The organism is Schaalia meyeri, assembly GCF_900105015.1.
Classification (GTDB): Bacteria; Actinomycetota; Actinomycetes; order Actinomycetales; family Actinomycetaceae; genus Pauljensenia; species Pauljensenia meyeri.
Map to the genome: position 1 here is coordinate 1 of NZ_FNLK01000012.1, position 57,671 is coordinate 57,671.

Consider the following 57,671-nt stretch of genomic DNA (forward strand, 5'->3'; position numbering starts at 1 on the left):
CAGGCATGACGGTCACCCCCACCTCCTCGCACTGTTCGAGAAGCCAGGCGTCGAGTTTGGCGCGCAGGACGGTCACGGCGTTCGCGGGTTCGCTCAGGCGCTGGTCCCAGTAGTCGATGTTGACGAAGGAACCGGCGTTGATGAGGCTCACGCAATTCCGGGTGATCCTGCGCTCCACGGGCGCGACATCAACGAAGTTCGGAAAGACCTTTTCCATGACGCGGCAGTAGAACACCCCGCCAGACAGGTTCTTCGATCCCGGCTCCGCGCCGCGCTCGACGAGCAAAACCTCCCGTCCTTGTTCAGCGAGGGTGTAGGCGCACACGGCGCCCGCCACGCCTCCGCCGATGACGATGACGTCGAAGTCAACTTCCTCGGACATGATCTTCTTCTCGTTTCAGGACAGCGCCGCTGTGAGTGCGGGCACGACGTCGTAGATGTCGCCCACGATGCCGTAGTCCGAGATCTGGAAGATCGGGGCATTAGCGTCGTTATTGATGGCGACGACGACCTTGGAGTCCGCCATGCCGGAGGTGTGCTGCACCTGGCCGGAGATGCCGAGGGCGACGTAGACATCCGGTGAGACGTGCATGCCGGAGACCCCGACGTAGCGGTCCTTGCTCATCCAGGCGGTGCCTTCGGCCAGCGGGCGCGAGCAGGCGATCTCCGCGCCGAGGGCATCGGCCAGGGCCTGGGCGAGGGCGAGGTCCTCCTCGGCCTTGAATCCGCGCCCGCAGGAGACGATGCGGCGCGCCGCTGCGAGGTTCGCGGGGCCGGAGCCCGAAGGCTGGACATCGACGACCTCGGCACCCATGGGGGTTCCCTCGTGGGCCTGGGCTGCGGGGCCATCGGCCTCCACTGCGGCGCCCCCTTCGAGGACGAGGACGGCACCCTTGAAGGCGACGGTCTCGTTGGTGAGGCCTCCGTAGCGGGCCACCTCGGCGCCTTCGGCGCTGACGCTTGTCGCGCCGACGACGACGGGGAGTGCGAGAGCAGCCGCAGCGGCTCCCGCAAAGGAGCGCTCGGCGGGCCGGTTCGCCGCCAGGATCACGTCGCCCTTCGCATCGGTGAGCAGTCCCGCGACCACGCCCGCGTAGGCCTCGGCGGGCACGTTCTCGGCGGTGGGCACGTGGATGACGCTATCGACGCCGCCGACGGCGGGGGCCGAGGGAGCGACGGCGATGACGGTGATGGTCCCGCCGATCGCAGCGGCAGTCTCAACGAGGTTGGCGATGCGCTCGTCGGTGGTGAGGATCCAGGTGTTCGTCATTGTTCTGCTGTCCTTTCTCAGAGTGCGCCGGCGTTGCGCAGGGCGGCGACGAGCTGGGCTGCGGCGTCGTCTCCGGTGAACGTCTCGTTGCGGCGGGCCTTGGCGACCGGCTTGGAGCGGCCGGTGACCTCCAGCGCCGCGTCAACGGTGGGCAGATCGGCGACGGCAACCTTCTCGAGGGGCTTCTTCCCGGCGGCGAGGATGTCCTTCATGCCGGGGACCTTCACGGGGGCGGCATCGGTGGCGACGGCGGCGACGACGGGGCCGTCAACGCTGATGGTGCGGGTACCGCCCGCGGTGCTCTGGGTCAACTTCCAGCCATCGCCCGCGGCCTCGACCGCGACGACTTCCTGGAAGCACGGCCAGCCGAGGAAGCCGGCGATGAGGGTGGAGACGATCTTCGCGGATTCGTCGATGGAGGAGTCGCCCGTCAGGACGAGGCTCGCCCCCTCGACCTTGCCGACGAGCCCCGCCAGGGCGCTCGCGACGGTCGTGGCGTTCCAGGTCGAGGTCTCGTCATCGGCGACGACCAGGGCGCGGTCCAAACCCCTGGAGAGGGCGCCCTTCTTTGCCATTGACGAGGAGACGGCCGACGTGCCGACGGAAATACCGACGACATCGGTGCCGAGGGAATCGGCGAGGGTGCGCCCCACCTGCACGGCGACGGGGTCGTATTCGGAGATCGCGGCCTTGGCGCGCGACCAGTCGATGGCGCCGGAGGCGTCGACGGTGGTGTCTTGCGGGTTTGCTGCGTACTTGTACGCGACGATGATGCTCATCATCTGCCCTTTCTGCACGAGAGTGCTGTTGGTGGTCTGCGGGGGCATCCAACCCCTGCGGGATGCGAAGAGGGTCGCTTAGAATTACTGCATGTGACCCCCCTCGCGGAAGGAGTGCGCGCGGTGACGCGTTTTGCGATTCTCAGTCCCGCCAAAGCGGGCCGGCCTCGTGATCCTCAATTGGAGGAACGCGTCTTTCGCACTGCCCTCGACCTGTACGGGGAGGCGGGCTGGGCGGGGTTCAACCTGACGAAGATCGCCGCCGAGGCCGGGGTCGGAAAGTCCAGCCTGTACTCGCGATGGAGCGACCGCGACGATCTGCTCCACTGTGCCTTCACCGCCCTGGTCATCTGCCCGGGCCCCCGCGGGGACTCCCCCAGGGAGGTTCTCGTCAACGAAGCGGACTTCCGGCTCCGCGAGTACCTGGGTCCGAACCGTTCGGCCGTGCGCCGACTGTTCGTTGAAGCGGGGAACGCCGAGGACCCGGTGATCTACCAGATCTACGAGGACCTGTTCGTCACCCCCCTCTCGGCCATCCACGAGCGCCTGTGGGATTTCAAGCGCGACGGCTGCCTGCCCCGCAACACGTCGGTGGTGCGCCTCCTCGACGCCATCGAAGGCAGCGTGCTGATGCGTACCTTCTGCCTGCCCGACGATTTCATCGGCTGTTTCTTGGAGAAGGTGCCGGACTACGTGGCCGACCTGGTTGACGATCAACTTCACCATCACGAGCCCTCACGCCAGTTAGACGAATAATCTCCGCCGCGCAATGCGCTCAGGGCGATGGAGGCCAGCATCGGCCGTTCGGCCCCCAGGATCGTCGCCGGACCGTGCCCCGGGTAGACGCACAGATCGGCGTCCAACTGGGCGAGGCGCGCGCACGAGCGCGCCATGTCCGCGTAGTTGCCCAGGACGAAAGCCGTCGAGCCGATCGCCCCCGCGAAGAGCACGTCCCCGCTGAACAAAACCCGCTGGGCCTCGCCCAACAGACATATGCTGCCGGGCGTATGCCCCGGAGTGTGAAGAACCCGCAGGACGTCGTCGCCCCAGGTAATCGTGTCCCCCTCACGCAGGGGTCGGTCAACGTGGTCGACGGTGTAGTCGATCCCCTCCTCGTCGAAGCCGGAACGATGGACGTCGCCCACCCCGTCCACGTCGTCGGCCCCGCAGGCCACCGGGCAGCCATACGCCTCAACGAGCTCATTGACCGCCCCGATGTGGTCGCTGTGGCAGTGGGTGAGGACGATGCCGATGACCGTCTTACCCGAAAGCCAGCGCATGAGGGTCGCTGGCTCCGCGCCCGGATCCACGACGATGGTGCCCTCCTCGTTGGTGAGGGCGTAGCAGACGGCCTGCCAGGAGCCGACGGTGAGTTGCTCGATCGTGAACACTGTCAACGCCCCCTGAAGTCCACTGATCCGGTTTCGGCCAGCGTGTAACCGCGCGTCTCGGGAGCCCAGAGGATCGACACGACCGCGCCCAGGGCGGAGATCACCGCACCGGCCAGCATGGTCTTGGCTATGCCGTAATCGGCGATGAATGCGGGCAGGACGTAGATCGACACGACGGTTCCGACGCGGCTGAGCGCCATGGCAAATCCCATGGCGGTCGCACGGATCTCCGTGGGAAAGAGTTCGTTGGGATAGAGCCATTCGAGGTTGCCGGGACCGCCCGACAAGAGCGCGTAGGCGATGAAGCAACCCATGACCAGGCCGATGCCCGCACCCGGAAAGAAAGCGATGATGGCCAGGGCCACGGTCATCCCAGAGAAACAGGCGATGATGAGGGGGCGTCGGCCGATCCTTTCGCACAGGTACATGGCGGGGAGGGTACCGATCATGAAGAAGGTGCCGATCAGGAGCTCACCAAGCAAAACGTTGCGGCCTTCGCCCAGGCCGACGGCGCTGATGATCTGCGGGCCGTAGGTGTACAGGGCGAACATGGGGATCGCCTGGCAGAGCCAGATGGTGCCGACGAAGATGATGCGCCGCAGATAGACGCCCCGCAGGACCTTCATGACCGATGTTTTCGCTGCCTCCTCAGCCTCGGGCAGGCGGACATTGGCCCCCAGGGTCTCATGAACGATGCGCTGGGCTTCTTCGACCCGGCCTTTCGAGACGAGCCAGCGCGGGGATTCCGGGATGTTCCATCGGCCCAGCAGAATGAGAATGCAGGGAACGGCAGAGGAAGCCAGCATGTAGCGCCAGCCGTGATCGGTGTTGACGAGGGCGAAGCCCACGAGGGCGGCGACGTTGGCCCCCAGGTACCAGGCGGCGGCGATGATGCCCATCGCCGCGGCACGGTACTTGCGCGGCGAGAACTCGGCAATCATCGAGGTTGCGATTGGGTAGTCGGCGCCCACCGCCACGCCGACAAAGAAACGCAGAATTACTAGTGTCACAGGGGTGTGGACCAGGGCGCACAGGATCGACAAGATGGCGATCACCACCAAATCGATGACGAACATCTTGCGCCTGCCGATCAGATCCGTGAGCCACCCGCCGACGGAGGCGCCGAGGAAGAGCCCGACGAGGGCTGACACGCCGAGCAGGCCATTCCAGTGCGCGTCGAGGACCAGGTCGGAACCCATCGCCCCCAACGCCACTCCGATGATGGACAGGACGTAGCCCTCCAGGAAGGGGCCTCCCGAGGAAAAGACGATGACGCGCTTGAGCAGCGGGGTCATCTCGAGGTCCTCAAGGTCGATGACGGGTTCGTTGTCGCTCACGGTGTTCTCCCTCCAAGCTCGGTACGGGACGTGTGGTGTCTTCAGGGGGCGGCGCGGGAGAGGATGCTGCAGCGTCTCTCCCGCGCCTCGGGGAATCGCGGCCTGGCCCCGCACGGGCGCGATCAGCGGTATTCGATGATCCCCCAGTTCAGGTGCGGCTTCGCGCCGGTCTCATCGACATCCGCATCGACCAGTGCGAAACGCAGCTCGCCTTCCTTGACCTTCCACAACCGGGTCTTCAGCGTCGACCCCGGGTGGACCGGCGAGGTGATGCGGGTCTTGAAGCGGGTGATGCGCTCGGGCTCGCCGGGAACGAAAGCGTTGATCGCGTGACGCATGACGACGCCCGCGTAGGAAATCGCGTGCAGGATCGGACGCGGTTCGCCGTTCTCGGCGGCGTAGTCCCAGTCGATGTGCTGGGGATGGTAGTCGCCCGAGAGCCGGTAGATGAGCGCCTGGTTCTCCGGGATCGTCTCTTCGATCTCCACGTCCGCGGGGCGGTCGGGCATCTCGACAATGTCCTTGGGGGGCTTGGGACCGCCCCAGCCGCCGTCATAGATCAGGCAATCCCAGGACTCGTTGGTGAAGAGCAGGTTCCCGTCCGAGTCGTAGGTGTCGCCGATGTGTTGGGCGAGCAGGCCTCGACCCTCGCCGCGGTCGTAGAGGCCCTCGAGGCGCACCTTGGTCTCCAGGTGGTCGTTCATCTTCGTGATGGGGCGGTGGAAGGTGATGTCGAAGCCCCAGTGCAGCGAGCCGGCGTAGTTGTAGCCGTAGTCGATGGTGCGGGTGACCTCGGAGTCCACGATCAGCATGGCGCCGAACATGGGGAGCACCTTGAGCTGGGGGTCCCGCTCATCGTGCTCGTTGAGGTATTCGAGGCCGTCCTTGCCGTCGATGCCCGCGCCGCACCCCAGTGCGAAGAGTTCCAGGTCGCGGAAGGTGTAGTCGCGTACGAAGGGTCCGAAGGTCTGGCCGACCATATCGGTGTTGATTGCCATTGTTCATTGTCCTTTCATGGATCGGATTCACGAGTGTGCGAGGATGTGTTTCTTTACTTTTCCGTAGCTGCCCCGCGGGAGCTCCTCGACGAACTCCACGAAGCTGGGCACCTTGAAGCCGGCGAGCCGACCCGCGCAGTGGTCGATGACAGCCTCGGCATCGAGCCCGGCTTCCGGCTCGGCCACGACGAAGGCTTTGACCGCTTGGCCTCGCACGCCATCGGGAACGCCGATCACCGCGACCTCTCGCACCCCGGGAAGGCCGTCGATGATGCACTCGACCTCAGCCGATGACACCGATTCCCCGGAGCGCTTAATGAGGTCGACCCGTCGGTCCATGAAATACACCCACCCGTTCTCGATGTAGGCGTAGTCATGCGTGTGAAACCAGCCGTCCTCGTCGAGCACCTCCGCCGTTGCCTCGGGATCATTCCAATAACCCGCCATGAGGCTCACTCCGGGGACGCCGCGCAGGACGATCTCCCCCACCTCGCCCTCGGGCAGCTCGTCACCCTGACAGTCCACGATGCGAACCTCGTAGCCGGGACCCACCCTGCCGATGGACGGCCAGCGGCGCTCCCCGTGGGGATAATCGGTGATCGCTCCGATCAGGCACTCGGTGGACCCGTAGTTGTTGAGCAAGGGCACGCCGAAGCGCTCTTCGAAAGCCGCCTTATCCCCCTTGTTGAGGGGTAGGAAGTAGTGCATCTCGCGCACCTGGTGGTCGCGCTCACCCGGGTCGACGCTCTGGCGCAGCATGGTCACCACGATCATCGCCATCCCCTGGACCAGGGTCGCTCGATGATCGCGTGCCTGCCGCCAAAAGCACGTCGCCCGGTAGCGGGAGAGCATGATGAGCGTCGCGCCCATCGTCAGCACCGGGGCCAAGGCCGAGAGCTGGAGATTCACCCGGGCCGCCACCATGGAGGTCATGTAGCGATCCTCGGGGTTCATATCCAGTTCCCAGTTGACGAAGTTGCCCGAAAAGACGAAGTTCGCGTGTGTGATCATCACGCCCTTGGGTGCCGAGGTCGTGCCCGAGGTGAAGAGGATCTCGCACAGGTCCTTGGGGCGCACACGAGGGTTCGACGTGAAGGTGTCGGCTTCGCGCGACGTGAGCTCCCCCAGGCGGGGAAGGTCAGGGCCGTCGCCGTCCGCGGCGCCCACCTGGCCCACCACGATGACGTCCCTGACGGTGTCCGGCAGGCAAAAGAGCACGTCACCGACCCTGCATGCGCGGGTGATCAGCGTGTCAGCCTGGCACAGACCGAGGATGCGACCCAGCTCGAAGGGTGCCGAAGTGGCGTCAACGGGCACCGATACAGCGCCCATTTTCGCCAGGGCCAGGGTGCACTCTATGAACTCGACGCAGTTGTCGAGGTAGAGCACCACCCGGCTCCCCTCGCCGATGCCCCTGGCAACGAGGGCGTTGGCGCACTTGTTCACGGCCGCGTCGAATTCGCGGTAGGTGAAGCGACAGACGTCGTGGGAACGAGCGTCCTCGAAAACGAGGAACTCGTGTGCTCCCCGGTCCTTCACCTGCCGCTCCCACAGTTGGGGCACCGTGGTGCTCTCCGGCGCGAACGTCGAGCTGGTCACGGCCGATCAGTCCCCGTCACTGGCTTTGACGGTGCCGGACTCGATCAGGGCGTCGATGGCCTCGTCCGAGTATCCGGCGCGCCTCAGGACGTCGCGAGTGTCCTCACCCAGAGCGGGCATCGGCCGCCAGAAGGCACCGGGGTTGCGGGCGAACTTCGGGAAGGTATTCAGCCCCTTGACGGGGGTGCCGTCCGCCTTCTCCCACTCGATGAAGCACTCGCGCGCCTGGACGTGCTCGGCCTCCAGGATGTCGGGGAACTCGTTGACGACCTGGGCGGCGATACGGTGATCCACGAAGTCGCGCTGCACGTCGTACTTGGACTGAGTCTTGAGGTACTCCTCCAGTGTCTCCTGGATGAGGTCGGCCTTGGGGCTGCTCAGCCACAGCGCCGACGTGCCCTCGGGGTATTCCTCCGTGCCCCACAGGTGACCCAGGCCGATGGTCTCGAGCAGGTACTTGTTCTGCGACACCCCGTACAGGCACAGTCCGATGTAGCCGTCCTTGCACTCGTAGATGCCAATACCGCACAGGTTCTGGTGGCGAGCTCCCGGACGCGGGTAGGTAATGCCCGCGTTCATGTAGTCCATCATGTAGTAGGTGCCCACCCTCAGCAGGGTCTCGTACATCGCCATGTCGATGCTCTCGCCCTCGCCGGTGACTCCCACGCGGTGCAGGGCAGCCAGGGCCGAGGAGATGATCATCAGGGAGTTGATGTAATCGCCCAGGTACGGGGAGATGTTCATCGGCTGATCAGCGCTGCCGTTCTGGGCGATGATCCCCGCGTACGCGGCGACGGTGAGGTCGTAGGCCGCGGAGTTGACCTGCGCGTCATCGCCCCATTGCCCGAAGCCGGACACGTGGACGATGACGAGCTTGGGGTTAACTTCCCAGAGGAATTCGTCGGTGATGCCCTTGCGGGCGTACATGGGGCCCTTGCCCGCCTCGATGAAGATGTCGGCGTCCTTGACGATGGCCCGCAGGGCCTCCTTGCCCTCTTCGGTGAACGGGTTCATGGAGATCGAGCGCATGTTGCGACGCTCCATCTCCTTCACCCAGGCGGTGTCGCGCATAGAGTCGCCGGTCCACACGTTTTCGATCCAGGTGACGTCGGCTCCCCATTCGGCCATGATGGCAGCGGCCGTGGGGGCCGCGATCTCAACTGCGGAATAGACGACTTTGACGCCATCGAGGACGCCGAATGATGGCTTTTCCGTGGGCAGTGCCATGGTGTAGGTCCTTTCTATTCAGATGGTGTCAGCGGTAGGGGTACAGGGCGGAGCGGCCAGCGGTGAGGATCATCATCTCGTCGGTGCCGCCAGAGATGCGGTCCACGCGCAGGTCGCGGTAGAAGCGCTGGACGCGGTGGTCGCCGGTGATACCCACGCCGGCCAGGACCTGGAGCGCACGGTCGACGACCTCGAAGGAGGCCTGGGAACAGTAGTACTTGGCCATCGAACAGTCGCCGCGGGACAGCAGACCGTTGTCGTGCTTCCACGCGATCTCGTAGAGCATGTTGCGCATGTTCGTCAGGCGGATCTTCATCTCGGCGAACTTGAGCTGGATGAGCTGATGGCGGGCGATGGCCGCTCCGCCCTGAACGCGCTGGTTGGCGTACTTCGCGGCATCCTCGAAGGCGCAGTAGGCGGTGCCGTAGTTGGTCAGCGCAACGAGGAAGCGTTCGAGGTCGAAGTCGACCACGCCGCGGCGGAAGCCGTTGCCCTCGGTACCAAAGAGGTCCTTCTCCTCCAGTTCGACATTGTCGAAGTAGATGTCGCAGCACGAGTCCATGCGCAGACCGAGCTTGCCCAGGGGTTCCTTCGTGATGCCCGGCAGGCTCATGTCGACGAACCACTCGGTGTAGGTGTCCATGTTTTCCGAGTCCCGGGCCATGACCACCAAGTAGGGCACGTAGAGGGAGGAGGTGATGAAGGTCTTGTGGCCGTTGAGGTAGACCTTGCCGTCCTTGCGGGTGTAGGTGGTGCGCATGTCGTCCCACGAGGACCCAGCGGAGGGCTCGGTCATCGCGTAGTTGAGCATCTGCTTGCCGGTACCGACAAAGGAGAGGATCTTCTCCTTTTGTTCCTCGGTGCCCTCACGCAAAACGGTGTCCCAACACGGCAGCTGATACAGGACGTAGGTGGGGCCACCTTCACGCCCGAGGGCCTCGTAGGCGGCGGTTAGGGTCACCCAGTCGGCGCCCAGCCCGTCGTTCTCCTCGGGGAGGAGGATGCGGTCGAAGCCGAGCTCACAAATGGCCTCGGTCCATTCGATGGGGTACTCGTGCTTCTCATCGCACTCGTGGAAGTAGGTGTCCCAGTTCCGCGAGCGCATGAGTTCGGTGAAGGCGTCTACCATGAGCTGCTGGTCTTCGTTGAGCGAGAATTCCATGTCGAGTCACTTTCTGTGTGTGAGCGTGTTGCTCAGCGGTGGATCGGGTGTTCGGTGAAAAAGCGCGCGGCCTCGTTGAGGACTTCCATGGTCTGATCGAGCATCTTGGAGTGGTGCAGGAAGCCATGGATGACGCCCTCGACTTCGTTGTAGAGGTGGGGCACGCGGCACAGATCGAGGATTTCGACCAGGGTGCGCGAATCGTCGCGCAGGGGGTCGAGGCCGGCAGCGACGATGTAGCAGGGCGGGATGCCCGCGCTCAAGTCGGCGCCAAGGATGTTGAAGTAGGGGTCGTCGGCGTTCGCTGGATCGGCGAAGTACTGGCCCAGATAGTACGCGTAGTCCTCTTCGGTCAGCCCGTCCCACGTGCCTCCCAGCAGGCGCATGGACATGGAATCCTTCAGCCCGTAGGCGCCGTAGAAGAGGAGCATCGTGCGCACGGTGGACAGGGATTCCTCGTCGCGCATCATGAGCATCGTCGCTGCCGCCATGTTGGCCCCGGCGGAGTCTCCGGCAAAGGAGATGTCATCGGGGTCGACGCCCCATTCCTCGGCGCGGTCACGAATGTGGGCGACGACGTCGCGGCACTCGTGGATCTGCTGGGGGAAGCGCGCATCGGGCGCCAGAGTGTAGTCGATGCTGACGACCGCGGCTTCCGTGAGGTGGCACAGGGTGCGTGTGATGCGGTCGTGGGTGTCCACATCGCCGACGACCCATCCGCCTCCGTGCATGAACACGATGAGCGGCAACGACCCCTGATCGCTCGGGCGGTAGTGGCGCACCCGCACCTCGCCGTAGCGGGTTGGGACCCGACGGTCGGCGCACATGGCCACTGAGGGGCCGCCCTCGTTCCAGAAGGCGCGTTCGGCCCGATAGGCCTGGCGCATTTCTTCGAGGCTCTGACCGGTGACGTAGGCGCCGGCGGCGAGTTCGTTCTGTTTGGCGACGACCTCGCCCATCTGCGTGCTCCACAGGCGAGGCACGGCGTATTTGTGACCCACCGTATTTCTCCTTCGCTTGACTGGGATTGTCAGTTCTCGTCGTCCGCCTGCTTCTTCGAGCGAGCACGAACGAGCAGGACCAGAGCGATCGCGCACAGCGCCGCCAGGAGTGCGGAACCAGCCAGGATCAGGAAGATCTGATGGAACGCGGTTTCCTTCGCGTCACCTGCGGCATCGCGGATGGAGCCGAACCAGGTGTAGGAGAAGGTGTCGGGAAGGAAGCCGATCACCGACAGGAGGCCGGAGGCCGTGCCGAAGACCACGGGGGGAATCTTTCCTTCGGTGAGCTGCGAGGACACGATGCCGAAGACACCGTTGGCGAGGAAGGCAAGAACGATGACCAGGCTGGCCGCGAGCACGGCATTCGCGCTTGAGGGCAGGACCGCGAAGCAGACAAACACGCAGGACGCCGCGATCGAACCACCCGCGATAACGCGCGAGGGGGAACCAACCATCTGTGCCACTCCGCCGAAGAACGGGGCGGAGAGCAGCGAGACGCCGTAGGTACGGATGCTTGCAACCATGGTGACGACGACGATTGGGAGGACCATGACCTCCTTCATGTAGCCTGTCGTCTGGTTGACGCCGGTGTAGAAGAAATAGACGAAGAAGAGCGTTGCCGCGGCCAGCCAGACGACGGGGTTCGACAGGACGGTCCCGAGCTGCTTGATGCTGAAACCGCCCTCGCTGGACTCAAACTCACCCTCGAACTTCGGGATAAAGAAGAAGGAGAGGACGGCGAGAAGCATGATGATGCAGCCGAGGATGATCAGCAGGACGCGCATGGGAATGAGGTCACCCTGGGACGCGAGGCGACCAAGCAGCCAGGAGTTGAAGAAGCCCAGAAGAACGCCGGCGAGGCCGTAGAATGCGTAGGAGATGCCGATGTTTCGCGAGTACGCGCTCTCCTCGGAGATGAGGCGGACCAGCTTGTAGCGGATTCCCCACCAGATCAGGATCGTGCTGACGCCCATCGCCACGAAAAGGAAACGGATCGTGAGCAGCGAGGGGAACATCGCGTACCAGAAGGTGAGCAGGGCGGTCAGACCGAAGCCCACCCAGGAGAGGGTGTGAACACGAACCACGTCGGCGACGATGCCCGAGGGCAGGTAGCAGATGAGGGCCGTGGTCGCGTACGCGCTCAGGAGGGTTCCGAGTGTCGTCGTGACGTTGTCAGGGGTCGCCCCGCCCGAGGCGATGAGCGCCTTTCCCAGCGCGTCTTCGAAGACGTACTGCAAGAACGCGGGCATGTAGATGATGGAACTGCCGATGGAGACCAGGATGAGCAGGAAGACGCGATGACCAGTCGTCAAGTCTTGCGCGCGGCGCTCCTGGGTGAGCATACTCAGCACTGCGGCTGCCTTTCATATGTCGAGGGTCAGGGGAATTGACTTGTTTCAAGTGCCCCGCGACCATCTCGCTCATTCCCATGAAAATTCCGAGAAATTCCATGTTCCTGACGATTCTGACCCACCATTGCGGTCAACGTTAACCACGAAACCAGGGCCATCGGAAGCGCGCGGGGCGTTGCAATATCAATGCTATCGGGTAGCCCCTATGTTTGTCCTGACCTTGGTCCCACGACTTTCGCCAACCATTTTGGACCCCGCGCGTCCAAAAATCACTTCTACCTGCAACGGTGCCAATCGCACCCTAACCATGTTTATTCTGGACGATTTGAGTCCATTTGTCCCCTACGTTTACGACACGCACAAACTATCGAATCGCGCGCTCCAAACGAGCATAATTATCCGACAAATAAAATGAGGGAACAGGAGCTCCGTTCACGAGGCACCCCCAAGGAAACGAGCCCGGATCGCACGGGAATCATCCCACGCGCCGACGCTGCCACCGCTCAGGAATCGCCCTCACAACTGTCGAAACAAGGGACGGGAGGGATGCGAGCATGAAATATTTATGCTATGAGCTCGTGGACCCCTCCCCCGTGCGCTGACGCCGGGACTCCTCTCGTTCCGCCCCCACAGCAAACGGCGCTGGCGGCGCTGCCCTCGATCGGCCGGATGCCGATTCTCCAGGGGATCCTCCTATTTGTCGGCCTTTTCGCGGCACACGTGAGCGCCAACCTTGTTAAAGCGCTCCTCGCCGGCCCTCTCGGACCCGCGTTAGCCACCACCATCGGGTACGTGCTCGCCAGCGCGATCGCCGTTTGTTTCTACTTTGTCGCCGTACGCCTCGTCGGGGCCAGGCAGGCGAGCGATTTCGAGGGGACGGGGTGGGTGCGAGAACTTCTCTCAGGCGTGATCTTCGGAGCGCTCCTCATGGGCGTCGTCGTCGCCGTCGCCTGGGCGTTCGGCGCCTACACGGTGACCGGGTTCAACCCGCATTCGCAGGCCGCACCCGCGGCGGCGATCTTCCTCCTGGCCGGAGTCGGCGAGGAGATCGCGTTCAGGGCGGGGCTCCTGCGCCTCATAGAACACCGCCTTGGAACGTGGTGGGCGCTCGCCATCACGTCGATCCTCTTCGGCGCCGCACACCTGTCCAACCCGGAGGCGAGCCTGTGGGGCGCCACGGCCATCACCATCGAAGCCGGAATCCTGCTCGGGGCCTGCTACGTCGTCACTCGACGTCTGTGGCTCGTCATGGGCCTCCACTGGGCATGGAACTTCGTCCAGGGCGCCGTCTTCTCCTCGGACGTGTCCGGCACGGGGACGGAGAACGAGGGGTTGCTCGCCGCTCGGATCGAGGGCCCGCAGTGGCTGACCGGAGGGAACATGGGATTCGAAGGATCGGTGGTCACCGTCGTGGTCGGCCTGGCCGTAGGTATCGCCCTGCTCACCGTCGCCCGGCGGCGGGGCCTCGTTATCCCGCCAGGAGCCTTCCGACGCCCGAAGAACGAGGCCCCACGCGCCTCGGCGGACGAGGCTCCCGGCACACGCCCTGACTAAGAGAGGGGCGCTTCCCCGCCCCGCATGAGAAGTGCACCGCAGGCCGGGCGGCTCCGGCGAGATCGCGGCCTGTGACGGGGGCGGCACGCCCCGCGGCCCGCCTGGTTCCATCATCCACGTTCCCCTTGACAGCGACGCTGCGTCACAGTGTTCGATGGTGCCTATGAGAGTCAAAGTGATGGCCGACCTGGCGGGGACCACGACGCGGACGGTGCGCTACTACCACCGCCTGGGGCTGCTGCCCGTGCCCCCGGTCGTCGCGGGGCGCCGCGACTACGGGATTGAGCACCTGGCGCGCCTGCTGCGCATACGGTGGCTGGCCGAGTCCGGGATCCCCCTGGCGAAGATTGCCCCGATGCTGCCCGACGAGCCCGCCCAGGGGCGCAGCGCCATCGAGGCGGACCTGCTCGCCACGCGGGCGCAGATCGAGGCGCGCATTGAGGTCCTGCACCACCAGCGGTCCCGCATCGACGAGCTCGTGGCCAGGGTACGCTCCGGCGAGGCGCTCTCGCCCCTGCCCACTGTCCTCGAGCGCTTCTACGATCGCATCGAGGGCCTCGTCGAGGACCCGGCCACGCTGTCCATCATCCACACGGACCGGTGCACGGTCCTGGCGCTGGCGATGTCGGGGCTCCTCCCCGCCTCGCTGGGCCCTTACATCGAGGGGCTCAGCGACCAGGACCACCGCGCGGTGGCCCGTATGATCACCGCGTTCGCCAGACTCGACCGCAGCCGCTACCCCGGCGCCTACGGCGACGAGGAGAGGGAGTGCGTCATCAACGATCTCAAGGAGAGTGCGTGGGCCGTCCTCGAGCGCAACAGGGCCACCGCCCTCGCGTTGCTGCGCGACCTGCCCAGAGGAGGACCCGGGCACCTGTTGTGGAAACGAGTCGCCCGGCTGTCCAAGATCGGCTACCCCGAGCTCGACCAGAGGCGCGTCATCGACGACCTGATGCACCTCTTGCGGGCGGACCCGGAGTTCGGGCCCGTGCTCGAAGAAAGAACAGGAAAGGACTGGAACATTGTCTGATCTCATCGAGGCCGAGGGCCTCATCAAGAGTTTTGGGAAGGTCAAGGCCCTGGACGGCCTCGACCTTGGGGTCGTCAAGGGCCAGATCCACGGCTTCCTGGGCCCCAACGGCGCGGGGAAGTCCACGACGATCCGCGTGCTGCTGGGCATGTACCGCACCGACGGTGGCCGCGCCCACGTCCTGGGAATGGACCCCGCCCGCAGTGCCTCGGACATCAACCGCCGCCTCGCCTACGTGCCCGGCTCGGTGAGTCTGTGGCCCAGCCTCACGGGCGGGCAGGTACTCGACACCCTGGCGGGCCTGCGCGGCTCGCGCGACCGCGCCCGCGAGGAGGAGCTCACCGAGCGCTTCGACCTGGACCCCACCAAGAAAGTGCGCGCCTACTCCAAGGGCAACGCGCAGAAGGTGGCGCTCGTGGCGGCCCTATCGGCCCCCGTCGATCTCCTTATCCTTGACGAGCCGACCTCGGGCCTGGACCCCCTCATGGAACGCGTCTTCACCGACGCCATCCGGGAGGCCGCTGACGCAGGGACGACCGTCCTGCTGTCCAGCCACATCCTGGTGGAGGTCCAGGACCTGTGCTCGCACGTGACGATCATCAAGGACGGGCGCACCGTGGAGAGCGGCGACTTGTCGCACCTGCGCTCCCTGGCAAAGACCGCCATCCGCATCGGCGTCGGCGAGGGGGACGCGCGGCGCCCCCGCCTCATCGAGGCCCTGGCCGGGCTCGGCGCCCCCATCCGCCCCACCGGGACCCGCGTGGAAACCCGCGTCCCCTCCTCCCTGGTTCCTGCGGTCCTGGGCGTGGTCGCGGATCTGGGCGCAGACGACGTCCAGGTGGAGCCCGCCAGCCTAGAGGACTTGTTCATGAGCCACTACTCGGGGGACCAGGGGGCGCGCTCATGAGCGCGTTCACGGGAATGTGGCGGTGCCTGGGGCTGGCGACGCGCCGCTACAGGTGGCAGGCGCTCGCGTGGATGGTGCCGCTGTGGCTGTTCCTCCTGGTCAATCCGATCGCCCTGCAGCGCACCTACCCCTCCTTCGAGGAGCGCACCGCGATCCTGTCCCAGATGGGCGACGCGCCGGGCGTGCGCCTGCTCTTCGGCCCGGCACCCGCCACCGGCAGCGTGGGGGAGTTCGCCAGTTGGGAGGACGGCGGGTACCTGCTGTGGTTCGTCGCGATCATGGCGATCATGCTCACGACCGCGATGGCCCGGCGCGACGAGCAGGACGGGCACGTCGAGGTCGTCCTCGGGGCGGGCGCGGGCCGATGGGCCCCCTTCGCCTCGGCGACCGCGTGGGCGCTGGGCGCCATGGCGCTCACGGGCGCGGGCCTGGCGGCTTCGCTGATCGGCGTGGACGCCGTCGCGGGCGAGACGCCCCTGCGGGGGGCCTTGGTGTTCGGCGGCGTGGCCATCGCCCAGGGATGGGCTTTCGCGGGCATAGCCCTGGTGGCCTCGCAGTTGGTGCGGGACGTCTCGGCAGCGCGGGGACTGTGTTTCACGGTCTTCGGGGTGGCCTTCGCCGTCCGCGTCCTGGCCGACGAGACCGGGGCGGCGTGGCTGCGGTGGCTGAGCCCCCTGGCCTGGCGGGATGTCGCCGAGCCCTTCGGGGCGGAGCGCGTGTGGGCGTTCGCCGTCTTCGCGCTCGTGGTCGCCGCTCTGGTGGTTCTGGCGGCGCTGCTCCACTCCCGCCGGGAGCTGCTGGGAGCACTGTTGGCCGACCGCTCGGTGTCCACCAGGCGGTGGCGCGTGCGCGGCCCGCTGGTTTTGATCGCGCGCCTGGGCGCACGGCGCCTGGCGGCCTGGTCCTTCGCCCTGATGCTCACAGGGGCGCTCTTCGGTGCGATGTCGGGCGGGCTGTTAGACCTGATCGACACCAATCCGGCGAGCGCCGCCTACATCGAGAAAATTGCCCCCGAGATGCGGCCCGCCGTCCAGTACACCACGTTGCTCGCGGTCGTGATAGTGGCCCTCGTGGCCACTGCGGTCGTCCAGCGGGTGCTCGACCTGGCCGCGTCGGAGGAGAGGGGGCTGCCCGAGGCGGTGCTGGCCTGCGGCGTCCCGCGCACGCGCGCGCTCATGGCGGCGGTGGCCGACGCCATTGGCGCCGGGGTGGTCCTGCTCCTCGTGTCCGGGGCAGCACTGGCGGCCTCCACGGCCACCCAGGTGAGCGAGGACCACGCTCCCGCCCGCGCGCTGGTCTCCACGCTGACCCAGCTGCCGGGGGTCGTGGCGGCGGCGGGAATCGCCGCGTTGCTGGTGGGCGCAGCGCCCCGGTGGCGGTCCCTGGCGTGGGCACTCATCGCATGGAGTTCTTTCGCGCGCTTCTTCGGGGGCCTCATCGACATGCCGAAGTGGGCTCAGGACCTGGGCGTCCTGGGGCACGTGGTCGACCCGTGGGGGACGACGCGCTGGGTGCCGCTGGCGGTCCAACTGGTGGTGGGGCTCGCCTGCTGCGGCGCCGGGCTGGCCGTCTACCGGAGGAGGGACATTCCCGCCTGAGCTGCTCGGGGTCCCCCGGCAACCGCCCCGCCCCCACCGGTCCCGCACCAGCCTTGCATTTTCGCCGCCAATGGTTTTAGTATCTGTGGTACCCATCCTGAACAGTGATAAGGAAATTCGATGAAGAAGCCCCGCTCGGTCGCTGCTACAGCGTGCCTGACCCTGATCTTCGGCCTCATCTCAGTCGGCCCAGCCCTCGCGGAACCCGCGCAGGCGACGACCAGAACACTGACGGTCGCCACCTTCAACGCCAGCCTCAACCGCGATGCGGGTGGCCAGCTCCTCACAGATCTCGCCACCCCGAGCAACGCGCAGGCTTCGAACGTCGCGGAAACCATTCAGAGGACGGATCCAGACATCCTCCTGATCAATGAATTCGACTATGACCCCGAAGGCAGGGCCGTTGACCTGTTCCGCAAGAACTACCTCGAGGTCGCCCATAACGGCACCGCCCCCGTCTCTTATCCCTACGCCTGGTCGGGTCCCGTCAACACTGGCGTGCCCAGCGGCTTCGACCTGGATAAGGACGGGACGAACAACGGCCCGAGCGACGCCTGGGGTTTCGGCAAGTTCCCGGGTCAATACGGCTTCGTCGTCTACTCGAAATACCCGATCAAGACCGACCAGATCCGCACGTTCCAGAACTTCTTGTGGAAGGACATGCCGGGCGCCCTCCTTCCGACCAACGCCGACGGCTCGGGCTGGTACTCCGACGAGGTGCTCCAGCGCTTCCCCCTCTCGTCTAAGACGCACGCCGACCTGCCGGTCGATGTTGACGGCACGACCGTCCACGTTCTCGCCGCGCACCCGACCCCGCCCTCGTTCGACGGACCCGAGCAGCGCAATAAGAAACGCAACTTCGACGAGATCCGCGTGTGGGCCGACTACGTAGCGAACCGGGCCGACTACCTCTACGACGACAAAGACGTCAAGGGCGGCCTGCCCACCGATGCGAACTTCGTCATCCTGGGCGACTACAACTCCGATCCGCTCGACGGCGATTCGTACCCGGGAGCCATCGACCAGCTCCTGACCAGCCCCCGAATCGTCGACACGATGCCGACCTCGCAGGGTGGGCCCAGCGAGGCGAAGCTCCAGGGCGGGGCGAACCTGAAGCACAAGACGGATCCGAAGTACGACACGGGCGACTTCAACGATGATCCGCGGCCGGGTAATCTGCGCATCGACTACGTGCTGCCGAACACGGGCACGCAGGTCGACGAGGCGCAGGTCTTTTGGCCAACCCGTGACGACGAGCTGTTCCGTCTCACCGGCCTCCATCCCTTCCCGACCTCCGACCACCGCATGGTCTGGACAAAGCTGCGCTTCCCGAAAGCAGAGCCACCCGCACCGGAACAGCCGAACCCTGGTGATCAGGGACAGGCAGGCCCCTCGGGAGCGGGCAACTCCGGCAAACTGGCGAATTCGGGCGCACATGGCGGCCTTCTCGGCTTGATCGCCCTCACGGCGGGCCTGGGCGGCGTTCTCCTCATCGCCCAGCGTCGCGCGCGTCGTCGCCGGGCATAGCTGCGATCACTCAACGCCTCGGGGCGGGTCAATCAGACCCGCCCCGAGGCGTTTCGCATGCGACACGGGATTCCTCGCGTGTCAGAAACGCCAACTGGCCGCCTCCCGCGGATGCATCTGTGCGCCCACAGCGGCACCACGCCCACAAGCCGGACACAAGATGAGGGACAGATCACATATTGATCCGGGCGTAAGCGCACTCAAAGAGGCACATAATACATATATATATGTTTTGCATGTTATATCGGATTTAGCAGAGAGGCTGACAACTATGGCACCACGAAACCCCGCACACATCGGCCCCGGCGGGCGCGGCTTCTTCGGAACCGTCACCGTGGGCACGCGAGGACAGATCTCCATTCCCGCGCAGGCACGCAAGTCCCTGAGTCTGGAGCCCGGCGACCAGCTGGTCGTACTCACCGACCCCGCCCAAGGCCTCGCCCTGATCCCCCTGTCCCTGCTGCTCGCCCAGCACGCCGACACCAACCCCATCGCAGCCCTCGTGCGCCACACCATGGCAGGCGGCAAAGTCCCCCCACCCCCGAACACTCCCGAGGCGCAAGACGCAACACCCGATACCCCCCAGGCGGGCGGGGCGGCAGCAACACCAACAAAGGCAGGCGGCGCCACCCCCGCGGCGCCCACTCCGGGAGCGGACACCGCTCCCGGGGAGGACACCGGATACGCAGATAAGTCCCCCGCCTCGTAGACCCACCACCACCCCACTGCACCACCAGGAGTAGAAATGACCACCCCAGCTATTAGCGCAGCGGATGTCACTAAGTGCTACGGCAGCCTCACCGCCGTGGATGGCGTGTCACTGGAGGTCTCCCCCGGCGAGATCTTTGGGATCATCGGCCCCAACGGCGCAGGAAAGACCACCTTCATGGAATGCCTGGAGGGCCTGCGCGTTCCCACGAGCGGCACCATCAAAGTCCTCGGGGAGGACCCGGCCCACCCGACCAAGCAGTGGCGCGAACGCATCGGCGTCCAGCTGCAGACCGCTGCCCTGCCGCCCAAGATCACCGTCAACGAAGCGATGGCGCTCTTCGCCTCCATGTACTCCAACCCCGCCGACCCCTCCGCCCTGCTCCAGGAGCTCGGCATCGCCGCCAAGGGACGCTCCTACGTGGATAAGCTCTCCGGCGGTCAGCGCCAGAGGGTCTTCATCGCGCTCGCCCTGCTGGGCACGCCCGAACTGGTCTTCCTCGACGAGCTGACCACGGCGCTCGATCCCCAGGCGCGCCTGGCCATGTGGGACGTGGTGCGCTCCATCCGCCAGGGCGGGGCCACCGTGGTCATGACCACCCACTACATGGAAGAGGCCGAGGCCCTGTGCGACCGCGTCGCCGTCATCGACCACGGGCGCCTCATCGCACTCGACACAGTCCCGGGCCTCATCGGCTCCCTCGGGAAAGGAACCAAGGTCCAGCTGCGCACCTCCCGCACGATCGAGCCCAGCGTGCTTGACGGCATCGAGGGCGTCAGCGACGTGGTGATCGCCGGAACCTCCGTGTCGATGCTATGGGCGGACACCGGCATCCCCCAGGCAGCCGTCTCAGCCATCGAGGCCACCGGCACCGCCGTGGCCGACATTCACACCAGCTCCCCCGGCCTGGAGGACGTGTTCCTCTCCCTCACCGGCCGCGACATGCGTCAGGAGGCATGAGCCATGCGCACCTTCATCCAACTGTGCCGCGTCACCGCGATGCGCGTGCTCCGCGAGCCAATCACCGTCATCTTCGCGGTTCTCTTCGCCCCCGCCTTCATCGGGTGCATGGGCCTCATCTTCGGCAACACCCCCGTGCCCGAGTTCGGCGGCAAAGGGTTCCTCGAAGCGAACTTCACGGCGTTCCCCGGAATCGTCATCGCGATCACCGCGCTCATCATCGTCCCCGTAGACCTGGTGACCCAGCGAGGCGCGGGCGTCCTGCGGCGCTTTTGCGCCACCCCGCTGAACCCTGCCCTCTACCTGGCCGCCGACGTCGTTTCCCGGATGGCCCTGGGCCTGGTGTCCTTCGCCGCCATGTACGCGATCGCGATCCTCGGCTTCGGGGTGAAGCCCGCCTCGGCCGGGTCCTTCGTGTCGTCCCTGGTCGCGACGATGCTGGGGCTGGCCGCCTTCTTGGCGCCGGGCTACCTGATCGCCGGACGATTCCGCAACGTGGGCGCAGCCCAGGGACTGGGCAACCTCCTCATGTATCCGCTGATCTTCACCTCCGGGGCTGCGGTACCCCTGGCGATGCTGCCGCCCAAGATCCTCTCGGTCGCAAAGTACTCGCCGATGACGCAGCTCACCTACCTCACGCAGGGCCTGTGGGCAGGCGAGGGGTGGGGACATCACTGGGCAGCCGCTGTGGTCCTGGTGGGCTTCGGTGCCGTCTGCGCCGCCGCGGCGGCGCGCTTCTTCCGCTGGGAGTGAGGTCCGGGTGGGGGGCGGACACCGCCGCCCCCCACCCAATCCAGGTCAACGCGCCTTCCGTCCGGTCCTTGAACCGGCAGCCACCGCCCTTTAGTCTTGAGGGCATGAGTTCTCGGACGGAGCGCGGCCCAGCGCCCGGACGCTGGGCGCGCATCGCCTGCTGGACGGCCTTCATCTGCGCCCTCCTGCCCGTGGCGTGGAGGCTCGCGATGCTCTCCGGCGTGGACCTCGGTTTTTCCCAAGCAGACTTCTTCAGGTCCAGCGCCACGGCCACCGCCTACGTCCTGGGTCTCGAGGCCATCCAGGTGCTCGCCGGCGCCTCGTGCCTCGGGCTCATCCGTCCCTGGGGCGAGCGGGTGCCCCGCTGGGTGCCGCGCCTCGGCGGGCGCGAGATCCCCCGGCTCCTCCCCCTCGTGGTCGGCGGGACCGGCAACGCCCTGCTCTACTACATCAACGGCACCCTGGCGATCAGGTTCGGCGCCGTGTGGCTGGGCCTGACCGAGGGGCGGACACCGGCCGACGGAATGAACCACTGGCAACTGGCCATCCTGGTCGCAGCCTACGCCCCGATGCTGCTCCTGTGGGCTCCCGCCCTCACCGTCGGCCTCGTCGGCCACTGGCGCAGACGGACCCCGCGATAGGAATAGAGGGGGCCGCGCCTTCGGGCGCGGCCCCCTCCTCGTGCTTGAGAAGACTACTTCGTGCGGTGAGCGCGGTAGTACTCGATGAGCGCGCGCGTGGAGGCGTCCTGCGAGTCCAGAGCCCCGGTGTCCCCCTCGATCGCGGGCATGATCTGCTTGGCCAGGACCTTGCCCAGCTCAACGCCCCACTGGTCGAAGGAATCGATGCCCCACACGGCGCCCTCCACGAAGGTGACGTGCTCGTACAGGGCGATCAGCTGCCCCAACACCGAAGGGGTCAAGGCGGGCGCCATGATCGAGGTCGTGGGCCTATTTCCCGTGAACACGCGGGCAGAAACGACGGCTTCGGGGGTGCCCTCCGCGCGCACCTCCTCGCTGGTTTTGCCAAAGGCCAGGGCCTTCGTCTGTGCAAAGAAGTTCGACAGGAACAGCTCGTGCATGTCCGCGTCTCCGTCACCCAGCGCCCAGGTCGGGTTCGCGAAAGCGATGAAGTCGGCGGGAACCATGCGGGTGCCCTGGTGAATCAGCTGATAGAAGGCGTGCTGGCCGTTCGTGCCGGGCTCACCCCAAAAGACCTCGCCGGTCTCGTAGGTGACGGGGCTGCCGTCGCGGCGCACGGACTTGCCGTTGGACTCCATGGTCAGCTGCTGCAGGTATGCGGGGAAGCGGTGCAGGTACTGGGAGTAGGGCAGGACCGCGTGCGTGTCGGCCCCCAGGAAGTTGGAATACCACACGTTGAGCAGGCCCATGAGCAGGGGCACGTTCTTCTCGGGTGCGGCCTCAACGAAGTGACGATCCATCGCGTGGAAGCCTGCGAGGAAGTCGGAGAAGCCATCGGGGCCGATCGCGATGGCCAGGGAGGTACCCACCGCGGAATCCACGGAGTAGCGCCCGCCCACCCAGCTCCAGAAGCCGAAGGCGTTGCGCGGGTCGATGCCGAAGTCCGCGACCTTATCCAGGGCGGTGGACACGGCCACGAAGTGCTTGGCGATCGCTTCCTTCTCGGAGGCATCATCGGTGACGATGCCGCGCTCGCGCAGCGCGTCCAGCAGCCAGGAGCGCACCACCTTCGCGTTGGTGATGGTCTCCAGGGTGGTGAAGGTCTTGGACGCGACGATCACGAGGGTCGTCTCGGGATCCAGATCCTTCGTGGTCTCCCCCGCGTCGGTCGGATCGATGTTAGAGATGAAGCGGCACTCCAGGCCGGCCTGCACGTAGGGCTTGAGGGCCTCATACGCCATGACGGGACCCAGATCCGACCCGCCGATGCCGACGTTAACGACGGTCGTCACGGGCTTTCCCGTCACGCCCTTCCACTCCCCGCTGCGCACGCGGCGCGCGAAAGCATAGATCTTATCCAGCTCGGCATGGACGTCCGCGACCGCATCCTGGCCGTCGACGGTCAGGGAATCCGAGGCGGGGCGGCGCAGCGCGGTGTGCAAGACAGCCCGGTCCTCCGTGACGTTGATGTGCTCGCCCGCAAACATGCGGTCGCGCAAATCGGTGACACCCGTCTGCTCTGCGAGCGCCAGAAGGTGCCCCACCAGCGTGGGGCACACGAGATTCTTCGACAGGTCAACGCGAAGATCAGCCGCGTCGAAGGTAAACGTCTGGGTGCGCGTGGGGTCATCCGCGAACAGCTTGCGCAGATCGGGATCGAAGTTGTCGGCCAGCTGGTCGAGCGTGTCCCACGCGGGGGTCATCGTCGGGTCGATCACGGGGATATCACTCATGGGGTCTCCTGACAGTCGAGGTAGGTTCCCACCCATTTTAGCGGGGGATAGCCCGGCGGTCACCCCCGTTTCCCCGCCCCGAATCGCCGGGCCGTGGCCCCGCGGAGAACCACGGCCCGGCGATGGGGATGTCCAGGAGCCTCACTCCGCCGGATCGTCGATGTGGATCGGCAACGCCTCAATCCCCGGGTTCTGCAGGGACACGATGCGCTGGACGGGAACCATGTCGCGCCACCACTGGACGAAGGGGCGACGGTTAGAGATATCCAGGTCGTCGAACATGTTCTTCACGGGTCGGGCCTCGGTGGCGTTGCCGACCTGTCCGATGTAGTAGGCGCCCCGGTCCCCGCGCTCGAACTGATCCACGAGCTGCACGAACGCGTGGCTCACCAGGCGGGTGGCCAGCAGGCGATCGTAGGGCGAGGGCGAGCCGCCCTGCTGCAGGTGGCCCAGCGCCATGTGGCGCACGTCGTAGATCCCCTCGGACTCCGCGTTAAACACGTCGGCCAGGAACTCGCGGTCATAGTACTGGGACGCGGACTCGTTGACGAGCGTCAGGAAGAGGCGACGACCCGACTTGAAAGAGCTCACCATCCGCTTGGCGTCCGCGGCGATCTGCTCGAGGGCGGGGCTGTCCTCGTTCATGTACATGTACTCCGCGCCCGTCGACAGCGCGCTCATCAGGGTCAAGTAGCCGCAGCGTCGGCCCATCGTCTCGGCGATAAAGCAGCGCTTGGACGCGGCCGCGCTCTCCTTGATACGGTCGACAGCCCACGTCGCGTTGTTAATCGCCGTGTCCGTGCCGATCGCGAGCTCGCAGCCCGGCAGGTTGTTATCGATCGACGCAGGGATCAAGAGCATGGGGATCTGGAACGCCGGGTAGCGGTCCTTTTCCGAGGTGATCGCGTGGACACCCAGGTAGGCGTTCAGGCCGCCGATCACGAGAAGCGCGTCGATGGAGTTGCGCTCAATGGCGCGACCCAGCGCGTAGTACTGCTCAACCGGGGGCACGTCTCGCTTCGTGCCCAGCTCGGCACCGCCCTTGAAGGCCCAGCCTTCGACGTCCGACCAGCTCAGAGTACGCACCCGATCATCCGCGAGGCCGCTCCACGATCCGTCAACACCCAGCATTGTCCAGCCGCGCGCAATACCGAGGCGCACAGCCACGCGCGCCGCCGTGTTCATGCCGGGTGCCAATCCTCCGGCATGCAGGACCGCGACGCGCTTCGTTTCTCCCGTGGGCTCGGGAGTGAGCTGCGGGGGCGTGGACAACACCTGGTTGATGCCGACCATCGACGAGAAGGACGTGCCCCGCGAAGCCTGGGCAGCCGCGTAGTCGCCGGCGGCGATCAGATCCTTTACGGCGCGCGTGTCGCGAACCGCCTTCATGAGGGGGATTCGGGTAATACGGTTGTGGCGCACCCCCAGGATGATGGGCTCGTCCTCGCCCGTGCGCTGCAGGATTTCCTGGACAGCCGCGTAGCCGAGCAGGGTCGACATCCACCGGTCGTAGGCGGATGGTGTGCCGCCGCGCTGCACGTGCCCCAGGATGGTCACGCGGGCGTCCTCACCCGTGCGCTCCTTGATCGTGTCGGCGATCAGCTGGGTCGACAGTTCGTTCCCGTCGCGGTCGCGCGCCCCCTCAGCCACCAGGACAATCGATTCGCGTCGCCCGGCCTCGCGACCCAGGCGCAGGTGCTCCGCCAGGTCGTCCTGCCAGCCCGGGCCCGCCGGGTCCTCCGGGGTGAACACGTAGTCAGCGCCGCCCGCGACGGCCGCCATGAGCGGCAGGTAGCCGCAGTGGCGGCCCATCACCTCGACGACGAACGTCCGCTGATGCGAGGCCGCCGTGCTGGTCAGCTGATCGATCGCGTCCAGGATGCGGTGCAGCGCGGTGTCCGCGCCGATCGTCATGTCCGTGCCCACCATGTCGTTATCGATCGACCCCACCAGCCCAACGACGATGAGGTCCGGGTGGGCGAGAGCCTGCTCCTGCGAGATAACGCCTTCGGCGGCCAGCTCGCTCACGTGCTGGCCCCATTCGCTGCGGAACTCGTCTGTGCCCGACAAGGAGCCGTCGCCACCGATCACGACCAGGTGATCGATCCCGTGCTCGAGAAGGTTCGCGGCCGCGCGGTGGCGCCCCTCGTACGTGCGGAAGCTGGCGCTGCGGGCCGTGCCGATGACCGTGCCTCCCTCGGCGAGGATAGAGGACACATCCGACCATTCCATCCTTTTAATGGAATCGCCGCCGTCGCAGGCGCCCTGCCACCCCTCAAGGATCGCGTAGGGCTGTGCGCCCCTGGCCAGCGCCGTGCGTACGACGCCGCGAACGGCCGCGTTCATTCCCTGGGCGTCGCCGCCCGACGTGAGGACACCGATACGGACTGTGCTCATGTTTCTGCCATCTTTCATTGACGGAGCGGGCCGTGGCGGCCCGGGGGGCCTATCGTCATCAATTCTACGTCACACCGCATCCGCGCACCAGGGGCTCACTCCCGGGCAGCACCGGCGATACGCGCGGTTGCCAATTACCGCCGACACACACCGCGTGGATCCCCGGGGCGGCAACCATCTCGTTGCCGAGCGTGAAGACAGAGCCCGCCCACCGGATCGCAGGGACGTGCAGGCCGCGTTTTAAGATGATCGCAGGACAGATCACCGATCCGACACAGAATCAACGTTTCCGCGCGTCAGTGCACTGCCATCGTCGACACGTAGGGAGACAGATACCAGATGGCCGCGGCCAGAATCGCGTACACGAGCGCGTCGACCAGGCGCCCCCGCGAGGCAAACCATGGGCGCCCGGGCGTCCACAGGCGCAGCCCACCCATGCCGACCAGCACCGCTACTAGCAGCATGACCGCCCGATGACGGTGATCCGTCGCCGCCAATGCGATGACACCGAGGACGCCCCCCGCACTCAGGGCGCAGCCAAGCCACGCGCCCAGTCGGGCGCGCACACTCCCATCCTCATTCTTCACGCCCACTACCCTAGCGCACGAGTGCCCGCATCCAGGCCGCCATGCACGCACCGTACCCACGTGCCAGGCCGCTGTCCTGTTCCACGGGACGGACACGAAAAGGACGCGAGCGGGTTTAGGATAGAGACGAAGGTCCCTGCGACCACGTTTTATTTCTCGCATTGAAGGAGCATTCGAGTGTCCCGTTTCATCGTCGTCGCCCCCGGTTCGTCGGAGGCTGCCGCCCTCGCCACGGAAGAGCTGGCCCGCGTCCTTACAGTCGGCACTCGCGTTGACGCCCTGGCTGGAACGACCGCCAGCGATGCCGCCCTGCACCCCGCCATCGCCCTACCCGCGGCGGTCGAAGCCATCCGCGCGGTCGGCGACGACACACTGATCACCCCCGCGCGCGAGGGCTCGAACCGCTCGTTCGACCACGTGTCCTGGAACCTCGCCGTCGCCGCCTCCACGCGCGCCGGCGTCATCCTCGCCTTCGACGCCGAGGGTGCCAGCCCCCAGCTGCTGGCCGAAGAGATCGCCGCCGCCCGCAGCCGCGCCGAGGCCGCGTCCGCCAGCGTCGTGGCCGTCGTCCTGACCGGTGGTGCCCCCGACATTGACGGCGACCTCCCCGTCTTTGCGCTGCCCCTGTCCGACGAGGCCGCCGCGCACCTGCGCGATTGCCCCCGGCCCACCGCCGTCACGCCCATCGCCTTCCAGGCCAACCTCATCGAACGCGCGCGCGCCGACCGTAAGCGCATCGTCTTGCCCGAACCCGACGATGACCGCGTCCTGCGGGCAGCGGCCCAGGTCCTCGCCAGCGGCATCGCCGACATCACTTTCGTCGGGGACGCCGACTATGTCGCCAAGCGAGCGGGCGAACTCGGCCTCGACCTTCGCGCCGCCCGGGTGGTGAGCGTTGACGACCCCGCGTACCGCGAGCGCTACGCGGAAGAGTTCGCGCGCCTGCGCGCCAAGAAGGGCATCACCCTGGAGCAGGCGCGCGACAAGGTTGCCGACGTGTCCTACTTCGGCACGATGATGGTCCACATGGGCGACGCCGACGGCATGGTCTCCGGCGCGGCCCACACCACCGCCCACACCATCGTCCCCTCCTTCCAGATCATCAAAACCGCCCCCGGCGTCTCCGTCGTCTCCTCTATCTTCCTCATGGCCATGAAGGACCGCGTGTGGGCGTTCGGCGACTGCGCTGTCAACCCCAACCCCACGCCCGAGCAGCTGGCCGACATTGCCGTCACCAGCGCGCGCACCGCCGCTCAGTTCGGCGTCACCCCCCGCGTCGCAATGCTGTCCTACTCGACCGGCACCTCCGGGTCCGGCCCGGACGTGGACGCCGTCGTTGAGGCCACGCGACTGGCACGCGAGAAGGCCCCCGAGCTGGCCATCGAAGGCCCCATCCAGTTCGATGCGGCCGTCGATGCGGCCGTCGCCTCTAAGAAGCTGCCCGGTTCCGAGGTCGCCGGAAAGGCCACCGTCTTTATCTTCCCCTCCTTGGAAGCCGGAAACATCGGTTACAAGGCCGTCCAGCGTTCCGCCGGAGCCGTCGCCGTCGGCCCGGTCCTGCAGGGCCTGAATAAGCCCGTCAACGACCTGTCCCGCGGCGCCCTCGTCGAAGACATCGTCAACACCGTTGCCCTGACCGCCGTCCAGGCGCAGGGCTAAACGGGACTATCGTCTCGGGGTCCGGTTACTATTGACGTGTAACCGGGCCCCGGCCTCATTCTTTACTTTCACCTACCTCTCGCGAAAGGCGAACCCGTGTCCGCATCCTCCGTCCTCGTCATTAACTCTGGTTCTTCCTCCATCAAGTACCAGCTCGTCGACCCCGAAACGGGTGACGCTATCGCCAAGGGCATCGTCGAGCGCATCGGCGACGCTATGGGTCTCATCAAGCACGTCCACGGCGATGCCGTGACCGAGGAAGAGATTCCCGTGCCCGACCACACCGTCGGCATGCGTGAGGTCCTGCGCCTCTTCGACACGGAGGGCCCGACCCTGGCCGAGGCGGGCATCGTCGCCGTCGGCCACCGCATCGTTCAGGGCGGCCGCTACTTCGATGGCCCGGCGCTGATCACCGACGAGGTTCGTGACCTGATCGAGCAGCTGTGCCCGCTGGCGCCCCTGCACAATCCGGCCCACCTCAAGGGCATCGACGTGGCGCGCAAGCTCATGCCCGACGTCCCGCACGTCGCCGTCTTCGACACCGCGTTCTTCCAGGGATTGCCCGACAAGTCCGCGCTGTACGCCCTCGAGTCCGAGACCGCCGAAAAGTATTCGGTGCGCCGCTACGGCGCCCACGGCACCTCCCACCAGTTCGTGTCCCAGGAAGTCTCTCGGATGCTGGGGCGGACAGACCTCAAGCAGATCGTCATGCACCTGGGCAACGGCGCCTCCGTTTCTGCCGTGAAGGGCGGCCGACCGATCGACACGTCCATGGGTTTGACCCCTCTCGAGGGCCTCATGATGGGGACCCGCACGGGCGACATTGACCCGGCCGCGGTGTTCCACCTGCAGCGCGTCGCCGGCATGAGCGTCGACGAGGTTGACACCCTGTTTAACAAGAAGTCCGGCTTCAAGGGTATGACCGGTGAATCCGACATGCGCAGCGTGCGGGCGATGATCCGCAACGACGACGATCCCGTGGCCCAGAAGCGCGCTCGTACCGCGATGGACGTCTACGTTAACCGTCTGCTGAAGTACGTGGGTTCCTACACGGCCGAGCTGGGCGGCCTGGACGCCATCACCTTCACGGCCGGCATTGGCGAGAACGACGCTGAAATTCGCCGCGAACTGGCCGAGGCGCTCGCCCCCTTCGGCGTCAAGATCGACGGTGAGGCGAACAAGGTTCACAGCGGTGATCCGCGTGTCATCTCGACGCCGGATTCCTCGGTGACGCTGATCGTCTTCCCGACCAACGAGGAGCTGGCGATCGCCCGTCAGGCGCTCACTTTCGCCTGATTGTTCCAGTGCCCGGGCCCGGGGTTCCCGCGTGGAGCCCCGGGCCCGGCGCGTATCCCGCGTCTGCATTGACTATCTGATCGGGCAGGAGTACGGTCGGTACCGGTAACGGCGAGCAAGTCCTCGCAGAGTGCCAATCCGCGGACCCACGCGCGCACATGTTGCGGCGTGGGTCTTTGCGTCTATCTCAGTGAGGAGGAGCATGCTCATCGCCTACATTGACGAGGTCGGAGAGGCCGGCGCATTCGTTTCAAAGGACCACAGGAGATTCAAGATGTCCCCGGTCTTTGGCTATGCGGGTTTCGTCGTTCCAGAACAGTATGTCCATGCCTTGTCTCGCGATGTTGCGACAACCAAACAGCGATTCCACTCACTCCTTTGCAGAGAAGGACAGGGCATAGAAGGCACATACACCCCTACATGGGAACGCAAGGGGTCCGATCTGCTGAGCAAACATGCAATGGGACGCGCAGGTCGGCAGGAAGTGATTGAGCTCTGCTCACTCCTTGCGAGGATATCAAGCAAGTATGGCGGTAAGCTCTTCTACTTCGTCCGAGAAAAACCTATCGGCTCGCCCGGACAGGTGTGGGGGCGAGACACTGGGCACAGCTGGGAAGCCAAGAGGGAAGAAAGAACTCTTGAGTGCCTCAGCGAGGCAATCAACCGACTCTGCACGTATGCCGAGCACGAGGATCAAAACATCCTACTCTTTCAGGATATGTGGTCAACGAAAATGAACGCTACCAGCAAGTTCGACGCAGCTACGCCCACATCTACAGTCGTATCAGAGCACACCAGGAGATGCGTCGTATCCTCGAAGCCCCTGCATATATCGACTCAGAACTCTCCACGAACATCCAGTGCGCTGATTGGATCGCGGCCCTCATAGGCCGCGCATGCGATTACCAGCTGATTCGTAACAGCTCCTACAAATGGGTGGCGGAGATCTTTTTCAGTTATCTTCGCGGCGATTTCACATACGAATCAACACTCCACTTTCATATGCGCAGTATCGATAACATCCACAACAGCAAGATTCTCGATAGAGCTAGGCCCCTTTTCGACACACTCACTGGCATGTCTCCCGAGAATCTGCAGCGCCTCCAACTGGTGCACGCTCGCGCGAGTGCTCCCAGCCAGATTAGACCGTCATCCTGAGCAACAGATGACATTTCCCGGCACACAGAGGCTCTCGCCAGGAGCTGGCGATCGCCCGTCAGGCCCTCACTTTCGCCTGATTGTTCCAGTGCCCGGGCCCGGGGTTCCCGCGTGGAGCCCCGGCCCGGCGCGTATCCTGGGTGGGTAGCAGAGGCAAGGAGGTTCTCATGCCCGGCAACGTATCCACGCTGGCCGATTGGATAGCGACCTCCCCGTCCACCGTGTTTTTCGGCGGCGCGGGGGTGTCAACCGAGTCGGGCATCCCGGACTTTCGGGGCGCGAACGGCTTTTACTTTCAGGAGCGCGAGATTCCGCTCGAGCAGGTCCTGAGCATCGACTTCTTCGCCCGCCACCCCGAGGCGTACTGGCAGTGGTTTAACGAGGTGCACCGGCCGGTGGAGCCCAATGGCGCGCACGCTGCGCTGGCCTCGCTCGAGGCAGCCGGGTGCGTGGACGCGGTCGTCACCCAGAACATCGACGGCCTGCACCAAAAGGCGGGGTCGCACGCCGTGTGGGAGTTGCACGGCAACTGGGAGCGCCTCGTGTGCACCGGGTGCGGGGATGTCCTGCCGCTGGGCGAGGCGGTCCGCACCGACACTGATCCCGTGCCCGCCTGCCCCTCGTGCGGCGCACAGATGCGCCCGGACATCGTCATGTACGGAGAGGCCCTGGACCCGGGCGTCATCGAGGGCGCTGTCGCCGCCATTTCGCGGGCGTCGCTGCTGATCGTGGCGGGCACGTCGCTCGTGGTCTACCCGGCCGCCGGCCTCATCAACTACTTCTCCGGCGACCACCTGGTGCTCATGAACGCCACCCCCACTTCCGCCGACGCACACGCCGACCTGATCATCCGAGACCCGGTTGCCCGCATCTTCGACCGCGTGATGGAGGCCCTGCGCGCAGATGGCGTGGTCTCCACGTAAGGTCCTGTCGCACGGCCTCGCCGGCGCACGCGCGGATAGCTTAGTTGCCCATCCGCATGCTCGCAGTCTATCCGCAAGCAGGTAGGGCACTGCGTCATCGCCCGCTTGCGCGCGCCACCGCGAGCATTCCAGCCTTCACCGCTTCCATCCGCGCCCTCTCCTCGGGGCTTAATCTGGCTCTTCCTCTCCCAGGTCCCTGCCGTCGCATTCGGCGGGATCAGGTGGGCGAAGAGCCTCCGTTTCTTCTCAGTAAAGCACTGCGATATTACTCGCACCTGATCACTCGAGATTACGAAGCCAGCGTAGCCGAAAGCCGACGATCCATTGTAGTTCTTATGTGTCTTACTGACAAACGCTCCCGCCTCGGCAACTTCGTCAAGATAAGCAACCAGCATCTGACCCCCTTCGGCTAGATAGACGGAAACCCACGCCGCAAGGGCGTGGGTCTTCGATGTGGCACTCTGAGCAATCGCCCCGTTACCAACCCCAATGGTACACAGACAGACGAGCTGTGTCCCTCGCGGGCCGCTGGAGCCCCTCGCATTACGAGCAAAATCTGACTGGAAAGGGATCACCCCTACCCCAGGCCCGCCGGATCGACGAGCGCCAGGGCGCGCGGCGCGCGGCAGACCCGCACCGCCTGCCCCCAGGTGAGGACGAGCCGGTCCGCCTCCATGCCGTCACCAAAGAGCACCAGGGATTCGGAGGCAACAGTGAGGCTCAGCTCCTCCCCCTCCCCCAAGATCCCCTCCGTGCACTCGATGCCCGTGTGGGGCGAAGGCCAGGCTTCGCGCACGAACCACGCCAGCGACCGGGAGGTCGGTCCTGGCAATTCCCCCATGTTGCGGCCGCGCCTGAGGGAGGCACCCCAGCCGGTTGCCCCGGTCCCCGTGCTAACGACGAGCCCGGAGGAGGACTGGCGCTCCACGCGAGAGCCGAGGGCCAGCTCGTATCGGGCGCTCTGGTGGCTTCGGTGCCCGATGAAGACCTCGTTGAGGGCGGTCAGCGACCGCGAATCATCGACCGTCGCACTCACCGTCGTCAGACGGTCGACGCTCAGCCGCCCCTCCTCGTCGAGGCGGCGACAGGCAGCCACCCCCTGATCGGGCGTACAGCGCACGAGCACGCCGGCGTTCGATTCGGGCACGGAATTGACCCCGACCACGACCTGGCCGCTGAGGTACTTGGCGACGTTGGCAACCAACCCATCCGGTCCGACAACAACGATGACATCCTCGGGCGCGAAGAGGAAGCGGCTCAGGGAGTCGCGTTCCACGTCGGCGCTGGCCCACCCCTGCGGGATCCCCGCCCGCACGCGGGCCAGGGCGCTCGCGTGCGACTCATGAGCACGCGAAACGGATTCGAGGGTGCGCCCGCGCGAGCGCAGGATGAACTCGACCTGGCCGCGCGTGGAGTAGCGGTCCATGAGCTCGTCGTACTCGGTGGGGCGGTGAACGATGACCGCTCGGGGGCGCATGCTACTCCCCCCGCTTGGCGGCGCCGGTGAAGGCGGAGAGGACGTCGGTGAGCATGTCGGGGGTGATGGTCAACGACCCGATGGAGGGCATGTTGTGGGCCATTTCCTTCAGGGCGAATGCGCGCACCACGTCGGGTCCGGCTTCGGCCAGGGCGCGGACGTAGGCCGCTTCGTTGGCGATCTTCGCACCGCCGACGCGCTTCCAGTCGTCCTCGTTGGCCTTGGCCAGGGTCTCGATACGCCGCGCCTCCGCTTCGACGGAGATGGCGTCTGCGGCCGCCTTTTCCTCGGCCTCACGCCGACTGTTATGCCCCTCCTGGTCGACCAGGTCGGCGCGCTTGCGCGCCAGGTCGAGCTTGGATTGCAGCTCATTTTCCGAAATCTGGGACTCACGCTCGACCGCGAGGGCCCGGCGCTCGTACAGGGCGCGGTCGGCCTCGGCCTGGAGTTGTTCGAGGAGCGGGGCACGCAGGGAGGATTCGACGCCTTCGTCGGGGCGCAGGGACATCAGGCGCGCGTCGACGACGGCGACGCCGGTGGCGCGCAGCTGATCGTCGCGCTCAAAAGCGAGGGCGAGGGCGGCGCCGACCTTGTTGAGCGAGCCGGAGATGGCCTCGGACAAAGGCATCGTCCCGATTGCTAAGGCCAGAGCGGAGCAGGCGAGCCGGGTGACCAGTTCGTCGATCTGCCACAGGCCCTGTGCATCGGTGGAGGCATCGCGCGGATAGAGCCCGAAGTCGTAGTGCCTGGCGGCGGCTTCGGGGTCCTCGATCCGGTAGGTGATGGACACCTGCGCGTTAACGTTCTGCTGGTCGCCGGAGGGGGTCTGGACGAGGAAGCTGTGGGCGCGGTCCGCGGTGGGGACCTCCGCGAGCGCGCACCTTCCAGCACGCAGCCAAAAGGACTGCCCGACGCCGGATCGGACGGTACGCCCGGCGCGGATCTGGACGACGTGGTCACCGGCGCCGCCCTGGTAGCGGATGACGAAGGGGTGGTGATGGAGGGTTCCCATGATGATCTCCTTGCTCGGGTGGCATCCCACTTGTTTATGTCACATCGACGATAATGCGTCATGTATTTAATGTCAAAACGACGTAAATAGGGTAGGGTGACTCCATGACCTCTCCGCTCACGTTCCCGATCACGGTCGATATCGTCGCCCTGACCGTGATTGACCACGCGCTGCACTGTCTCGTCGTGAGGCGAGGCATCGACCCCTACCGAGGACGCCTCGCCCTGCCGGGCGGCTTCGTGCGCGAGGATGAGCAAACCCACCAGGCGGCCGCTCGCGAGCTCACGGAGGAAACCGGCATCGCTCCCCCCGGACACCTCGAACAGCTGCGCTCCTACGGCCCCCTGGGCCGAGACCCCCGGGGTCCCATCCTCTCGGTCGCCTACCTGCTCCTCGCCCCTTCCTTTTCCCCCGCGCGCGCGGGAGGTGACGCCTCCGGCGCGCTCTGGCACCCCGTCGACGCGCTCCTGACACCCTCCTCGCCCCTCGCCTTTGACCACGCGGCCATCCTCGCCGACGGCGTCGAACGGGCGCGCTCCAAGATCGAATACTCCCCGCTGGCCACGTCGTTTTGCGGTCCCGAATTCACAATCACACAGCTTCGCACCACCTACGAAGCGATCTGGGGTTCCCCCCTGGACCCGCGTAACTTCCACCGCAAGGCAACCAAGACCGCGTCCTTTATCGAAGCGACCGGGGAAACGATCCGCGAGGGGGCCGGGCGCCCAGCTGCCCTGTACCGCCTGGCCCCCGGCGTCGATGAAACAGCCTTCGTCTTGGATCCACCCCTGCGCCGACCGGCCAGCCCAGCCCCGGCCTCGCAGGAAAAGGGCGCTCCCCCACCGAGTGCGCAACAATAGGGCCACAACCGAAGGAGAACCATGAACTTCCATTCCCTCTACGACCAGGGCTTCGCTCGCGTCGCCGCCGTGACCCTGCCCGTTCACCCGGCCCGCCCCGCCGAGAACGCGCGCGAGATCATCAACGCCGCGCGCGACCTATCCGAGCGCGGCGTCGCGCTGGCTGTCTTCCCCGAGCTAAGCGTCTCCGGCTACGCGATCGATGATCTGCTCCTGCAGGACGTACTCCTGGACCGCACCGAGGACGCCCTGGCCTCGATCGTCAAGGCCAGCACAAACCTGCTGCCCCTCATCATCGTCGGAGCGCCGCTGCGCAAGGGAAGCGCCCTGTACAACTGCGCGGTCGCCATCCACCGCGGGCGCGCCCTGGCCATCATCCCGAAGTCCTATCTGCCCAACTACCGCGAGTTCTACGAGAAGCGCCACTTCGTGACGATGCCGCCACGCGCGTGCGAGCGGGTCGAGGTCCCCTGGGGCGGCATCGATGAGGTTACGGGCACGACCGCGTGGATCCCCTTCGGACAGGTGCTGCTGGCCGCCGACGACGTGCCCGGCCTGACCGTCGGCGTCGAGATCTGCGAAGATATGTGGGTTCCCGTCACTCCCGGCGCCGAGCTGGCGCTCGCGGGTGCGACGGTGCTGGCCAACCTGTCGGCCTCCCCGATCACCGTGGGACGCGGCGCGGACCGCGAGCTGCTCGTGCGCTCTTCGTCCGCGCGCTGCTCGACGGCCTACGTCTACACCGCGGCGGGCCCCGGCGAATCCAGCACTGACCTGGCCTGGGACGGCCAGACCCTGATCTACGAGGCCGGGGAACCCCTGGCGGTCGGCGAACGCTTCCAGGCGGGCACCCACGCGACCGTGGCCGACGTGGACCTGGAGCGCCTGCGCACCGAGCGCACACGCCAGAACTCCTTCGCCGACAACGCCGCGCGCGTCTTCGCCGACAACGCCGCGCGCGTCTTCGCCGAGGAGTCGGGGGCGACGCCGCAGCGCGTCCACTTCACGCTCAACCCGCCGCGCAAGGACCTGGGGCTTCAGCGCCCGGTCGACCGCTTCCCGTTCGTGCCCGACGATCCGGCGCGCCTCGAACAGGACTGCTACGAGGCCTACAACATCCAGGTCGCGGGCCTCGTGCAGCGTCTGCGCGCGATCGGCAGCCCGAAGGTGATCATCGGCGTGTCGGGTGGCCTGGACTCGACGCACGCCCTGGTGGTCGCGGCCCGCGCGATGGACCTTTTGGAACAACCGCGCACAAACATCCTGTGCTACACGCTGCCCGGCTTCGCCACTTCCGAGCGCACGAAGACGAACGCGACCCTGCTATGCGAATACCTGGGCACCTCCTTCCAGGAAATCGACATCACGCCGACTGCGACCCAGATGCTGGCCGACATCGGCCACCCGTTCTCCGCGGGCAAGGCGACGTACGACGTGACCTTCGAGAACGTCCAGGCCGGCCTGCGCACCGACTACCTGTTCCGCCTGGCCAACCACCTGGGCGGCATCGTGCTCGGCACCGGCGACCTATCCGAGCTGGCGCTGGGCTGGTGCACGTACGGCGTGGGCGACCAGATGAGCCACTACGCCGTCAACACGGGCGTCCCCAAGACCATGATTCAGCACCTGATCCGCTGGGTCGTCTCCTCGGAGCAATTCGATGAGCGGGTCGGCGACGTTTTGCTGTCGATCCTGGACACGGAGATCTCACCGGAGCTGGTGCCCGCCAGGCCGGGCGAAAAAATGCAGTCCACGCAGGACAAAATCGGCCCCTATGACCTCCAGGATTTCACCCTGTTCCACGTGCTGCGCCGCGGCGCTCGCCCCTCCAAGATCGCGTTCCTGGCGGAAAAGGCGTGGTCGGACGCGTCCGTGGGCGACTGGCCGGCGGGCTTCCCCGAGGCCGACAAGACCGCCTACTCACTGGCCGAGATCGTCAAGTGGGAGCGCCTGTTCCTGCGGCGCTTCTTCTCCCAGCAGTTCAAGCGCTCCGCGCTTCCGAACGGCCCGAAGGTCATGGCGGGCGGTTCCCTGTCCCCGCGCGGGGATTGGCGCATGCCCTCGGATGCGTCGGGAGCGGATTGGGTCGCGGAGCTGGACCAGGCGGTCGAGGGACTCGTCGGCTGACCCGTCCCGGACGGCATCGAGGGGCAACTGGGTAAGACTGTTCACATATGCTGACGCGCCAGAAAACTACCGCTAGGGTTATTTCCTGTAGTTAGGTAAACCTACCTTTCTATCTGCCAACTTCAATGCAGTTTTCCACAGTTCTTACGGAGAAATTGATGTCTCGTACGACCACTTCCCTGGCCACCATTGCCACCATCGCCGCCCTCGGCCTCGCCGCCTGCTCCTCCGACACTCAGCCTTCTGCCGCCGCGTCAACCGAGCCCACCCAGGCCTCGTCGGTGTCGATCGAATCAAACGACGGTAACGTGGAGGTCAAACTGCCCGTCACCCGCGCGGCATCGCTGGACAACCGCACCTTCGAGGTCCTCCAGCAGTGGGGGGTGCCGCTCGTCGCGGCGCCCAAGAAGCTGATCCCCAGCACGATCACCGCCTTTAACGGCGAGGATGTGGCCGACGTGGGCTTACACCGCGACCCCAACCTGGAGGCCCTGGTCGCCGCCGAACCCGATCTGATCATCTCGGGCCAGCGCTTCACCAAATACGATTCGCAGATCAAGGAGCTCGCTCCCGACGTTCCGATGATCAACCTGGAGCCCCGCAAAGATCGCCCCTTCAACGAAGAACTCATCCGCCAGGTCACCGACCTGGGTAAGGTCTTTAACAAACAGACTGAGGCCCAGAAGCTGGTTGACGACTTCAACGCGTCGATTGAGCGCGCTAAGAAGGCCTACGACGGCTCGTCGACCGTCATGGCGGTCGACGTTTCCGGCGGGAACATCGGCTACGTCGCCCCCTCGAAGGGACGCACGTGGGGGCCCATCTTCGACATCCTGGGCCTGAAGCCCGCGCTTGAGGTTGAGGGCGCGACCGACTCACACACCGGCGACGACATCTCGGTCGAGGCCATCGCCGAGGCCAACCCCGCCTGGATCTTCGTCCTGGACCGCGACGCAGCCATCACCAAGGACGGGTCGAACACCCCCGCCGAGACCGTCATCTCGGGCAACGCCGTGCTGAGCAATGTCACCGCCCTACAGAAGAACCAGGTCGTGTACGCGCCGAACGACACCTACACCAACGAGTCGATCATCACCTACACGGAGATCTTCAACTCGATCGCAGATTCCTTCGAAAACGCGAAGAAGTGACCCGCTAACACGTCAGTGTGGGTGCCGCCTCAAGGGGGCGGCACCCACACCCCAGCTCCTATGACGCATTCCTCCCCCACCCCCGCACCCGGCGCCCTCAAGCGAGAGCCGACCACAGCTTCGTTCCAACGGCGCCCCCTCGCACTCGCGGCCGCGGCGCTCGCGGTCCTCGCCCTGCTCCTGCTGTCGCTTGCCACCGGCGAATACTCCATTCTCTCAGGGGATGACGGATCCCGGATATTTCTCGCCGTGCGCGTCCCCCGCACAATCGCTCTCGTCCTCTCGGGGGCCGCCATGTCGATGAGCGGCCTTGTGATGCAGTTGGTGACCCAGAACCGCTTCGCTGAGCCTTCCACGACGGGCACAACCGAATGGGCCGGCCTCGGCCTCCTCGCGATCATGATCGCCTGGCCGGGAGCACCGATCCTGGTGCGCATGACATGGGCGATCGCCTTCGCCTTCGTCGGCACCATGATCTTCTTCGCCCTCCTTCGCCGCATCTCCCTGCGCTCCTCCCTGCTCGTCCCCATCATGGGCACGATGCTGGGCGCCGTGGTCTCCGCGATCTCAACGTTCCTGGCGCTGGAGACCAACACGCTGCAAAGCGTCTCCGTGTGGTTCCAGGGATCCTTCACTTCCGTCTACGAAGGCCAGTACGAGGTCCTGTGGGTCGTCGCCGCAGTCGTCGCTATCGTCCTCGTGATGGCGGACCGACTCACCGCCGTCTCCCTGGGCGAGGACATCGCCGTGTCGCTGGGTGTCAACTACCACCGCATGGTGATGATCGCGACGGGGCTCGTGGCCATCGCGACTGGAGTCGTATCGGTTGTCGTCGGCTCGCTGCCATTCCTGGGGCTCATCGTTCCCAACCTCGTCTCCATGTCCATGGGCGACAACCTGCGTACGAACCTCCCATGGGTGTGCCTCGCCGGCGTCGCCCTGGTGACGGTCACTGACCTGCTCGCGCGCACCATCATCTCCCCCTTCGAGATGCCCGTGTCCGTGATCCTGGGGATTCTGGGCGCCTTCGTCTTTATCGGCCTCGTCCTGCGCCAAGCGCGAAAGGGGGCCACCCTGTGAGCACCTGCTCCGTCCCCTCCGACGCCGTCTCTCCCGCTGCTCCCAAGCGGCGCACCGGGGCGTTCATCTCCCCCGCTGCCTCCAGACGCTGGTGGCTCATCTTCGGCTGCGTGTGTGCCGTCGCACTCCTGGCGTGCATCGGGCTGATCGCGTGGAAGAACCCCGCACAATTCGGCACCCCCGTCTTTTGGCGCCTGGCACGCAGGCGCGCGTTCGCTGTCCTGGCAATCAGTATCGTCGCCGTGTGCCAGGGGATGGCAACCGTCGCCTTCCAGACGGTGGCCAACAATCGCATCATCACCCCCTCGATCCTGGGTTTTGAGTCCCTGTACCGGGCGATCCACACCTCCACGATCTTTTTCCTGGGTGTGGCCGGCCTCAACGCCTCCGCCACCGTCGGGAACTTCATCGGTCAGCTGGTCCTCATGGTCGCCCTGACGCTCGTGCTCTACTCGTGGCTGTTGACCTCCCAGCGCGCCTCAATGCACGCGATGCTGCTCATCGGCGTCATGCTGGGAGCAGGCCTGGGGTCGGTGTCAACGTTCATGCAGCGCCTGCTCACCCCCTCCGAGTTCGACGTGCTCACCGCCCGCCTCTTTGGTTCTATCGCCAACGCCCAGAAGGAGTACTACCCGATCGCGGTGCCGCTCGTCGTGATCGCGGCGACCGCCCTGGTACTCATGACGCGCCACCTGTCGGTGCTGTCCCTGGGCCGCGAGACGGCCACCAATCTGGGGGTGAACCACCGTCGAACGTCGGTCACAGTCCTCGTGTTGGTCTCGATCCTCATGGCCACCTCGACGGCCCTCGTGGGTCCGATGACGTTCCTGGGATTCCTCGTGGCAACGCTCGCCTACCAGTTCTCTGGCACGCACGATCACCGCTACATTTTCGCGATGTCCGTCGCGCTGGGCGCCGCGATCCTATCCGGCGCGTATTTCTTCATGAATCACGTGTTCAACACGCAGGGCGTCGTGTCCATCATCATCGAGTTCGTCGGCGGACTCGCGTTCATCATCACAATCCTGCGGAAGGGTCGCCTATGATCTCCATTGATTCCGTCGTCAAGCAGTACTCGCCATCGGTTCGCATCGGCTCCATCTCCCTGACCATCCCCGCCGGCGGAATCACCGCGCTCGTGGGTCCCAATGGCGCGGGAAAATCGACCCTCCTGACGATGATCGGTCGTCTCCTCGGCATCGATGAAGGCGTGATCGAGGTCGGCGGCCTGAACGTGGCCACGACGAAGTCGGCAGAGCTGGCGCGTACGCTGTCGATCCTGCGCCAGGAAAACCACTTCATCTCCCGCCTAACCGTGCGTCAGCTGGTTGGCTTCGGGCGTTTTCCTCATACCCGCGGGCGTCTGACCGGCGAAGACGAGGACATCATCGACCGCTACATCGGTTTTTTGGATCTGGAGGACCTGCAGGGGCGCTACCTGGATCAGCTCTCGGGGGGACAGCGCCAGCGCGCCTACGTCGCCATGGTACTCGCCCAGGAGACGGATTACGTGCTGCTGGACGAACCGCTCAACAACCTCGATATCGCGCGCAGCGTCGAGATGATGACCATGCTGGAGCGCGCCGCCCGCGAGTTTGAACGCACGATCGTGATCGTCCTGCACGACATTAACTTCGCAGCCCGCTACGCCTCACAGATCTGCGCGCTCAAGGACGGCACGGTCGCCTACGCGGGCACCCCGAGCGAGATCATGAAGGACGAGGTGCTCACCGCCATTTTCGACACCCCCGTGACGGTGATCCCCGGCCCGCAAGGTCCGATGGCTTGCTACTTCTGAGCCGCCGGGATCGCCTGCGGTTATCGCACCGTACGCCCCCACGCCATCGCGAGGCCGCCGCCCGGTAAAATGGGGTGGCAGCCCTCGCCGCAAGCGTGAAACGGCTGTGAAACAACTTCGTCCCTGGGGGTTCCCGTGTCAGTCGCACTGCTCCTCCTCTTCCTCCTCCTCTCCGTGACGCTCGTCGCGGGCGGGCTGTACCTCTTTGTTTCGGGCCTGACCGCGCGCGCGAACGCGTGTCGGCCTCCCCTGGGCCTGCGGCTACCCGGCGTCGAACACGGTTCCCGCGAGTGGGAGCGCGCCCACCGCAGCTCCTGGCCGATCCTCTTCGGCGGAGGCGTCCTGGGCACCGCTCACGCTCTCGCGCTGGCCGCGACGGCCCCCACGGCAGCGCATGCCTCCGTGGGGGCCGTTTTTGCCGTGTCGGGCGTTATCGTCGAGGTAGGCCTGTGGATGGTGGCCCGGGCGGCGGGTAAGGCGTCACTACGGTCGCGCGACACGAGCCGGTGACCGCGTGGCATAGCGGAGATGGCGTGGCGCGCCGCTTTCGAGGCGAGAAAGCCCAGGCTCCTCGGGCCAGTCCCTAGCGCTCGCGCTGATCGAGCATGTACAGGGCCAGCTTGGAAGGTTCGAGAGCGCGGACAGCGTGCGGCAGTCGCGTCCCGAAGTGGATAACGTCGCCGGGCCGCAGGACCACGGTCCGTCCGTCGGCCTCGATTTCGATCGATCCCTCCAGGGTGTGCAGGATGACGGGCATCGCAGCGGTGTGCTCGCTGAGAATCTCACCCGTATCGAAGCTGAAGAGGACCAGGCGGACGCCCTCGGCGTGCATGACCGTGCGCGAGACCGTGGCCCCCTCGTTGATTTGAACCATCGAGGCGACGTCCTGCAGGTCCGTCATGATGGGCGTGGGGACCTCAACGTTTGATTCGGGCGACAGGCTCATTGTTCCTCCATCGGTTTACGCGCGACGATCGCGACGCCACACAGATTACGGTCGTACTTTTTAAACGTGCGCGCCATCGACACGACGCGGCTGCGCAAATCCTTATCTCGCGCGATGTTGCGGATGATACGCAGGGCGCCGCCCAGCCCCTCGTCGGCGATCAGGCGCCCCGGTTTGAGCAGGGCCATCGGGGCCGTGCGGGTCTCTTCGACGACCAGGCCGGACTCTTCGAGGAATGCTCGCCAGTCGGCGACCGTCAGGGGCCTGGCGTTGACGTTAATGCTGCGCGCCAGGGCGCGGCGGATGTCGGTGGCGGCGTCATCTGCGATGTTGTTGGGCGTCATCGCCAGCTCGTGGATCACGTAGCGGCCTCCCGGACGCAGGATACGAGCGGCCTCGCCCGCGATGGCGCGCTTGGCTTTCTCTCCCTGCATGGTCAGCATCGCCTCGCCGACAACGACGTCCGCAGATTCATCCGGCAGTCCGGTCTCGGCGGCGTCCGCGTTGACGCAGCGGCCGACGCTCGAGACGATGGCGTCGACCCGCGCGGAGGCATTCGGATCGCGCTCGACGCCGACGTACGAGGCGGGGCCGACGGCGACGATCGCGGCGGCCGTAACGCCCATGCCGGGGGCGAATTCGACGACGTCTGCGCCCGGCAGGCTAGCGCGCTTCAGCGCCCAGGTGCTCAGGGCGAGCCCCCCGGGGCGCAGTACCTTCTTTCCGGCCCGCGCCAGCACCCAGTGGCCGGGCGCCTTGTCGACGGGCCGATCAGCGAAGGGAAGGGCCTCCGCCGGCATTTCTGCGTGAGTAACCATATACGCAAGTATAGCGTTAACTATTTCCCTGCGCAGGGCGCGAACACACGAGAAACGCCGACGAAGACCCCCGGTGGGCAGCTCCTACAGGCCGATGACCTCGGCGAATTCGCGCTTGATGGTCTCCAGGCGATCACGCGCCGTATTCCACGGGACTTCCTCGCCATCGGCCACCGGCACGATGACCTCCAGGTAACACTTGAGCTTCGGCTCCGTGCCCGACGGTCGGGCGATCACGCGATCGCCGTCGCGGGTGAGGACCAGCACGCCGTCCGTGGGAGGCAGCCCCTGGTACCCCTCGGACAAATCCGATACCTCAACGACCGGCGAGCCCGCCAGGACGCTGGGCGGCTGAGCGCGCAGGCGCGCCATGCCCTGGGCGATCTGATCGAGTTCCTCGACCCGGAAAGTCAGCGGTCCACTCACGTGCAGGCCGTGCAGGCGCGCCAGCCTGTCCAGTTCGTCCCACGCGCTGCGGTTGGCGGCTTTGAGTGAGGCGGCCATCGACGCGGCGACCACGGACGTCGCGATGCCGTCCTTGTCGCGCACGATGGCGGGATTCGGGCAAAAGCCGATGGCTTCCTCGTATCCGAAGGCCAGCGAGGGGGCGCGGGCGATCCACTTGAAACCGGTGAGGGTCGTGTGGTGGGCCAGTTTGTGCGCGCTGGCGATCCGTCCGAGCAGGCGCGAGGAGACGATCGAGTTCGCGAGCGAACCGTCAAGCCCGCGCGCGGCCAGGAACTCACCCAGGAGGCACCCGATCTGGTCACCGCTCAACGGCCGCCAACCCGTTTGCGAGGAGGGGTCCGGGACCGCAAGCGCGCACCGGTCCGCGTCGGGATCGACCGCGATGATGAGGTCTGCGTCCTGTTCGCGCGCCTGCTCGATCGCCATGTCGAGCGCGCCTGCTTCCTCGGGGTTGGGGAAGGGAACGGTCGGGAAGTCCGGGTCCGGGTCGGCCTGAGCCGCCACCTGCGTCACGTTGGTGAAACCGGCCTCGCGCAGGACGCGCGAGGTGATCGCGGAGCCCACGCCGTGCATGGCGGTCAAGACAATGCGCAGTCCCTCGCGCGCCGCGGCGTCCCCCGAGGCCAATGCTACGGCGGAGACCACGTATTCGTCGCGGGGGTCGACCGCCTCGATCAGGTCGTCGTTCATCGGAACCTGGTCGGCGGGCGGGGTGGCCTCGATCGCCTGGGCGATCTCGGCATCGAAGGGCGGGACGATCTGGACGCCCTGCCCGTCGCCGGTGACGACGGTGCCGCCCAGGTAGACCTTGTACCCGTTGTCGGGGGCGGGGTTGTGCGAGGCCGTCACCATGACGCCCGCGTCCGCGTTGAAGTGCCGCACCGCAAAAGCGGTGAGCGGTGTCGGATTCGCCTGGGGCAGGGCGAGGACCCGCACGCCGGCGGCCGACGCGACGCGGCACGCGGCCGTGGCGAACTCGGAGGATCCGTAGCGGGCGTCGCATCCAACGACCAGGGTCGGGGTCCCCGTTGCGTGACGCTTGATGACCTCGCACAGCCCGGCGGTGGCGCGGATGACGACCGCCAGGTTCATCCGTGACTCTCCCGGTCCGACGACGCCGCGCAGGCCCGCGGTGCCGAACTGGAGGGGGCCGTTCATGGCCGCGCGAACGCGGCCCCGCGCCGCCTCATCGCCGCGCTGGGCGGCCTCAATGTCGGCTGTCAGGGCCGCGGCCGTCGCCGGGTCAGGGTCGTGCTGTGCCCACTGCTGGGCGCGATCAAGAATTTCCATGGTGCATCAGTCCTCCAGTCCCGCCAAAATTGCGTTGGTAGCCGAGACGCCCAGGCGGGTGGCACCGGCCTCGATCATTGCGAGCGCAGAAGCGGCGTCGCGGATGCCTCCGGATGCCTTGACCCCCAGGGAATCCCCGACGGTGGCACGCATCAGAGCGACCGCGTGGGTCGACGCGCCACCGGCCGGGTGGAACCCCGTGGATGTCTTAACGAAGTCCGCACCCGCTTGCATCGCCGCCTTGCAGGCCTCAACGATCTCGTCGTCCGTGAGGGCTGCGGATTCGATGATGACCTTCAGGATGCGGGGGGCGGGGACGGCCCGGCGAACGGCAGCGATCTCCTCCTCCAGATCGCGGAATCGACCATCCTTGACCAGCTCGATGTTGATGACCATGTCGATCTCGTCGGCCCCATCCGCGACCGCCTGCGCCGCCTCGAAGGCCTTGACCTGCGGCTTGACGGCGCCGGAGGGGAAGCCGACCACGCAGGCCACCTTCAGGGTCTCGGGCACGTCAAGGGGCAGCATGGACGGCGACACGCACACGGAGTAGGTTCCGGCCTGCGCGCCCTCACAGACGATGCGTTGAACGTCCGCAACGGTGGCTTCCGGCTTGAGGATTGTGTGGTCGATCATCGCGGCCACGTCACGCTTATTCATTGGGCAGCCTTCTCCTCGTCTCACAGCGCTGCCAGAGGCAGGGCAAGCTCCATCATGGTCGTGAAGGCGGTCTGCCGAGACTGCGCATCCGTGACCTCGCCGGTGACCAGGGAGTCCGAGACGGTAAACATGCCCAGGGCCTCAACCCCCGCGTCGGCGGCGGTGGCGTACAGACCGGCGGTTTCCATTTCAACGGCGAGGATGCCCATGCGCTTCCACCCGTCGTTGAAATTCGGGTTCGCGTTGTAAAAGACGTCGGAGGACAAAATGTTACCGACGTGGAACGGGACGTTTTCCTCGCGGGCGCGGCGCACCACGTCATCGATCAGGCGGAAGGACCCGATCGGAGCAAAGGAGCCGGGAAGCTGATACTGATCCATGAACGCCGAGTTCGTGCACGCGCCCTGGGCGATCACGACGTCGTACAGGTGCATGTCGGGCTGCAGGGATCCGCACGTGCCCACGCGGATCAGGCGCTTGCATCCGAACATGTGGATGAGCTCGTAGGCGTACAGGGAGATGGACGGGATGCCCATGCCGGACCCCATGACGGATACGGGCGTGCCCTGGAAGGTGCCGGTGAAACCGAGCATGTTACGCACCGCGTTGAATTGGCGGACGTCCTCCAGGTAGGTCTCGGCGATGAACTTCGCACGCAGGGGATCTCCCGGCAGCAGAATCGTCTCCGCGATGGGAGCGGTGGGGTCAATGTGCGGTGTGGAACGCATGTGTCGTGTCCTCCATTGTGTCAGGGAGCCGTGGGCTCCGTTAGGCATCTTTACCTGTGTGACAAGGCTATGCCTTGCATTATGAATGTGTCAACGATTGCTTTGACAATTGTTCTCATCCTGCGGGGTGTCGTTGCACACCCTCTGCGGGATGTCCTCGCCTCGCCTATCGAGCAGCGCGAGGGCCAGGTCCTGATCGACCACGAGGTGCGTGGCCAACCCCATGTGCAGCGCCGCCGCCAGCGCCTCCGCTTTCGCCCGACCGCCAGCGACCAACAGGCGCACGGGCCGGGAGCTCAAGTCCTCCAGGGAGATGCTGACCGTGCGCCGTTCGATCGCGGGAAGCGCGACAGTCCCAGACTCCGTAAAGAAGTGGGAAAACACGTCGCCCACGGCGTCGCGCAGCAGCGCGTCCACCTCCGCAACGTCCAGCTGCCCGAGGTTCAGGGAAATCACCTCGCGTCCCATCGACCCGACGGTGAAGACGGCAACGTCAACACCCCGCCCCTCCTCCAGGATCTTTGCGATCGCCCGGTCCTGGCACACGATCGATAGCGTCGCCGTGTCCTGGAAGATAACGGGAAGCGGCAGGTAGCGCGGCTCGGCCGAGAAGGCTTCGCAGAACGCCCGCATGACCTCGAAGTCATGCGTTGCGCGCTCGGAAAAGGAAGTTCCCCCCTTGAGCTGGACAACCCGCACCCCCGCGCGAGGAGATCGAGCGAGGTGGGCGGCGACCGCATTCATCGTGCGACCCCAGGAGATGCCCACGCTCATGCCGTCGTGCACCAGCTGGCTTACCAGGGTCGCGCCGACGCGGCCAACCTGATCAATGGCCTCGTCCTCGTTCATTGCGCGACCGTGGGCGACACGCACGCAGGCCAGCCCGTAGCGCTGTTCCAGGCGTGCCGCCAGCTCGGAAGCTTCGTCACGCGGATCGTGTATTTCGATGGTCACGAAGCCGCGCGCGTGGCCGTGCGCCAGGAGCTTGGCCACGGTGGGGCGTGAGCACCCCATTCGGGAGGCGACCTCGGCTTGGCTCAAGTTCTGCTGGTAGTAGAGCTTGAGAGCCTCGATTGATTGCTCGTCTCGCTTCTCCACGCTTCCTCCTTCCCCGCGCTGTCCGCGCCCGCGCGCCGCTCCTACGACACCGTCTCTAGGACGACGCTGCGAGGCTCACAGGCACCCCCCTCGACGATCTCGATCGCGCCGGTGAGAGTCTCCACCGCTCGCTCGATGCGCCACTCGTCGTCGGTGTGGAGCGTGAGTATGGGGTCCCCCGCTCGTACCTTCTCACCCGGCTTGGCGTGGATCTCGACGCCGGCACCGGCCTGCACGGGATCCTCCTTGACGGCACGCCCCGCGCCGAGGCGCCACGAGGCCACGCCCACGGATAGCGCGTCCATGCCGACGACCGTCCCATCGGCCTCGGCGAGCACCTGGTGCGTGTGAGCGGCGCGAGGCAGCGGCGCTTCCGGGTCACCACCCTGCTCGCGGATCATGTCACGCCAGCGGTCCATCGCGCGGCCGTCGCCAAGAGCGGCCTCAACGTCCGCGTCGTGGACGCCCGCCAGATCCAGCATGTTCCTGGCGAGTTCGCAGGTCAGCTCGACGACGTCGGCGGGGCCGCCGCCCGCGAGAACCTCGACGGATTCCTCGACCTCCAACGCGTTACCAATCTTGCGTCCCAGAGGCACGGACATGTCGGTCAGCAGGGCGCGCGTGGCGACCCCCGCGTCGCGCCCCAGGTCCACCATGGTGCGCGCCAGCTCGCGCGCGGTGTCCAGATCCTTCATGAAGGCACCCGACCCGACCTTCACGTCGAGGACGAGAGCGCCGGTGCCCTCCGCGATCTTCTTGCTCATGATGGAGCTGGAGATGAGCGGAATCGACTCCACGGTGGATGTGATGTCGCGCAGCGCATACAGCTTCTTGTCCGCGGGAGCCAGCCCGGAGCCGGCCGCGCAGATGACCGCGCCGCACCCTGTCCCCAGCTGCGTCATGATCTCCTCGTTGCTCAGCTGCGCCCGCCAACCGGGAATCGACTCCAGTTTGTCCAGAGTACCGCCCGTGTGCCCCAGGCCTCGGCCCGACAGCTGGGGGACGGAAACCCCGAAGCAGGCGACGAGCGGGGCGAGGGGCAGCGTAATCTTGTCCCCCACGCCCCCGGTCGAATGCTTGTCGGCGGTGGGCTTGCCAATGCCGGAGAAGTCCATGCGCTCACCCGAACGAATCATCGCATCCGTCCAGCGGGCGATCTCGGCGCGGTTCATTCCGCGCAGGAAGATCGCCATGGCCAGGGCGGCCATCTGCTCGTCCTTGATGACGCCGGAGGTGTAGGCGTCGATCGTCCAATCGATTTGCTCGGGGGTCAGGGTTCCCCCATCGCGTTTCGTGCGAATAATGTCAACGGCGTCAAAGATCGCCATCGTTTCCTTCTTTCGTTGCTGACGAGGCCGGCGCGGGCGTCGCACCGACACTGTCCAGGTCGTGGGGGCCGAACGCGCCGGGCAGGACGTCGCTCATCGCGGTGACGCCGCCCGGCATGAGCACCAGGCAGGAGGGTCCGCCGTGCTCAACGATGAGCTGGCGGCACCTCCCGCACGGAGAGACGGGCACGGCGTCACCGTTCACGGCGACGACCGCGACCAGCGCGCCCCCGCCGGAACGGATCAGGTCGGACACCATGCCGCACTCGGCACACAGCGTCACCCCATAGCCCGCGTTCTCGACGTTGCACCCGCTCACGATCCGCCCGTCGTCCGCCAATCCGGCGGCACCGACCGGGAATCCCGAGTAGGGGCAATAGGCCCGCTTCATCGCGTCGATGGCGACGCCCAGCAGCGCATCCCAATCGATCGAGCGCATCGCCTCCACGTCCTTCACTTCACGTAGGGGATGTTCTCGGCGGCGGGCGCCCGCGACTTACCGACGAAACCGGCGACGGCGACGATCGTCACCACGTAGGGAATCATCGACACCAGGTTGGAGGGGATCGCACTGGTCAAGTTGGGCAGCATGTGAGCCAGTGCCTGAGCGAAACCGAACATGACGGCCGCGCTCATGGCACCCAGCGGATTCCACTTGCCCAGGATCATCGCCGCCAAGGCGATGTAGCCGTTGCCCGCGGAGATGTTGTCCGTAAACGCCAGGCCCGATCCGATCGTGAAGAATGCGCCGCCCAGGCCTGCGAAGGAGGAGCCCAGAATCGTGTTGGTCGTGCGCGTCGCACCCACGTTAATGCCAACGGTGTCGGCGGCACGGGGGTGCTCGCCGCAGGCCCGCAGGCGCAGACCCCAGCGGGAACGGAACAGGAAGAACGCCAACGCGATGACGGCCGCGTACATGAGGTACACGAGTATCGACTGGTTGAACAAGGCGGGACCGACGATGGGGATCTCCGACAGGAACGGGATCTTAATGTTCGACAGCGAGTACTGGTTCGTGTTCAGGTTCACCGTCGTCTTCTTCATGACCGTCCCGGCGAAGAACGTCGTCAGGCCCAGGGCCAACACGTTCAAGACGACGCCGACGATGATCTGATCCACCCCGTATTTCACGGAGAAGAGCGCCAGCAACACACCGAGTGCGGCTCCCGCGAGGGGGGCGGCGAGCAGGCCGGCGTAGGGGTTTTGGAAGTACGAGGCCGCCATGACGCCCGCGAACGCGCCGACCAGCAGGTCGCCCTCGATCGCGATGTTAACCACGCCGACTCGCTCCGAAATCACGCCGGACAGCGCGCCGAAGATCAGGGGCGTCGACAGGGCAACGGTCGACACCAGAGTCGACGTGAGCGTCACGCTGCCGGTGGCGGAACCCGCCCCCGCGTACACGAGGAACCCGAACACCGTCGACACGCCGACGAGGACCATCGCGGCGATACGCGCCCACGAGGGAGCGGCCATCCTGCGCGCCGTCACCACGAGCGTCCACGCGGTGATCGCGATCGCGATGAGCGCGAGAACCCACACAACGGGGGCTCCCGCCACCACGAGGTCGGGGATCGCGTATGACTGCGACTTGTCACTGAGCAACACACGAACATCGCCGCGCGTCGCGACGGCAAGAACCACCAGGAGGACGCAGGCCCCCACGTAGACGCCCGGGAGCTTCCAGGACCGTTTAGCCTCAACCTGCGTTCCCGCTTCACGTTCACTTGTGCTCATCACTGCTCCCCTTTCGAAGTTCTTCTACACGCCTGGCATCGGGCAGCCGGAACAGCCACCGCACCAGCGCCGGCGCGGCGATCAAGAGCACGATCACCGACTGCAGAATCAAGATCATGTCGATGGGCACACCCTTGGTTTGCATCAAGTAGCCGCCCGCCTTAAAGGCGCCAAACAGGAGGCCGGCCCCGAACGTGCCCAACGGCTTGTTGCGCCCCAGGAGGGCGACGGTGATCGCGTCGAATCCAATCGACCCCGCGACGTCGCGGGACACGTACCCGAGGGTTCCCAGGGCCTCGTTCGCGCCGGCGAGTCCCAGGAACGCACCCGAGATCACCATGGTCACCGCCGTGATTCGCTCCACCGAGATTCCCGCCGTGCGGGCCGCGGCGGCGTTCGCTCCAACCGCCCGGATCTTGAAACCGAGCGCTGAACGTTCCATCAGCCACCAGAACGCGGCCAGCGCGATGATAGCGACAACGAAACCGACGTGCAGCTTAAACGGCGACGGAAGCAGCCGCGACAGCTCCGCCGTCTCCGCGACCTTCGGAGTCACCGGCTGGTTTGAACCGGGTGCCTGCCACGCCTTCTGCCCCAGCACGTAGCCCAGGCCGAGCGTGGCGACCGAGTTGAGCATGATCGTCACGATCACCTCGTTGGCGCCCGTCTTTGCCTTCAGGACGCCCGCAATCCCGGCGTACAGTGCGCCGGCAATCATGGCGGAGAGCAGCGCCACCAGCACGTGAATCACCGGGGGCAGATGCAACGCGAAGCCCACCCACACGGCCGCGAGCGCGCCGACGATGATCTGGCCCTTGCCGCCGATATTGAATAGGCCCGCCCTAAAGCCAATCGCCAGGCCGAGGCCGGAGATGATCAGGGGAATCGAAAAGAACAGCGAGTTCGTCAGCGGCATTATCCTGCGGACGAACGTCGGCGCTTCGGGGTCCACGATGGCCCCGCGGAACATCGCGTAATACGCCTCAGTCACCGACGCCCCCGACATCGCGATCAGGATCGCTCCGATCACGAACGCGATCAGGACGGCCAGCACCGACACGAACCACTGCGAGGCTAGGACGCGGGCGATTGCAACCCGAGCACCAGTCTTTTGCTTACTCATCACTTTTCCTCCCCGTCAACGCGGTCGGTGTGCGCCGAGCCCGGCGACGCGGCCACTGCCTCGTCAAGCGGTACGCCGGCCATCATGAGGCCCAGGACGTCGCGCCCCGTGTCCGGCGCAACGATGCCGACGAGGCGGCCGCGATACATCACGGCGATGCGATCCGCCAGCGCCACGACCTCGTCCAGCTCCGACGAGATGAGCAGGACCGCGCAGCCCTGGTCACGCACGTCCACGATCCTGCGATGAATGAACTCGATCGATCCGACGTCAACCCCTCGGGTGGGCTGGTTGGCGACCAGGAGGGTCAAGTCCTTCGATATCTCCCGCGCCACGACGACCTTCTGCTGGTTACCGCCCGACAGGGAAGACACCGGATCGTTGATCGACGTCAAACGAATGTCGTACTCTTCTTCCTTCTCGCGGGCGTTGCGCGCGATCGCTCCGAGCTTCAGGGAACCGCCCGCGCAAAAGTCGCGCGACGTGAACTGATCCAGGACCAGGTTATCCGCGATGGAGAACGAGGCGATGATGCCGTCAGTGGACCGATCCTCGGGGATGAACCCGACGCCCGCGTCCAGGGACTCGCGAGGATTGGCGTGCGTGATATCCGCGTCCTCAAGGCGGATCGAACCGCTGTCGGGGGTGCGCAGGCCGAGGACCGCCTCGGCGAGCTCGGTCTGACCGTTTCCCTGCACGCCGGCAACCGCCAGGATCTCTCCCCTGCGCACATCGAACGATACGTGGTCGAGGAGGGGAACGCCCCCGGCTCCGAGCAGGGACACGTCATCAAACACCAGGCCGCTGCCCGTGGGTTTCGCCGGTTCCTTTTTGACGCGCATGAGCACCTCGCGCCCCACCATCTGCGTGGCCAGCGATGCCTCGGAATCCGTGGGCGACGCGTGGCCCACGACGCGGCCGCGGCGGATCACCGTAATCTCGTCGGCGACCGCGCGGATCTCGCGCAGCTTGTGCGTGATAAACACGATTGAGGTCCCCGCGTCCGCGAGCTGACGCATGATCGTCATCAGCTCGTCGGTCTCCTGCGGGGTCAGTACCGCGGTCGGCTCATCCAAAATGAGGACCTTCGCTTCCCGCGACAGCGCCTTGACGATCTCCACGCGCTGCTGAGCGCCCACGGGCAGGTCCTCGATGAGAGCGTCGGGATCCAGATCGAAGCCGAATCGCGCCGACACCTCTCGAACGGTTTCGCGCGCGCGCTCACGGCTGATAATCCCCGCCGGACCGGTCGGCTCGAACCCGAGGGCGATCGACTCTGCCACGGTGAACACCGGGATCAACATGAAGTGCTGGTGCACCATGCCAATCCCCGCCGCAACGGCGTCACCCGGCCCCTTGAAGGTCACCGGCGACCCGTCGATGAGGATCTGTCCCTCGTCAGGGGAGTGCAACCCGTACAGGACGTTCATGAGCGTGGACTTACCCGCGCCGTTTTCTCCCAGCAGGGCGTGAATCTGCCCTTCCTCGATCGTCAGATCGATCGAGTCGTTTGCAGTGAGGGGACCGAATCTCTTCGTGATCCCCCGCAACTCTAATTTCATTCCTTCGTCCTTCCCCCGCAGAGCTCATGCCGCGCATGCACCCGATAGCGCGGTGGGGCTGGCCTCCTCGTCGCGGCCAGCCCCACCATCGGGCATCACTTCGGAGCGTTCTGCGACTCGATCGTCAGCTTCCCCGACTTAATATCCTCCGTGAGCTTCTTCAGGTCCTCTTTCAGCTCCGAGGGCACCTTCGCATCGAAATCGTGGAAGGGAGCGAGGGAGACGCCGCCGTTGGCCAGCGTGCCCACGTACGGGGTCGACGTGAACTTGCCGTTCACCGAGTCCTTAATGGCCTGCTCGACCGAGGCGCCGATCTCCTTCATGACGGAGGTCAGCACGATCGACGAGTAGTCGGGGTTGGCCTCGTACCAGTCGGAGTCCACGCCGATGATCGACGTGTTGCCGTCGGACATCGCGGCGGCCGCGGCGCCCAGGCCCACGGGGCCGGCCACGGGCATGATGATGTCAGCGCCCTGCGAGATGAACTGCTGGGCCTGCTGCTTGCCCAGCGCCTGGTCGTCGAAGGACTGGGTGAAGGAGCCCGTCTGGCTCGCCTTGTCCCAGCCGAGCACCTGCACGGATGTGCCCTTCGCCTTGTTGTACGCCTCAACGCCGTCCGCGAAACCGTCCATGAACACCGTCACGGAGGGGATCTGGATGCCGCCGAAGGTGGCGACTTTCCCGCTCTTCGTCATGCCGGCGGCAGCGTAGCCGGCGAGGTAGGCCGCCTGAGAGGTGTTGAACAGCAGCGGGCGACCATTCTCGAGGGTCACCGTGTTGTTGTTGCCGTCACTGAAGCTGGAGTCGACCAGGGCGTAGTGCAGATCCTTGTTCTCGTCGGCCGAGGCGTGCATGGCCTTTTCGAGGTTGAAGCCGACGCCGATGATCAGGTTGCAGTTGTCGGCGACCATGGTCTCGACGTTCGGCTTGAAGTCCGCGTCCGAGCTGGACTCGGCGGTGTTGATCTGGATGCCCATGCTGGACTGGGCGGCCTTCAGGCCGTTGTATGCGGACTCGTTAAAGGACCTGTCGTCCCAGCCGCCGGCGTCCGAGACCGCGCAGGCTTTGAATGAGGCGGCATCCTTAGCCTGGCCCGATTGCCCGGCGTTGCCCCCTCCCCCGCCGCAGCCAGCCAAGGCGAGCGTGGCAACTCCTGCCGCAGCAAAGAGTTTCGTGAGGTGCTTCATGAGTGTTTTCCTCCGTTGATGTGGATCTTCCTTGAGCCGGTGGCGGCGCGGGCCGCAGACGCAATCCGCACACCCGTTGCGCGAACATTTGTCATGATCGATTTTTGCGTCTGCTACGAGTGTCCCGCGCCCCACCGGCTCTGTCAAGAACTATTAGTTCTCGCTTTGGTAACGATTTGCGCGTCGACGGATGTACAGCGCAACGCCACCGATCACAGCGGCACACAGCGCCACAATGAGTCCCTGAGTAAACGCGCCCGTACTCGCCAGGTCTCCGCCTCCCGTACGGGGGCTGGCCGACGGCGGCTGGTCGCCCGACCCATTGCCGCCGGGATCGGCGGACGGATTGGGCTGCGCACCACCCGCGCAGCTCACGGGAACGGTCAGACCGTCCGACGCCCCAACGACCGTGGCAAAATCGGTCGCGACCGTCACGGGAGCATTGACGACATCACCGGCCGCCTTCCCCTGGCAGGCACCTGTGACCGTCACGTTCACGGACGCCTGACCCGCGCCGTCGGTCGTGATGATGGAGGCGGCATCGGAAGCGTGCGCCTCAACCAGCGAGTTATCGACCGGCGCCACGGCCTCGGAACCACCCGCACTCACGCGCACCTTCGTGGTGATCGAAGGCCCTTCGGAGAAGGACAGGCCGCGCAGCGGGATCGTCACGTTCGTCCCATCGGCCACCGGCTCGGTGGGCAGCGTGATACCGATCGAGGACTTCGCCTCGCGCGGAGTCACGGCGCCCGCGTCCAGGGCCCCGCTCTTCTTTCCACCGGAGTGCGTCCCCAGGTAGGAGTTAAAGGAATCGCGGTCCAGGTTGCCGCTGGTCTTCGCCGGGCCGCCGCGGGTGAGCGCATCGAAGGAGTCGCCGCCCGCGAGCAGGAAGGTCACGGAACCCACCGTGTACTGTGCGTCCGCCTGGAGGGGCTTGTCGTTAATGGTCACGGAGGTGATGCGAGACCCGTATGGCTTGGCGGGATCGTAGGTGTAACGCACGTTGGAGGACAATCCCAGCTTGAGCAACGGGCGCGAGTTCTGCGAGTTGAGGTCTGTCTTCCACTGCTGTTCGAGCGCGTCCTTGATGTCAGAGCCCTTGAGCGTCACGTACCCCAGCTCGTTCGAGAAGGGCATGACCTCGTAGGTCTGCGCGTAGGTGATCGTCCCGTCCTCGTTCGGCGTGAGGTCGGCGCGCAAGCCGCCAGCGTTGATCATGCCGATGTCGACGCTCTTTCCCTCAGTGGTCAGGACCGTGTCGCGCATCGCGTCGGCAACCAGGTCACCCAGGGAGGATTCGATGCCGCGGTTCGATCCGGGGTCCGTGGCCCCCTCGGGCGTGGTGAAGACGCCACGCTTGAAGGGAGACGTGTACCCGGTCGCGACGACGCGCTTGCCGGCTTCCTTCGACGCGGCCTCCGCCTTGTCGACGACCGCCTGGGTCGCGGGGTCCGCTCCGCACTCAGCGACAGTTGAGGCGGGGATCAGGATCGAGTCGGCCGAGCTGACCTTACGGGTCTTGGGATCGATCGTCAGGCGGATGAGCCCCAGGTTGTCCGTGTAGGAGCCCGACGCGACGCCCGCCAGCAGGGGGTTTGCCGAGTCGAAGCGCTCGTGCGAGTTAAGGTGGTCAAACTCGTAGGGCACGTGCGTGTCCCCGCCCATGAGGCCGTCGACGTCCTTGCCAACCTTCGTGTAGTTGTTCTTCACGTCGTCGTCGAGCATCGCGATAACGACGTCCGCCTTCCCGCTCTGCTTGAGTTCAGCCGCCAGGGAGTTGATGCGCTTGATGGGGTCCTTGAAGGTCAGGCCCTTGGTGATGCCGGGGCTGAGCTTGTAGGGAACGTCCTCGGCGATCGCGCCGATGAACGCGACGTTGATGCCGGACGGGGATTTCCACAGCTTGTAGTCCCCCAGGTAGGGGATCCCGTCCCCGTAGGTGCCCATGCCCTCGACGTTGGCGCCCAGGTAGGGGAAGTTGGTCTGCACGAACTCAGCCGGGTTACTTCCGTCGATGCGCTGCTTGAAGACGGCCTGCCCCATGTCCAGCTCGTGGTTGCCGATGGTCGAGGCCAGCGGATTCATCGTGTTGAGCGCCTCGATGGTCGGGTTGTCCTTGAGCGCACCAGAAATGTAGGGGGAGGCACCGATGTTGTCGCCCAGCAGGGTGAACGAGGAGTTCGGATTCTCCTGCGTGGCCTTCTTCAGGTAGCAGTTCATGGCGGGCAGCCCCGCCTCGCGAACCGTTCCCTTCTTGGCGACCTGCTGAATGTGCCCGTGGACGTCCGTCAGGTTGTACAGATCCAGGGTGACGGGCGAGGCGTCGGCGCCCTCCTGGGTGTCGGCGAACGCCGCCGCGGGCACGAATGCCAGGGAGATCGCGGCCGCCGAGGCGATCGCTAGTTGCGTCCATGGTTTGCGCATGGGTGTGTTCCTTTCTGAGCGGCTCCCGTGCCGCGTCGTGCGTGTTGTACGGGATGAATGGGGTAAATGGGGTCAGCCCCGTCGCATCATACGCCGCGATACGCCAACGGCTGCGGCTCCGGCGCAGGCGAGAAGCAGGCCGAGGCCGACCGTCTGATCGGCGCTGGACCCGGTGCGCGCCAGCCGCCGCTTCGAGGTCGCCGAGGGCGTCGGTGTGGTGGGTCGGTCCGAGGGATGCGGAGAGTGAGCGGACGGGTTGGAAGGGCCGGGATTCGCTCCGGGGTCACTCGGGTTGGTGCCGGGGGTCGGATCGGTTCCGGGGGTCGGATTGGTGCCGGGGTTGCCCGGGAGCAGGGTCAGCCCGATGATCTCGGGGTTGTGGTCCGACGAGCGATAGGGGTTATCGGCCTCGACATTCAGGTGCGCGTTCATGCCTGCCCGCGAGTATTCGAAGGCGATGGATTCTTGCGCGTTGACGGCCCAGCTGGTCACCCCGGCCAGGAGCGGCTTGGCCGCGGCGTTAGCGAACACGTGGTCGAGCGAGCCGGAGCGACCCGAATACACGTAGGAGGATTCCCCCTGGCCCGAGATGCGCTCCCACCCCTTGCCGGTGAGGGTCTTGATGGGGTCTTCTTGCGAGTAGGAATTGAAGTCGCCGACCAGCAGCGTGGGCTTGTTCGAGAAGCGCGACGCGAAGGAGGCCAGGGCGGACGCCTGGGCGACGCGGATCGCGTTCGCGTTGCCCTGCCCGTCCCCGTTGTCCTGGTTGCCTTCTCCCGCTCCCTTGGGCACGGATCCCTTGGACTTGAAGTGGTTGGCGATGACGACGAAGGTGGCGGGCGTGGCCCTGTCGGAGCCGACGCGCGTAAACTCCTGCGCCAGGGGCTGGCGCGCGAGGCCGGTGAAGGCCGGGTCGTCATGGATGACGGAGTCGCCGACCGGGTTAACGGTTGCGGGCTTATAGATGAAGGCGACGCGGATAACGTCCTCGCCCGCGGGGGTGACCGGGGGCGAGGGAACGTATGCCCACACCTTCGATCCCGCGGCCTTGTTCAGCGCCGACACCAGGCGCGCCAGTGAGGCGTCGCGGTCCTTGCCGACACCCACAGCGACGGGGTTTTCGATCTCTTCGAGGGCGACGACGTCCGCTCCCAGGGCGTTAATCGCAGAGACGATCTTGGCCTCTTGGTTCGCGAAGGCCTCCCTGGAGTAGGCCCCGCGCACTTTGCATTTCTTGGTCGTGACGAAG

At 66.0% G+C, this 57,671-nt stretch carries 52 protein-coding genes (1 of these 52 running past the window's edge); 22 read left to right on the top strand and 30 right to left on the bottom strand.

The features are described from left to right. The 3 genes from BLT68_RS05445 to BLT68_RS05455 all read right to left on the bottom strand — a co-directional run. Positions 1-382: FAD-dependent oxidoreductase (locus BLT68_RS05445; RefSeq protein ID WP_131800081.1), on the bottom strand; the 382-nt coding region annotated here is incomplete at its 3' end. Positions 383-397: 15 nt separating this feature from the next. Next, positions 398-1,270: an electron transfer flavoprotein subunit alpha/FixB family protein gene (locus BLT68_RS05450; RefSeq protein ID WP_074633238.1), complete on the bottom strand. Its 873-nt coding sequence runs from the start codon at positions 1,268-1,270 to the stop codon at positions 398-400. 17 nt (positions 1,271-1,287) lie between these two features. Continuing rightward, positions 1,288-2,097 (bottom strand): electron transfer flavoprotein subunit beta/FixA family protein, encoded by an 810-nt coding sequence (locus tag BLT68_RS05455; protein ID WP_232618706.1) that lies wholly within the window; start codon positions 2,095-2,097, stop codon positions 1,288-1,290. Positions 2,098-2,142: 45 nt separating this feature from the next. Between BLT68_RS05455 and BLT68_RS05460 the strand changes: the two genes are divergently transcribed. Next, complete coding sequence (locus tag BLT68_RS05460; protein ID WP_232618707.1) at positions 2,143-2,805, top strand: TetR/AcrR family transcriptional regulator; 663 nt, start codon at positions 2,143-2,145, stop codon at positions 2,803-2,805. On the opposite strand, the gene BLT68_RS05465 is transcribed toward BLT68_RS05460, so the two are convergent. From BLT68_RS05465 to BLT68_RS05500, 8 genes are all read right to left on the bottom strand, one after another. Further along, positions 2,775-3,440 (bottom strand): MBL fold metallo-hydrolase, encoded by a 666-nt coding sequence (locus tag BLT68_RS05465; RefSeq protein WP_050694380.1) that lies wholly within the window; start codon positions 3,438-3,440, stop codon positions 2,775-2,777. The two genes, BLT68_RS05460 and BLT68_RS05465, sit on opposite strands and share 31 nt — an antisense overlap. A 2-nt stretch (positions 3,441-3,442) precedes the next feature. Beyond that, a complete protein-coding gene (locus BLT68_RS05470; protein WP_131800091.1) occupies positions 3,443-4,735 on the bottom strand; it encodes an MFS transporter in 1,293 nt (430 codons plus the stop codon). Positions 4,736-4,899: 164 nt separating this feature from the next. Beyond that, on the bottom strand, positions 4,900-5,775 hold the full coding sequence (locus BLT68_RS05475) for a MaoC/PaaZ C-terminal domain-containing protein (RefSeq protein ID WP_050694378.1): 876 nt from the start codon (positions 5,773-5,775) through the stop codon (positions 4,900-4,902). A gap of 27 nt (positions 5,776-5,802) precedes the next feature. Further along, positions 5,803-7,374, bottom strand: coding sequence for an AMP-binding protein (locus BLT68_RS05480; RefSeq protein WP_070778304.1), 1,572 nt, complete (start codon positions 7,372-7,374; stop codon positions 5,803-5,805). Positions 7,375-7,380: 6 nt separating this feature from the next. Then, positions 7,381-8,601 (bottom strand): L-carnitine CoA-transferase, encoded by a 1,221-nt coding sequence (caiB, locus tag BLT68_RS05485; protein ID WP_070778305.1) that lies wholly within the window; start codon positions 8,599-8,601, stop codon positions 7,381-7,383. Positions 8,602-8,629: 28 nt separating this feature from the next. Then, positions 8,630-9,763: a crotonobetainyl-CoA dehydrogenase gene (gene caiA, locus BLT68_RS05490; protein ID WP_070778306.1), complete on the bottom strand. Its 1,134-nt coding sequence runs from the start codon at positions 9,761-9,763 to the stop codon at positions 8,630-8,632. 32 nt (positions 9,764-9,795) lie between these two features. After that, entirely contained in the window at positions 9,796-10,764 is a 969-nt protein-coding gene (aes, locus tag BLT68_RS05495) for an acetyl esterase (RefSeq protein WP_074633243.1), read from the bottom strand. Positions 10,765-10,793: 29 nt separating this feature from the next. Beyond that, complete coding sequence (locus BLT68_RS05500) at positions 10,794-12,107, bottom strand: MFS transporter (RefSeq protein WP_074633244.1); 1,314 nt, start codon at positions 12,105-12,107, stop codon at positions 10,794-10,796. 579 nt (positions 12,108-12,686) lie between these two features. Between BLT68_RS05500 and BLT68_RS05505 the strand changes: the two genes are divergently transcribed. From BLT68_RS05505 to BLT68_RS05545, 9 genes are all read left to right on the top strand, one after another. Continuing rightward, positions 12,687-13,670, top strand: coding sequence for a CPBP family intramembrane glutamic endopeptidase (locus tag BLT68_RS05505; protein WP_232618709.1), 984 nt, complete (start codon positions 12,687-12,689; stop codon positions 13,668-13,670). A 163-nt stretch (positions 13,671-13,833) separates the two neighbouring features. Further along, complete coding sequence (locus BLT68_RS05510) at positions 13,834-14,700, top strand: MerR family transcriptional regulator (RefSeq protein ID WP_070778393.1); 867 nt, start codon at positions 13,834-13,836, stop codon at positions 14,698-14,700. Further along, a complete protein-coding gene (locus tag BLT68_RS05515; RefSeq protein ID WP_050694372.1) occupies positions 14,693-15,607 on the top strand; it encodes an ABC transporter ATP-binding protein in 915 nt (304 codons plus the stop codon). Before BLT68_RS05510 ends, BLT68_RS05515 begins: the two co-directional genes overlap by 8 nt. After that, positions 15,604-17,205 carry an ABC transporter permease gene (locus BLT68_RS05520; protein ID WP_074633247.1) on the top strand — a complete coding sequence of 534 codons (1,602 nt, stop codon included), beginning with the start codon at positions 15,604-15,606 and terminating at the stop codon, positions 17,203-17,205. The genes BLT68_RS05515 and BLT68_RS05520 overlap by 4 nt, the downstream gene beginning before the upstream one ends. A gap of 120 nt (positions 17,206-17,325) precedes the next feature. Further along, a complete protein-coding gene (locus BLT68_RS05525) occupies positions 17,326-18,732 on the top strand; it encodes an endonuclease/exonuclease/phosphatase family protein (protein ID WP_074633249.1) in 1,407 nt (468 codons plus the stop codon). A 271-nt stretch (positions 18,733-19,003) separates the two neighbouring features. Beyond that, positions 19,004-19,441: an AbrB/MazE/SpoVT family DNA-binding domain-containing protein gene (locus tag BLT68_RS05530; protein ID WP_050694369.1), complete on the top strand. Its 438-nt coding sequence runs from the start codon at positions 19,004-19,006 to the stop codon at positions 19,439-19,441. 36 nt (positions 19,442-19,477) lie between these two features. Beyond that, the gene (locus BLT68_RS05535) at positions 19,478-20,401 is read left to right on the top strand and encodes an ABC transporter ATP-binding protein (protein WP_050694368.1); all 924 of its coding nucleotides are present in this window, start codon (positions 19,478-19,480) and stop codon (positions 20,399-20,401) included. A 3-nt stretch (positions 20,402-20,404) separates the two neighbouring features. Then, entirely contained in the window at positions 20,405-21,154 is a 750-nt protein-coding gene (locus BLT68_RS05540) for an ABC transporter permease (RefSeq protein ID WP_050694367.1), read from the top strand. Between the two features lie 104 nt (positions 21,155-21,258). After that, positions 21,259-21,795, top strand: a complete 537-nt coding sequence (locus tag BLT68_RS05545) for a hypothetical protein (RefSeq protein ID WP_082175810.1) — start codon at positions 21,259-21,261, stop codon at positions 21,793-21,795. Between the two features lie 53 nt (positions 21,796-21,848). Here BLT68_RS05545 and pgi read toward each other — a convergent pair whose 3' ends face one another. From pgi to BLT68_RS05560, 3 genes are all read right to left on the bottom strand, one after another. Next, the gene (pgi, locus tag BLT68_RS05550; protein ID WP_050694366.1) at positions 21,849-23,528 is read right to left on the bottom strand and encodes a glucose-6-phosphate isomerase; all 1,680 of its coding nucleotides are present in this window, start codon (positions 23,526-23,528) and stop codon (positions 21,849-21,851) included. 141 nt (positions 23,529-23,669) lie between these two features. Then, the gene (locus tag BLT68_RS05555; RefSeq protein WP_050694365.1) at positions 23,670-25,925 is read right to left on the bottom strand and encodes a 6-phosphofructokinase; all 2,256 of its coding nucleotides are present in this window, start codon (positions 25,923-25,925) and stop codon (positions 23,670-23,672) included. A gap of 296 nt (positions 25,926-26,221) precedes the next feature. Further along, positions 26,222-26,491: a hypothetical protein gene (locus BLT68_RS05560; protein WP_050694364.1), complete on the bottom strand. Its 270-nt coding sequence runs from the start codon at positions 26,489-26,491 to the stop codon at positions 26,222-26,224. A 198-nt stretch (positions 26,492-26,689) separates the two neighbouring features. On the opposite strand from BLT68_RS05560, the gene pta reads away from it, so the two are divergent. From pta to BLT68_RS05580, 5 genes are all read left to right on the top strand, one after another. Next, the gene (pta, locus tag BLT68_RS05565) at positions 26,690-28,171 is read left to right on the top strand and encodes a phosphate acetyltransferase (protein ID WP_050694363.1); all 1,482 of its coding nucleotides are present in this window, start codon (positions 26,690-26,692) and stop codon (positions 28,169-28,171) included. A gap of 96 nt (positions 28,172-28,267) precedes the next feature. After that, positions 28,268-29,467 (top strand): acetate/propionate family kinase, encoded by a 1,200-nt coding sequence (locus BLT68_RS05570; protein ID WP_074633250.1) that lies wholly within the window; start codon positions 28,268-28,270, stop codon positions 29,465-29,467. Positions 29,468-29,669: 202 nt separating this feature from the next. Next, a complete protein-coding gene (locus tag BLT68_RS05575) occupies positions 29,670-30,356 on the top strand; it encodes a DUF3800 domain-containing protein (RefSeq protein ID WP_232618710.1) in 687 nt (228 codons plus the stop codon). After that, complete coding sequence (locus BLT68_RS09535) at positions 30,269-30,625, top strand: hypothetical protein (RefSeq protein ID WP_408641281.1); 357 nt, start codon at positions 30,269-30,271, stop codon at positions 30,623-30,625. Before BLT68_RS05575 ends, BLT68_RS09535 begins: the two co-directional genes overlap by 88 nt. 167 nt (positions 30,626-30,792) lie before the next feature. Next, on the top strand, positions 30,793-31,548 hold the full coding sequence (locus BLT68_RS05580; protein ID WP_050694361.1) for an NAD-dependent protein deacylase: 756 nt from the start codon (positions 30,793-30,795) through the stop codon (positions 31,546-31,548). A gap of 577 nt (positions 31,549-32,125) precedes the next feature. On the opposite strand, the gene BLT68_RS05585 is transcribed toward BLT68_RS05580, so the two are convergent. Beyond that, positions 32,126-33,025, bottom strand: coding sequence for a diacylglycerol kinase catalytic domain-containing protein (locus BLT68_RS05585; protein WP_050694360.1), 900 nt, complete (start codon positions 33,023-33,025; stop codon positions 32,126-32,128). Position 33,026: 1 nt separating this feature from the next. Continuing rightward, complete coding sequence (locus tag BLT68_RS05590) at positions 33,027-34,037, bottom strand: SPFH domain-containing protein (RefSeq protein ID WP_074633252.1); 1,011 nt, start codon at positions 34,035-34,037, stop codon at positions 33,027-33,029. A gap of 104 nt (positions 34,038-34,141) precedes the next feature. Between BLT68_RS05590 and BLT68_RS05595 the strand changes: the two genes are divergently transcribed. The 7 genes from BLT68_RS05595 (at position 34,142) to BLT68_RS05625 (ending at position 41,563) form a co-directional block, all read left to right on the top strand. Beyond that, positions 34,142-34,897: an NUDIX hydrolase gene (locus BLT68_RS05595; protein ID WP_050694358.1), complete on the top strand. Its 756-nt coding sequence runs from the start codon at positions 34,142-34,144 to the stop codon at positions 34,895-34,897. 21 nt (positions 34,898-34,918) lie between these two features. Beyond that, a complete protein-coding gene (locus BLT68_RS05600) occupies positions 34,919-37,024 on the top strand; it encodes an NAD(+) synthase (protein WP_074633253.1) in 2,106 nt (701 codons plus the stop codon). Positions 37,025-37,182: 158 nt separating this feature from the next. Then, complete coding sequence (locus tag BLT68_RS05605; protein WP_050694356.1) at positions 37,183-38,175, top strand: siderophore ABC transporter substrate-binding protein; 993 nt, start codon at positions 37,183-37,185, stop codon at positions 38,173-38,175. A gap of 60 nt (positions 38,176-38,235) precedes the next feature. Then, entirely contained in the window at positions 38,236-39,255 is a 1,020-nt protein-coding gene (locus tag BLT68_RS05610; RefSeq protein WP_050694355.1) for an iron chelate uptake ABC transporter family permease subunit, read from the top strand. Continuing rightward, on the top strand, positions 39,252-40,301 hold the full coding sequence (locus BLT68_RS05615; RefSeq protein ID WP_050694354.1) for an iron chelate uptake ABC transporter family permease subunit: 1,050 nt from the start codon (positions 39,252-39,254) through the stop codon (positions 40,299-40,301). The genes BLT68_RS05610 and BLT68_RS05615 overlap by 4 nt, the downstream gene beginning before the upstream one ends. Then, positions 40,298-41,053, top strand: coding sequence for an iron ABC transporter ATP-binding protein (locus BLT68_RS05620; protein ID WP_050694353.1), 756 nt, complete (start codon positions 40,298-40,300; stop codon positions 41,051-41,053). The genes BLT68_RS05615 and BLT68_RS05620 overlap by 4 nt, the downstream gene beginning before the upstream one ends. 135 nt (positions 41,054-41,188) lie before the next feature. After that, on the top strand, positions 41,189-41,563 hold the full coding sequence (locus BLT68_RS05625; protein WP_050694352.1) for a hypothetical protein: 375 nt from the start codon (positions 41,189-41,191) through the stop codon (positions 41,561-41,563). A gap of 73 nt (positions 41,564-41,636) precedes the next feature. On the opposite strand, the gene BLT68_RS05630 is transcribed toward BLT68_RS05625, so the two are convergent. The 14 genes from BLT68_RS05630 to BLT68_RS05695 all read right to left on the bottom strand — a co-directional run. Continuing rightward, entirely contained in the window at positions 41,637-41,999 is a 363-nt protein-coding gene (locus tag BLT68_RS05630) for a cupin domain-containing protein (RefSeq protein WP_050694351.1), read from the bottom strand. Then, the gene (locus BLT68_RS05635; RefSeq protein ID WP_050694350.1) at positions 41,996-42,817 is read right to left on the bottom strand and encodes a class I SAM-dependent methyltransferase; all 822 of its coding nucleotides are present in this window, start codon (positions 42,815-42,817) and stop codon (positions 41,996-41,998) included. The genes BLT68_RS05630 and BLT68_RS05635 overlap by 4 nt, the downstream gene beginning before the upstream one ends. 84 nt (positions 42,818-42,901) lie before the next feature. Continuing rightward, on the bottom strand, positions 42,902-44,575 hold the full coding sequence (locus BLT68_RS05640; RefSeq protein WP_050694349.1) for a phospho-sugar mutase: 1,674 nt from the start codon (positions 44,573-44,575) through the stop codon (positions 42,902-42,904). A gap of 6 nt (positions 44,576-44,581) precedes the next feature. After that, entirely contained in the window at positions 44,582-45,235 is a 654-nt protein-coding gene (deoC, locus tag BLT68_RS05645; protein WP_070778323.1) for a deoxyribose-phosphate aldolase, read from the bottom strand. A 20-nt stretch (positions 45,236-45,255) separates the two neighbouring features. Beyond that, positions 45,256-45,963, bottom strand: coding sequence for a purine-nucleoside phosphorylase (gene deoD / locus BLT68_RS05650; RefSeq protein ID WP_050694347.1), 708 nt, complete (start codon positions 45,961-45,963; stop codon positions 45,256-45,258). Between the two features lie 90 nt (positions 45,964-46,053). Then, positions 46,054-47,061, bottom strand: a complete 1,008-nt coding sequence (locus BLT68_RS05655) for a sugar-binding transcriptional regulator (RefSeq protein WP_050694346.1) — start codon at positions 47,059-47,061, stop codon at positions 46,054-46,056. A 41-nt stretch (positions 47,062-47,102) separates the two neighbouring features. Further along, positions 47,103-48,389, bottom strand: a complete 1,287-nt coding sequence (locus BLT68_RS05660; protein ID WP_050694345.1) for a thymidine phosphorylase — start codon at positions 48,387-48,389, stop codon at positions 47,103-47,105. Beyond that, entirely contained in the window at positions 48,376-48,828 is a 453-nt protein-coding gene (locus BLT68_RS05665; RefSeq protein WP_050695710.1) for a cytidine deaminase, read from the bottom strand. Before BLT68_RS05665 ends, BLT68_RS05660 begins: the two co-directional genes overlap by 14 nt. 14 nt (positions 48,829-48,842) lie before the next feature. After that, positions 48,843-50,126 carry an ABC transporter permease gene (locus BLT68_RS05670; protein ID WP_050694344.1) on the bottom strand — a complete coding sequence of 428 codons (1,284 nt, stop codon included), beginning with the start codon at positions 50,124-50,126 and terminating at the stop codon, positions 48,843-48,845. Next, positions 50,113-51,249, bottom strand: a complete 1,137-nt coding sequence (locus tag BLT68_RS05675; RefSeq protein ID WP_050694343.1) for an ABC transporter permease — start codon at positions 51,247-51,249, stop codon at positions 50,113-50,115. Before BLT68_RS05675 ends, BLT68_RS05670 begins: the two co-directional genes overlap by 14 nt. Further along, positions 51,249-52,811: an ABC transporter ATP-binding protein gene (locus tag BLT68_RS05680; protein WP_050694342.1), complete on the bottom strand. Its 1,563-nt coding sequence runs from the start codon at positions 52,809-52,811 to the stop codon at positions 51,249-51,251. The genes BLT68_RS05675 and BLT68_RS05680 overlap by 1 nt, the downstream gene beginning before the upstream one ends. Before the next feature lie 95 nt (positions 52,812-52,906). Continuing rightward, a complete protein-coding gene (locus BLT68_RS05685; RefSeq protein WP_050694341.1) occupies positions 52,907-53,998 on the bottom strand; it encodes a BMP family lipoprotein in 1,092 nt (363 codons plus the stop codon). Between the two features lie 153 nt (positions 53,999-54,151). Beyond that, the gene (locus tag BLT68_RS05690) at positions 54,152-56,422 is read right to left on the bottom strand and encodes a bifunctional metallophosphatase/5'-nucleotidase (protein ID WP_050694340.1); all 2,271 of its coding nucleotides are present in this window, start codon (positions 56,420-56,422) and stop codon (positions 54,152-54,154) included. Positions 56,423-56,494: 72 nt separating this feature from the next. Then, positions 56,495-57,671, bottom strand: partial view of an ExeM/NucH family extracellular endonuclease gene (locus BLT68_RS05695; RefSeq protein WP_074633255.1) — the 3' portion only. Its footprint extends 1,190 nt past the window's final position; 1,177 of the gene's 2,367 nt are visible here — the last part of the coding sequence; its start codon lies off the right edge, out of view; the stop codon is at positions 56,495-56,497.

Coding starts and splice junctions, on each gene's coding strand:
- BLT68_RS05450 (WP_074633238.1), bottom strand. CDS start 1,270: ATGACGAACACCTGGATCCTCACCACCGACGAGCGCATCGCCAACCTC.
- BLT68_RS05455 (WP_232618706.1), bottom strand. CDS start 2,097: ATGCCCCCGCAGACCACCAACAGCACTCTCGTGCAGAAAGGGCAGATG.
- BLT68_RS05470 (WP_131800091.1), bottom strand. CDS start 4,735: ATGACCCCGCTGCTCAAGCGCGTCATCGTCTTTTCCTCGGGAGGCCCC.
- BLT68_RS05475 (WP_050694378.1), bottom strand. CDS start 5,775: ATGGCAATCAACACCGATATGGTCGGCCAGACCTTCGGACCCTTCGTA.
- caiB (WP_070778305.1), bottom strand. CDS start 8,601: ATGGCACTGCCCACGGAAAAGCCATCATTCGGCGTCCTCGATGGCGTC.
- caiA (WP_070778306.1), bottom strand. CDS start 9,763: ATGGAATTCTCGCTCAACGAAGACCAGCAGCTCATGGTAGACGCCTTC.
- BLT68_RS05500 (WP_074633244.1), bottom strand. CDS start 12,107: ATGCTCACCCAGGAGCGCCGCGCGCAAGACTTGACGACTGGTCATCGC.
- BLT68_RS05505 (WP_232618709.1), top strand. CDS start 12,687: ATGAGCTCGTGGACCCCTCCCCCGTGCGCTGACGCCGGGACTCCTCTC.
- BLT68_RS05510 (WP_070778393.1), top strand. CDS start 13,834: ATGAGAGTCAAAGTGATGGCCGACCTGGCGGGGACCACGACGCGGACG.
- BLT68_RS05520 (WP_074633247.1), top strand. CDS start 15,604: ATGAGCGCGTTCACGGGAATGTGGCGGTGCCTGGGGCTGGCGACGCGC.
- BLT68_RS05525 (WP_074633249.1), top strand. CDS start 17,326: ATGAAGAAGCCCCGCTCGGTCGCTGCTACAGCGTGCCTGACCCTGATC.
- BLT68_RS05530 (WP_050694369.1), top strand. CDS start 19,004: ATGGCACCACGAAACCCCGCACACATCGGCCCCGGCGGGCGCGGCTTC.
- BLT68_RS05535 (WP_050694368.1), top strand. CDS start 19,478: ATGACCACCCCAGCTATTAGCGCAGCGGATGTCACTAAGTGCTACGGC.
- BLT68_RS05540 (WP_050694367.1), top strand. CDS start 20,405: ATGCGCACCTTCATCCAACTGTGCCGCGTCACCGCGATGCGCGTGCTC.
- BLT68_RS05545 (WP_082175810.1), top strand. CDS start 21,259: ATGAGTTCTCGGACGGAGCGCGGCCCAGCGCCCGGACGCTGGGCGCGC.
- pgi (WP_050694366.1), bottom strand. CDS start 23,528: ATGAGTGATATCCCCGTGATCGACCCGACGATGACCCCCGCGTGGGAC.
- BLT68_RS05555 (WP_050694365.1), bottom strand. CDS start 25,925: ATGAGCACAGTCCGTATCGGTGTCCTCACGTCGGGCGGCGACGCCCAG.
- BLT68_RS05575 (WP_232618710.1), top strand. CDS start 29,670: ATGCTCATCGCCTACATTGACGAGGTCGGAGAGGCCGGCGCATTCGTT.
- BLT68_RS09535 (WP_408641281.1), top strand. CDS start 30,269: ATGCGTCGTATCCTCGAAGCCCCTGCATATATCGACTCAGAACTCTCC.
- BLT68_RS05580 (WP_050694361.1), top strand. CDS start 30,793: ATGCCCGGCAACGTATCCACGCTGGCCGATTGGATAGCGACCTCCCCG.
- BLT68_RS05585 (WP_050694360.1), bottom strand. CDS start 33,025: ATGCGCCCCCGAGCGGTCATCGTTCACCGCCCCACCGAGTACGACGAG.
- BLT68_RS05590 (WP_074633252.1), bottom strand. CDS start 34,037: ATGGGAACCCTCCATCACCACCCCTTCGTCATCCGCTACCAGGGCGGC.
- BLT68_RS05595 (WP_050694358.1), top strand. CDS start 34,142: ATGACCTCTCCGCTCACGTTCCCGATCACGGTCGATATCGTCGCCCTG.
- BLT68_RS05600 (WP_074633253.1), top strand. CDS start 34,919: ATGAACTTCCATTCCCTCTACGACCAGGGCTTCGCTCGCGTCGCCGCC.
- BLT68_RS05605 (WP_050694356.1), top strand. CDS start 37,183: ATGTCTCGTACGACCACTTCCCTGGCCACCATTGCCACCATCGCCGCC.
- BLT68_RS05610 (WP_050694355.1), top strand. CDS start 38,236: ATGACGCATTCCTCCCCCACCCCCGCACCCGGCGCCCTCAAGCGAGAG.
- BLT68_RS05620 (WP_050694353.1), top strand. CDS start 40,298: ATGATCTCCATTGATTCCGTCGTCAAGCAGTACTCGCCATCGGTTCGC.
- BLT68_RS05630 (WP_050694351.1), bottom strand. CDS start 41,999: ATGAGCCTGTCGCCCGAATCAAACGTTGAGGTCCCCACGCCCATCATG.
- BLT68_RS05635 (WP_050694350.1), bottom strand. CDS start 42,817: ATGGTTACTCACGCAGAAATGCCGGCGGAGGCCCTTCCCTTCGCTGAT.
- BLT68_RS05640 (WP_050694349.1), bottom strand. CDS start 44,575: ATGGAAATTCTTGATCGCGCCCAGCAGTGGGCACAGCACGACCCTGAC.
- deoC (WP_070778323.1), bottom strand. CDS start 45,235: ATGAATAAGCGTGACGTGGCCGCGATGATCGACCACACAATCCTCAAG.
- deoD (WP_050694347.1), bottom strand. CDS start 45,963: ATGCGTTCCACACCGCACATTGACCCCACCGCTCCCATCGCGGAGACG.
- BLT68_RS05660 (WP_050694345.1), bottom strand. CDS start 48,389: ATGGCGATCTTTGACGCCGTTGACATTATTCGCACGAAACGCGATGGG.
- BLT68_RS05665 (WP_050695710.1), bottom strand. CDS start 48,828: ATGCGCTCGATCGATTGGGATGCGCTGCTGGGCGTCGCCATCGACGCG.
- BLT68_RS05670 (WP_050694344.1), bottom strand. CDS start 50,126: ATGAGCACAAGTGAACGTGAAGCGGGAACGCAGGTTGAGGCTAAACGG.
- BLT68_RS05675 (WP_050694343.1), bottom strand. CDS start 51,249: ATGAGTAAGCAAAAGACTGGTGCTCGGGTTGCAATCGCCCGCGTCCTA.
- BLT68_RS05680 (WP_050694342.1), bottom strand. CDS start 52,811: ATGAAATTAGAGTTGCGGGGGATCACGAAGAGATTCGGTCCCCTCACT.
- BLT68_RS05685 (WP_050694341.1), bottom strand. CDS start 53,998: ATGAAGCACCTCACGAAACTCTTTGCTGCGGCAGGAGTTGCCACGCTC.
- BLT68_RS05690 (WP_050694340.1), bottom strand. CDS start 56,422: ATGCGCAAACCATGGACGCAACTAGCGATCGCCTCGGCGGCCGCGATC.